The organism is Pseudoalteromonas sp. 2CM32C, assembly GCF_023161925.1.
Taxonomy (GTDB): Bacteria; Pseudomonadota; Gammaproteobacteria; order Enterobacterales; family Alteromonadaceae; genus Pseudoalteromonas; species Pseudoalteromonas marina.
In genome coordinates this window covers 634,383-692,053 of sequence record NZ_JALNTI010000002.1, presented here as the reverse complement: position 1 = coordinate 692,053, position 57,671 = coordinate 634,383, and the positions used below count along the sequence as shown (strand labels likewise).

Sequence of the window (57,671 nt, the reverse complement as noted above, 5' to 3'; positions counted from 1 at the left end):
GCAAGCAAGACAAAAAATGTTTTGTTGTTGCCAATAAAACCGATGGCATTGACGCTGATTCAAACTGTGCCGAATTTTACCAGCTATCACTGGGTGAAATTCATCATATTGCAGCAGCGCATGGTCGTGGTATTACACTTTTACTTGAGCACACACTTCAGCCTGTGATTGCCGAACTAGCAGCACAAGATGAAGACGTAGCCGATGACGATGAAGAGCTAATAGACCTTTACGAAGAAGGTGAAGGCGATGATACCGACCACCAAGCATTTGCAGATAAGCCGGTAAAGCTTGCAATTATTGGTCGTCCTAATGTAGGTAAGTCAACACTTACAAACCGTATACTAGGTGAAGAACGTGTAATTGTGTACGATATGCCAGGTACAACGCGCGACTCTATCTATATCCCTATGACACGTAACGAAAAAGAGTACGTGTTAATCGATACAGCCGGTGTACGTAAACGTAAAAAAGTAAGCGACGTAGTTGAAAAGTTCTCAGTAATTAAAACACTACAAGCAATCGAAGATTGTAACGTGGTTTTACTTGTTGTGGATGCGCGCGATGGTATTTCTGATCAAGACTTAAGCTTATTAGGTTTTGCGCTTAACTCAGGTCGTTCGCTGGTTATTGCCGTTAATAAATGGGATGGCCTTGACGACTACGTTAAAGATCGTATTAAAACAGAGCTTGATCGCCGTTTAGGCTTTATTGACTTTGCACGCTTACACTTTATATCTGCACTTCACGGTACAGGTGTTGGTCATTTATTTGAATCGGTTGATGAAGCGTACGAGTCAGCAACTAAGCGTATTAGCACCGCAATGCTTCGCCGTATTATGGACATGGCTCAAGCCGATCACCAGCCGCCACTTGTTCGTGGTCGTCGTGTTAAGCTTAAATACGCGCATGCCGGTGGTTATAACCCGCCGCGTATTGTAATTCACGGTAACCAAGTTCACGATTTACCAGATAGCTACAAACGCTACCTAATGAACTACTACCGTAAAGCACTTAAAATTATGGGCACCCCAATCAAAATTGAATTTAGAGAAGGTGATAACCCATTTGCAGGGCGTACTAATAAAGTAACGCTTTCGCAAAAACGTAAAATACGTGCCTTTGCAAAAGAAAACCGTAATAAATAAACGGCATAAGCGTTAATTTATTACAAAAAAACGGCGTACTTTTTAGTACGCCGTTTTTGTTTTAATACATTATTAAACGTTACAAGCTAAGTAAAGCTAAGCGCACTAAGTTCTCAACCGTGGTTTCGTGCGCACTTTTATTTTTATTAGTTGGCATAAACCTAGAAGCAGGCGGCTTAATAGTTATAAACCCATGATTGGTGGACATTTCGTGCACTAACAGTTTTCGTTCTTTGGGGGTTAGGTGGTTTTCGTGTATTTTTGCAAGCTCGCCGCTATCAAGCCATATTCCCGCACAGTTTGGGCATTCATCTATTTCAACTGCTTTTAGCGGTGAAAAATACCTACGCATCATTACAATGCTTTTGCATTTTGGGCAATTTACTCGCATTGAAATATCGCCTTCATTTTCCCTATAGTTACTTAAGTGTTTAAGTAAAACCTGACCATGCTTTAACTCAGGCGAGCTAAACTTAAAAATTTGGCTGTTATCAAAAAACACGCCGCCTTGCGCTGACGTAAAAACAGTAATGCCGCCAACAAGTAAAGGCTCAAGTGGCGTATTAGTTCTAGGACAGTACATTTAAAATTCCTTTTCATTGATGCTTTTTACTCAAGCGCTTTATGAATAAGCCCAACAAGCGGCGCTGGCAATGTAATATTACCTGCAAGTACAAACTCATGCGCGTCATCTGACATTTTTTGCCATGTACGGCGAATAATCCCTATCCATTTTTGCTCATCGTAATCAGGCTTACTATTAGCAAACCCCAACATGTAATGCTCAATAAATACGAGGCTTGCTACGTCTTCTACTAATTGGCTGTCTGGGTTACGTTTAATATTTTTTTTAGCCACCGCATCGTACACTCTATTTTGCTCAGCTTCGCCGTAACCAGCTTGCTTCATGAGCGCAACAACACTACTTGCATGAAATATATAAAGTGCACTGCGCCATTGATGATAGCCTTGCTTGTTCATTTCAAAGTCACTACGCGGCGACTTCCAGCGTTGTATATGCTGTGCACGTACTGCAATTTGCATAAGCTCGCCAGCATCGGGGTTAAAACGGCTAAGCATGTCGCTCATTCGAGTAGCATAAAGGCTTTCTTTGGGCACGCTTTGCCCATTAAATTGCTCACTATTTGGGTCTTGGTTGTTTGCTTCATCAATTAAGGCGATTACTTTATTAAACATGACAGTCATTTTTTATAATAAGTTCTAATCATTCTAAACGCTGATAAAACAATAAACTAGAGCTGCTGTAAGTTATGCAGTGAAATTTGCTCAACCTTAAAATACAACCGATAAATACATAAGGGTAAAAGTAAGCGCATTGATTAAGTTAACTTGGTACTATATTGAGCACAAATTAAAATAAAAAAGCGCGACTAACTCGCCAATAACGGATCACTATGTTTAAAAAACGTATTTTAGCTATTTGCTTAGCAGCCACCTCGCTACCAAGCCTTGCCGACAACAACAGCGATTTAAAAACCATTATTGATAACCACTGGCAAAATGCCAAAGCTGAAAAAATATTTTTTCGAACCGACCCTGACGGTTGGAAACCAAACGGCACATTACCAAACTGGAGCGAGCAAGCCATTGCTAATCGCCAAACTTATAACAACAGCGTGCTAAAAAGCTTAGCCAACATTGACCCAAAAACGCTCAATAACGAGCAGCTAATGAACTATCGCTTATTTAAATATGAGCGCGAAACCGAGCAGCAAAGCTACCTTTATCAAGATAAGTATTTTCCGGTAAATTTTTTAAGTGGCTGGCATACTTACTTTGCAGAAGCACCCGCCAACATGGCTTTTTTAACAGCGGATGATTACAACGCATTTTTAATCAGCCTTGCCGACTACCCGCGCTTTAATCAGCAAAATATTGATTTAATGAAAGAAGGTATAAAAACAGGCTTTACTCATTACTGTAAAATCTTTGAAAATTACAGCCAAAGCATAAGCGCGCATTTAGTTAAAAACCCCGAAAAAAGCGCCCTTTACGAGCCCTTTACGCGTATACCTAATACATTTAGTGCAGCGCAAAAAGCGAGTTTAAAACAAAAAGCACAAGCGTTAATTGAAGAAAAAGTAATTCCTGCCTATCAGCATTTTTATGACTTTTTTAAAAATGATTACATGTCACACTGTAGAGAGCAGCCGGGCATTGCAAGCGTTGAAGGCGGGCTTGATTATTACAAATACACCGTTAATTATTACACCACAACCAACGCCACGCCTAAACAAATACATGAGCTGGGCCTAAAAGAAGTGTCGCGTATTAAAGCGCAAATGCAAGCCATTATTGATGAAGTAGGCTTTGATGGCACCTATAGTGAGTTTTTAGAATTTTTAGCAACCGATGAGCAATTTTACGCAAAAGACGCGCAAGACCTACTTGAAAAAACCGCTTTTATCACGCAAAAAATGTATGGCAAATTGCCTACTTACTTTGGCCACTTACCGCGTAACACCTTTACTATTAAAGGTTCAGCAAGTCGTGGCGCGTTTTATATGCCACCGCCAGATAACCGCTCGCCAGGTACTTATTTTTTAGCCTCAACACCTAAACTGCAGCCTTTATATAATTTAGAAGCACTTAGTCTGCACGAAGCCATACCCGGGCACCATTTACAAAACGCCATTGCTATGGAGCTAAATGTACCCGAGTTTAGACGCACACTCAGCCACTCTGCATTTGGCGAAGGTTGGGCACTTTATACAGAACGTTTAGGTAAAGAAGCGGGTTTTTATCAAAGCCCTTACAGCGATTTTGGCCGTTTAGGTTACGAAATGTGGCGTGCAGTGCGCTTAGTGGTTGATACCGGTATTCATGCGTTTGGCTGGAGCCGCCAAAAAGCAATTGATTACTTAGCCAGTCACACGGCGTTGCCACAAAGCGCCGTGGAAGATCAGATAGATCGTTATATTTCATGGCCAGGCCAAGCGCTTTCGTACAAAATGGGCGAAATAAAAATACGCGAGCTGCGTGCAAAAGCCGAAAAAGAACTAGGCGCACAATTTGATATACGCAGCTTCCACGATACCGTTATTGGCCAAGGCTCCCTGCCAATGGCTGTACTTGAAGATGTAATAAACGATTGGATAGCAAAACAAAAAAAGACAAAGTAAAACCGTACTTCAATAAAATAAGAGGCGGTTACTCTATCGCCTCTTCTCAATCGCAACCTTGCACGTATTTATAAATTTACTCGATTAAAAACACGATTAACTAATCCTCAGCTACTTTTGTTTCGTAAATACAACATCGACAAAACCAGAGCAAAAGTATGAGCAAACGCATTTTATATTGGCTACAAAACGATTTACGCCTAAACGACAACCCAATTTTTAGCAAACTTGCACTACAGCAATGCGCACTAGACGTGGTGTTTGTAATTAACCCCAACTGGTTTAAAAACACGAATTATCAGCAAAAGCAGTATGGTGAAAACAAGTACACCTTTTTAATGCAAAGCCTTTATGAGTTACAGCAAGCATTAATTGCGTGTGGCCAAACTCTGCACGTGCTAGAAGGCGAACCAGTTAGTGTTTTAAAGCAACGTATTAAAGAGCAACACATTGATGAAGTGGTTTACAGTGAGCAATTTGGTGTGTACGAACAACGCGAAATTAATTTATTAAAAGCTCATTGTCCTGAAGTCCAGTTTACCGGTACCCTGCAGGATACCTTGTATCAGCAAAACGAACTACCATTTAACTTAACAGATTTACCCAAAAGCTTTACCCCATTTAAAAAGAAGGTTGAAGCTGCCAACATACCAATCACACTGTCGCACATTACAACCGAGCTATTGCCTAAACCTATTACGCTGTGCGCTAAAAACCCAATTGAGTTACCAAAAGCAGTTAACAACTCAATGCATGGCGGCTTAACAAGCGCACAAAAACACTGTGGACAATACTTTGCAGGCGAATTACCTAGCACGTACAAAATAACTCGCAACGCGCTTGACGGCTTTGACAACACCACTAAATTTAGCCCATGGCTTGCTTTTGGGTGTATTAGCGCAAAACAAATATACAATGCGGTTGAGCAATACGAACAAACATATACCGCTAACGATTCAACCTACTGGATTAAGTTTGAACTACTGTGGCGCGAATACTTTAAATGGCACGCGCTAAATGTACAAAGCAGCTTGTTTAGTTTTAAGGGGCAAAAGCAAACTAAGCCACTTACTACGTTTATGCCAAACCGTTTTGCTGCTTGGTGCCAAGGCACAACGCCTTACCCCTTGGTTAATGCCATCATGAAAGAGCTCAATGCCACCGGCTTTATAACAAACCGCTCAAGGCAAATTGTGGCAAGCTGCTTAGTTAACGAGCTGGCACTCGATTGGCGTTACGGCGCAGCTTATTTTGAGCAGCAGCTAATTGATCATGACGTAGCAGCCAATTGGGGTAACTGGCAGTACATAGCGGGAGTAGGCGTTGACCCACGTGGCGGGCGGCACTTCAATATTGAAAAGCAAACGCAGCAGTTTGACCCTAAATCCATTTACACCAAAAAGTGGGGAGGCAATCAAAGCCCAGATGCACAGCTCGATCACTTAAACGAAGTAGATTGGCCTATTTAAGCCAATCTACCTCCACCTAGTTATATTTAAAACAGCTGAGCAATGCCTACATTAATGGCAAAGCCACCTAAGATTAAAAACAAAAATAAACAGCCCGCTAATAACAGCGGTTTTATACCGGCTTGGCGAATAGCGCCAACATGTGTACGCAACCCAAGTGCGACCATGGCAATGGTGAGCAATATATTGTCAAACCATACAATGGCGTTTGTAGCACCTTGAGGAATAACCGATAACGAATGCAAGCCACTTGCCACTATAAATAACACCGCAAACCAAGGGATTGTAATTCTTGATTTTTGCTCGCCGCCCGGTGCGTGTATGTTTGCATGCTTTTTACTTTGCCAAAACGATAAGCCTACTAAAAATGGCGCAAGCATCATTACGCGTAGCATTTTTTCTATCACGGCGGTGTCGGCCGCATTGGCACTTACCGCAGTCCCTGCTGCTACCACTTGTGCGACTTCATGAATGGTTGAACCAACAAAAATACCATATGCGTGCTCACTCAGCCCCATGTACTCAAACATTATTGGGTAGGCAAACATACTTAACGTGCCAAACACCACCACCGTTGCCACCGCTACAGATACTTTATGTGCCTGAGCTTTTATAACCGGCTCGGTTGCCATTACCGCTGCGGCGCCACAAATAGAGCTACCCGCCCCTATAAGTATGGTTGTTTGTTCATCAAGCTTAAAAACGCGCTTGCCTAGCTGCACTGCCAAAATAAATGTACCTAACAGCATTACTATATCGGTTAATAGGCCATGCCAACCCACGCCCGCTACTTGCGCAAAAGTAATTCTAAACCCAAATAAAATAACGCCCGCTTTAAGTAATATACTTTTGGCGAAATCAACGCCTGCATCGGTACGCGTAGCAATACGCGAAAACACACTGTTACCCACAATAATGCCAAGCACAATCCCAATAGTTAAGGAGCTAAATTGCGCACTTTGCATTATAGGTAACTTACTTAATGCAACAGATCCCCCCGCTAACACAACCACCAACAGCATACCTAACCACCAGCGCGTATCGCCGTATTGCTTAGTATTAATACCTAGAGGCTGAAAACTATTTTTAATAGCGCTAAGCATAATATTCCCTCACTTAAACCATATTGATGTGTTGACTTAATTGTAAGAAAGCTCAAGATATAACTCCAATATATTAAAATCATGATTTGATAACTTAAGGTTATACAATTTAGAGTTATACAATTTAAGGGTGTTCAATGAACTTACATGCACTTAGAGTCTTTTATACAGTGGCTAAATTGGGTAGCTTTTCAGGCGCAGCCGAAGCGCTTTTTATAAGCCAGCCCGCTGTTTCTAAGGCACTAAAAGAGCTAGAGCATCAGTTAAATATTCAACTTATTGAACGTGCATCTAAAGGTAAAAAGCTCACCTTAAGCGAAGGCGGCCAAGCCTTGTATGATCACGCCCGTAGTATTTTTGCTATCGAAAAAGCCGCCCTAGACGATATAAAATCGCGCACTGGGCTCAAACGCGGCACCTTAGTTATAGGCACCAGCACCACCATTGCCAGCTATTGGCTACCGCCTTATTTAGCCAAATTTTGTGCGCAGTACCCGCATTTAAAAGTAGAAGTACAAGTGGCTAATACCGAGCAAATTGAGCATTCGTTGCTAGAGTGCACCATCGATTTAGCACTGGTTGAGGGCACACCTACCGAGCCACACATTATAAGTAAGCACTGGCAAAACGATTTAATGAGTGTGGTTATACCAAGTAACTTTAAGCCCGCTAAAGACTTAAAAGCATGGTTAAACGAGCAGTTTTGGCTACTTCGCGAGCCAGGCTCGGGCACGTTAGAAATGTCGGTAAAGTTATTAGCACAACAAGGCGTACAAGCTGAGCGCAGTATGCAATTAGGCAGCAACGAAGCCATAGCAAGGGCCGTTGCGCAAGGTATGGGGGTCGCTTTATTGCCAAATGTAGTCACAGAAGATTTAGTGCAGCTAGGCAAATTAACGCGCCTGAGCCAAAAAAATAACGAGCAACTCTCTCGGCCTCTTCATCAACTGCATTATAAAGACAGACCGTCTTCGCATGCTGCGCAAGCGTTCGAAAAAGGCTTGTTTAGTGAATAGTGAATAGTGAATAGTGAATAGTGAATAGTGAATAGTGATCACAATTTATGTGCGGTAAGGCACCTGTAGAAAACTTATAAAATTTAATATATGAAAAGCTCTTTAGTCTTTCTAATGCCTATTAGCTAAGTTAAAACTCACTTACGTTAGGTGACACACCTTTCATGCTTCACTATTAAATTAAAATAATTTTTAAACATGTGTTCAGAACTGATATCCCTTAAATCCACATCAAAATAGTAGCCGCTTTCTAAAAGTTCCAAACTTTCTAAATCATTGCATATGCGTTCAAGAATTAAATATTTATACTTTGGAGTTATGCTTTTAATGTCATCCGGAATGAGCCCTTCGGCATCAAAATTCAAAACAACTCTTATACTGGTACCTGAATAGCCATAGTTTACAAAACTAATTCGGCTATCAATAGATGAAAAAAAAGCGCTGTAGTGATTTTTATCTTCTTCGTATTCCCATTGAGAAGCATCCCCCCAAATCAAGACAAAAATAACGCCAAAAGCAGCTGCAGCTACAAACAATTTGTTGGCATTTATCAAAAACCACAATTGAACTTTTTCAGATCGCATTAATTTCATAAGCCACATAACTTTTAAGTAAAAGACTAATAATCAAAACTAAAGTCTTGCTCATTCACATGTGTGAGTAATATAACCAGGCTCAAGACAAATACTTTGATGCTAAACCAATACCAATAATTAAAATAATTAATAAAACCCAATATTTTTTTGAACCATCTAAATTTTCACCGCACACAGGGCACGTTGATGATGTTATTGGTGTACCATCAATATTTGTTGTTTTAACTACAGGTGAAGTAATCCCTGCTTTACACTTTTTACACTTCATAAATATCCGTTTTAATTATAAATAAAATAACTGGTTGATGCTCACATAACACTTACAGACCCTGTGTTAAATCTTCTGCCAATGACCCCGTGGGTTTTTCAATCACACGCACCAACTCTTTACCATTTTGTTTAACAATAAATGTAGGTGTGTATTGCAAGTCGTGCGCCAGTGCTATTCCGGCATCGTCTTGCTTGTTGTAACCCACTGCCACATAGTTAACACTTGCCAGTTCAACTTTTGACTGTTCAAGAAGCTTAATGAGTTTAGGTACTTCGCGGTGGCTGTCGTGACACCAAGTACCAAATAATACAACTAGCTCTTTACCTTTAAGCTTTTGCATTAACGCAATATCTTTAGAGGTAGGGGTAAACGTTGAGTAATATTCGCTAAATTTATCGTAATCGTTTAGTAAAGCCTGCGCGCTTATCTCACCTGAAAATGGCGCAACATCGTCAGCACACGCTGCCAGTGGCATGCTTAAGGCGCATAATAAAATTAATTTTTTAATCATTAGGTTAAAGTAACTTTTAAAATGAGTAATTAAGCTCACTATACTGAATATTACTGAATGTTTACACATTGTTTGCACCTTCTTTTTTTATTGTTTTACCACGTTATTAAAATAAAAAAGATCGCATCAATGACCATAAAACCCCTACTATTTTATTCATTAATTACCTCCACTACATTTTTGTATGGCTGTGGCGGTACTGAGCAAACAGCCGATAGCAGCACAGAGCAAAGTACTGACTCATCATCAACAATCACGTCAACGGGTTTAGTTATTAACGAAATTGTCGCAAGCCCACGCGATACCACCTACGATTGGATTGAGCTATACGCCACTGAAGATATAGCCGACTTATCGGTATTTTCACTTGTTGATGATAACACCGACAGAGAGCCTCAAGCTTTGCCCGCAGCATCGCTTTCGCAAGGTGAGTTTATTGTTATTCAAGCCATTGATGAAACCGACACCCCGCCCGATAGCGGTTATTACGTCACCTTTAAACTAGGTAGCGATGATGCGGTTACGTTATACGAGGACGGCACTGCTATCTCTGTACTTGATTGGGAAGAAGGCGAAGCCGCTGAAGGGTTTAGTTACGGCTTATACACCGATGGCACCGGCACCGCGCAAACATTAACGCCCACAGAAGGCGCAGCTAACCAAACAGCCGATACCTCTACACTTGTTACAACGCTAATTGCTGAAGATGCGCCACTGCGTATAAACGAAGTATTAGCAAAAGATAGCAGCGGCGGCGAGGACTGGATAGAGTTTTATGTAACAAGCAGTAGCGATGTTTATTTAGCCGACTACACACTAAGTGATGACAATAACGAACAGTTTGCTCTACCCGATATTACGTTATCGCCGGGTGAGTTTTACCGCATTTACACAAGCACCGATGATTTAGGCGATCTGCCAAGCGTTGCGTTTAAATTAGGCGCAAGCGATACCGTAAGCCTTTACAGTAACAATGTAATTATAGAGCAGTTATCGTGGAATAAAGGCCAAGCGCTAAGTGGTTACAGCTATGGTCGCTACCCTGATGGCAGCGATGCAACTGCGGTATTAACTCCAACAGAGCTTAGCTCAAACAGCCAAGCAACCCACGGGCCACTCGTTATTAACGAAATAGTGGCAAGCGCCGCAGACGATGGCAACGACTGGTTTGAGCTATACAACAACAGCGCAAATACAATTAACTTAGCCAACTACCACGTTATTGATGAAAGCGACGACATAGACCCCATCACTCTACCCGACATAGATTTATACGCAGGCCAATACATAACTATTTATGCCACCGATGAAGACCCAGGCACTTACTACGTCCCGTTTAAACTAGGCAAAGAAGACGAGCTAAGCTTAATACTCAACGATGAAGTAATTGACTACATTGACTGGGATGAAAGTGATGTAGCCACAGGCTTTAGTTACGGCCTAAGTAGCAGTACTGGCTTTACTCATGCGTTTTTAACACCTACTCCAAGTAGTGAAAATACAGTGGCAACCGCCTTTACACCTACAGCGGTTAATACGCTTTCTATTACAATTACCGACGAAAACTGGCAAGACATTCTAGATAACCCACTTGATGAGGAATATCACGAAACCGCTATTACCTTTAATGGGGTTACACTCGATAGCGTGGCTATTCGCACTAAAGGTGGATCAAGTTTAAGAAATGTTGCCAACTCTAGCAGCGACCGTTACAGCTTTAAGGTTGATATTAACGAATATGTGTCGGGGCAAAAGTTTTTTGGGCTAAAAAAATTCACACTACAAAACTCGTTTAACGACCCGTCGTACATGCGTGAAGTAATCGCCTACGAGCTAATGGATGAAATGGGTGTACCAACGCCTGAGCATGCTTACGTTAACTTTTATGTAAACGGCGAACTATTTGGTTTGTACTTAATGGTAGAAGCCGTGGATGGCGAATTTGTTGAAAAACACTTTACCAACAGTAATGGCGATTTATACAAGCCAGATGGCACAGGCAGCGATTTATTATGGCTAGGTGACGACATACAAAGTTACACCGATATAAACCTGCAAACCAACGAAGACACCACCGATAACGGCGCCTTTATTAACTTTGTAGAATCGCTCGATAAAGGCGAAACCAGCGCCATAGAAGTAGACACACTTTTACGTTATATGTCGGTTAGTACTTCACTGTCCAATTTAGATAGCTACCACGGTCCGCTTGCACATAACTATTATATTTATGATGACGATGGCGTATTTAGCATTTTGCCGTGGGATTTTAACGAGTCATTTGGCACCTTTGCCATGGATTGTAATGGCGTAGATGTAAGAGAGCTCTACATTGATGAGCCAGTAAGCGGGGCATTAAGCGATCGCCCATTAATTGATAATGTCTTTGCCGAGCAAAGCAACCTCGATACGTACCACAGTTACTTAACACAGCTTATTAATGGCTCACTTTCAAGCGATACATTTAACGCACGCGTAAATGAAATAGCCGACCTAATTCGTGAGCACGTACAAAACGACCCAACCAGCTTTTATGGCTCAACCTACTTTGAGCAAAACCTAACATCTACAACAGGGCAGTTTTACGGCTTAACGTCGTTTATGCAGTACCGCGTAGCAAATATGGCCGCGCAGCTTGATGGCACATTGCCTTCAGCTGGCGATGGCAGCGGATTTTGCACTAGATAAACAACCCATCCTTTGCGCGGTGCCAGCACGCTGGCACTGCACTCTATTACTTTGCAATTTAATAATCTGAGAAAATTATGACAATTCAAGCACGTTTTAAGGATGAACTTTTTGAAAAGGATACTTCAATCTCACCAGTAGCAATTACTGCAATAAACACTAAAAGTAAGCAGGCTCAGCCTGAAAAACCAGATGCGCATGGCTCATTAACAAGCTTAATTAACGAGTTACTTATTCCGTTTGAAGGTTATGGATTAAACGATCTTAATAATGCTAATTTAATGAACCGTGTAGATAGCAAATTTATGCTGCCACTTTCTTTTTTACCTGAGTTACTAACTCACTTACAAGGGCAGTACCGCGTACTTGATATACAAGGTAAGCGTTTATTTTCTTATTATAATCAGTACTTTGATACGCCCGAGCTTGATTTATATAAAGCCCATCATAACGGTAAGCTTAATCGCTACAAAGTACGCCAAAGGCGCTACGTTGATACCGCCACCGAATACCTAGAAGTAAAACTAAAAAACAACCAAAGCCGCACAGTAAAAACACGTATTAAGCTCGAAAAAAACAACGAGCAAGCCCATTGTACTGCGTTTATGAAAGAGCAAATGAAAAACAGCTTTGCACATTTAAACGTAACCCAGCAAAGCGGCTATAACCGTATAGCGCTAGCCAACGAAGAAAAAGCCGAGCGCTTAACGCTTGATTTTAACCTGTGGTACAACACCCCAAAAGGCGATAACAAAATAACACTACCGGGCTTTTTTATTGCCGAACTTAAGCAACGTAAAAAAACAAAACACTCGCCATTTTATAAGCTTATGAGCAAACACCACATATTCCCTGCCTCGTTTAGTAAATACTGCATTGGCTGTGCTTTGCTCTACCCCGAGCGCTTAAAAGTAAACCGCTTTAAACCTGTTTTAGCCCGCTTAAAACACCTTAACCGCACTAACCCACTATTACCTTTAGAGAATAATTAAAATGACCAAATTAGATCTTATTTTTCTTTCCCGCTTTTTAGTAAACATCCTATCGCTGGCTGTACTTTGCTATGGCTGTTATTTTCGCATCAGTAAAAATGCAGTGGTGGCAGGCTCGTTTATTTTATTTGGCGTAGGCGTTTTTATTATTACCTTTTTGCTGCACGGTGTTGATATGTCAATGGAATTTGCATTTGGCCTATTTGCCGTATTTACCATGCTAAGGTACCGCACTGAGTCTATTTCGATTAAAGAGATGACTTACTTATTTCTCGTTACTGCCATTGCTTTACTGACCTCTGTAGGGCAAATGAGCTTAATTGAGCTAAGCATTCTTAACGGCATAATTTGCTTAATTGCCTTTTTGATTGACTCTAGCGTATTTGTAAAACGCTACGAAGTACAAAGCGTTTGCTACGAGCGCATAGAAAACATAACCCCGCAAAACCAAGCCACACTCATCCATGATTTAAAACAGCGCACGGGCCTAAACGTCGTTGCCGTAGATATAGAACACATCGACTTTTTAAGAGACGTAGCGCAACTAAAAGTAAGTTACTTAGCCGAAAAACAAACAAAGGCAGCCTAACATGACCTCTAAAAAAACGATTACTTATGCGGCACTTTCAGCTCTTTGCCTTGTTAGTAGCGCAAGCTTTGCCAAAATTAACGACGATATAGACCTAAGCGGCTATATCATGCTCGACTACAACAAATTTGATACCTCATTGTTAGAGGGGCAATACGACAGCAACAGCTCAGAAAGTACCTCTGAAATACGCCGCGCACGCCTAAGTTTTAAATCAGACATCAGCAAAGACTGGAAAAGTAAATTTCAGCTTGGCTTTGCCGATGGCGAAACCGAAATAAAAGACGCCTACCTAGAATACTCTGGCTGGAAATATGCCGATTTAACCATAGGCCAACAAAAAGAAGGCTTTGGCCTAGAAAAACTAACCAGCTCTCGTAATTTATTAATGCTCGAACGCAGCATGATAAGCGAAGCGTTTTCGCCAGGCCGTAGCTTAGGTATTAGCCTATCGGGAGACATAGCCTCAGTAAATTGGCAACTAGGTTATTACGAGCCCGATGAAGACGAAGCAACGTCTGCTATTACAGGCCGCTTAGCCTGGGTGCCATGGCAGCAAAACACCAACCTTTTACACCTAGGCGTCGCATTTAGTGAGAGGCAGTACGACGGTAACGAATTTAGAGTGAATGAACCTCTTGAAGTTTATACCGCCGACTCATTAATAGAAGGCGATAAAATTAATGCAGATAGCCTCTCGCAACAAGGCGTAGAGCTACTATGGCTTAAAAACAGATTTACCATGATGGCCGAGTGGCAACAAGCACAAGTAACCAGTATTGAAAATACAACCAATGATTACGAAGGCGGCTATTTGCAATTTGGTTATCAGCTATCGGGCGGATACCGTAAGTATAAAAACGCAAAACTAGGCGCAAGCTCAGAGCCAGGCTGGGAGCTCACTGGCCGCTACAGCCTACTTAAGCTCAAGCAAGAAAACCAAGACGCAAAAACCTACTCCCTCGGCGTTAACTACACCGTAAACAAAAACATAAAGTTTATGGCCGACTACATTAAAGCCGATTACTTTGAAGCAGGCGGTACTATCACGTCGGGTAATGCAATCTCATTAAGGCTGCAGTATTCGTTTTAATGCGCTTTGTAGTTTTAAGCCGGTTAATTTAAAACTACAAAGCCCTGTGTTAAACGTAACGTTTAGCACAGGGCTTTTTAATTAAGCTATTATGGCCAAGATAATAAATAAACTGCAAAAAGGTTACTAATCAAACTGGAACTCATCGCACTAACTTAAAAGCTTGAGCTCATTTCCAAGCCAAGCTCTCTCTGAGCGGGCAACTGTGGGGCTAATGAATGAAGTAAAGCTTGCCCCCTTTGGCTGCAAAGTAATGAGGAGGTGTCCACTAAAACGGGTGAGGAGCATTGTCCTTATTAATTAGCTTGTTATATGTAAACTGCTAATTGAATGGGCCATATAATTGAGAGCTACCATCCAAGCCGTTATACACGGAAATATATTTTTTCTTATCACCTTCAGGTTTGTACAAAGTAAAAGCTAAACCGTCCATAATTAACTCATTACGAACTTCACAAATTTCGCTGTGCTTCAAGCTACCACTAGGGAAATTTTTTTCAATTTCATTAGCCTGAACAAAAGCGCCGCTAGAAAATTTGGCGGCAATATAATCTGAGTCAGGCTTATCACAGGTAACTACCCGCACTGCGCAAGCCTCAGCACAAAAGAACAAACTAATTGAAATTACAAATGCTTGAGTTTTCATCTTTACACATAACGCTTCGCTATGAGGTGAGGCCAATTATGGCGCATATTTTTGTCGTTTGAAAATTGTGACATGATTGACGAATCCTTTTCCATCAGCGACTTGTTAGGTGTACGTTAACTCTCGATAATCATGAGAACGTTTCGACCTCTAAATTCCTTAGACTCTTTAACTGTCTTAGCCATTGCTTCTATTTCTAATTGCTCACTTATTCCACCACTTATAGAAATATCAATCACCTTTCCTTCTGATGCCAACTCGCTTATGTAGCTAATTAGCTCTGCAAGAGTAAGAATTTTACCGGCAATTTCAACACTGTCACTAGAATGAAACTTCGCGTATACATTTGAATCAGCTTTCTTTGCTCCGGTGCTCAAATAAATAAGAATTCCAGTTGCTATCAATACGAAAATTATCAAAAACTTCATGACTCTCCAGTACACCTAACATGTTTATAGCGAGCGAATCGCGCGTTTTTCTACCACGGCGGAGCTCGTTTTTCTTGTTTGTTTATTAGTAACAAACTTGCCAACTAATTGCCAGCGTTATTAAAATCCTTCAGTTATCGCTTTTCTTCATAGTATAAAACGAGCAACGGGGTCGTTTTATTGACTATGCGAGCGACCGTACTATGGCTGTATATATACAGCTAAAATTCATAGAATTGAAAATGAAAAATCGCTCTGCGTATATAAATTATATTGCTGCCTACATGCTTACCCCACAATATTTATAAGCACTATTTATAAGCACTATTAATACCCTTTTAGGCTGGATCGAAAATTTCACCTACTTTGACAACAAACGTCACCTAAATTCAATGAAAACCTTATAACGATCTTTTTTGATCAAAAAGCAGCGATTATCCGATTAAGTGCAATTTGTCATAAAACTGCAATCTAAGTAGGCGATAATTTAAACTCAAACTGTATTTTTTATAATCTAGAAGACGAAGTAAATGACCACACCTCTAGTGCAACTAACATTTGCACTGCAATCACTTGATGATCCGATGTCTGCGGCTATGAGCCACACCATGGAATACGAAAACCTTTCGGTACAAGCCAATGCGCTTCATGCAATTACATTGCAATGCGATTTGCCAGATGCTGTACATGAAGGTGATGTTATTTCGCTGAGCGCAACACATCCAAGTGCCCGTGGCGCTCAGTATTTTACTGAGAACGTTATTACGCAAGCCGATTTAGAGCGCGGTTACGTTAACCTTACTTTAAACAAAATTACCCATAGCCAATGTTTTGTAATGCAGCTTATGTTGCACGGAAAATACGCTACATTAAAAAATAGCCTTCAGTTTGATATGAATATTAACGCATTTGAGGGCGGCTATAACGCGCCACTCGTAAATATCGAGCAGTCAAAACCACACGGTTTTCGCCGATATTTTGCAGGGGTAAGCTCGACCTTTTTATCATTATTTTAAAACGCTTATCAATAGCGGTCAGTCGGGAAAGCTTATTTTTCCCATAGTCACTCCCGCAATACCTTGCGCGGTATTATTAAGGTGTTGCTGCTCACCTGCTAGGCATTCGTTGGCTAAAATAGCAAATAACACAGCTTCTTTAGCATCGGGATCTATTCCTAATACCTGTGTGTTTTTAAACGCTTTAACCTCTGGGCAAAGTGTTAAAAGCTGCTCCATTAATAGTGGATTATGTATTCCACCACCACTGGCATACACTACACAATTTGCCTCGTGTTTAGCACACTGTTTTATTGCATCGCTTATTACATTAGCACTAAATGCATTGAGCGTTGCCATTACATCGTGGTGGGTTAAGTCAAGCGTATTGGTGAGTGCTTGAGCCGCTTTTAAATATGCTAAATTAAACACTTCTGGCCCTGTTGTTTTGGGCATGCTTAAATTAAAAAAGTCATCTGCGCATAATGCATGAAGTAAAGGCATATTTACTTTCCCTGCTTTTGCTATTTTTGCACCGTCGTCAAAATGCATCCCCTCAAAATATTTTTGTACATAGGCATCCATTATTGTATTACCCGGGCCAATATCAGAGCTAAATACACTGTTTGCATCACCGCTTTTGGGTAAAAAAGTTAAGTTAGCTATACCACCCATGTTAAGTAAAATACGGTTTTCAACAAGGCTTGAAAAAAACAAGTAATCGCCATATACCGCAAGTGGGGCACCTTCGCCTCCTGCGGCTATGTGCTTTTGCCTAAAATCGCCAATAGTTGTAATACCGGTAGTAACGGCTATTTGGTCGCTGTCGCCAATTTGTAATGTGCCATTAGTAAAGCTTTTATGACTATGTTGCGACTGTGGACAGTGGTAAATTGTTTGCCCATGACTGGCTATAACATCAATACTTGCTGGATTCACCTGCCAAGTATGTAAGCACTGATTAACCATATTGCCATGGAGCTTACCTACCCACGGATGCAGTAAGGTTACTAGTTCTAAATCGCACTCTCGCTTTGCAAATACCTGCTTTATTTTAGTTTTATAATCGTCGCTATATTCAACGGTGATAAAATTTAATATTTCAATATGTGTGTTTAAGCCCGCGCCGCTTACCTTACACAGCGCTACATCGAGCCCATCTAACGAGGTACCACTCATTAAACCTACAATTAAACGGCTTGGCTTTTGGGCACTATTATATAGGGCGGCTATGTGTGGGTGCATAAAAAGTATCTTAAACAGTATTATATTTTGCTTATATTAGAGTACTTTAAAACAAAGTTATAGGCGTAAGCGGTTAATCTTTGTGATTGTGCAATCTCTAATTGCTTGCTAAGTTAAACCGTATTCAGCCCATACTTAATTAAAACAATGATTACCCTAAGAGACTTTAAAACAAAGGACGCGCCACACATTATTAATACCTTAAACGATGAACAGGTGACGCGGTTTTTATCGTCTAAAATTCCATTTCCGTATACTCAAGCCGACGCCGATTGGTGGATAAACCAAGGCTCTAAAAGTGGAATAGTTAAGGCCATTATTGTAAATGGGCAATTTGCGGGGTGTATAGGCATAACGCCCGGAGAGTTCGAGTATAGCCGCAGTGGCGAAATAGGCTATTGGCTTAATAGTGACTTTTGGGGGCAAGGAGTAATGACTCTCGCTATTACAAAAATTTGCGATGACGCATTTAAAACCTCAAACCTAAACCGTATTTTTGGCGCCGTATTTGCTGGTAATACTGGTTCTATAAAGTCACTGACTAAATGTGGTTTTAAGGCCGAGGCTATTCTTAAACAAGCCATTTATAAAAATGGCGCATTTTACGATAGCCATATTTTTAGCAAGCTCAAATAAACCGTTTAGAATAATTACTCCGCTTAAGGTTGAATTAACACCCCCTCGCCCAAAACTCCTGATGTAAGGTACAAATTTGTACATACATTTACTACTTAGCGCGCATTATTGTTTATGCCAATCGGGTTATTAAACGCATACACATTCGTTAAGTGGGTTCATATTCAAAAGGAGAATTTTATGTCTGCAACTAGTCGTCAACTTACTTTGGCATCACGCCCACACGGTGCTCCAACCGATAAAAACTTTGAGCTTAAAACAGTCGATTTACCAGCCCTAAAAGATGGCGAAGTACTGCTGCGCACTATTTACTTATCACTTGACCCATACATGCGTGGCCGCATGAGCGACGCAAAGTCGTACGCCGATCCGGTAAACGTGGGTGACGTAATGGTTGGCGCTACCGTGTGCCAAGTAGAAGAGTCTAAAAACGAAAAATTTAGCGAAGGCGAGTGGGTACTTGCCTACACAGGTTGGCAAAGTTACGCCATTAGTAATGGCGAAGGCCTTATGCAATTAGGCAAAGAGCCTGCTAATCCTTCGTACGCGCTTGGCATTATGGGTATGCCGGGCTTTACAGCGTATATGGGCCTACTTGATATTGGCGCACCTAAAGAAGGCGAAACTGTAGTCGTAGCCGCAGCAACGGGGCCAGTTGGTGCAACCGTTGGCCAAATAGCTAAAATTAAAGGCTGTAAAGTGGTAGGCGTTGCTGGTGGCAGCGAAAAATGTGCCCATGCAGTTGAAAAACTGGGGTTTGATGCCTGTATTGATCACAAAGCCGATGACTTTGCAGAGCAACTAGAAAAAGCATGTGATAACGGTATAGACGTTTATTACGAAAATGTGGGCGGTAAAGTGTTTGATGCCGTATTACCATTACTTAATACCGCAGCTCGTGTACCGCTGTGTGGTTTAGTATCGCAGTATAACGCTACAAGCTTACCTGAAGGCCCTGATCGTATGGGTATGCTAATGGGGCAGTTGCTTACTAAACGTATTAAAATGCAAGGCTTTATAATTTTTGACGACTACGGTCACCGCTACGATGAATTTGCGCAAGACATGCAAAAGTGGCTGCAGGATGGCAAAGTACAATACCGCGAGCACATGGTAGAAGGTATTGAAAACACTGTAAGCGCATTTAACGATATGATCAGTGGTAAAAACTTTGGTAAAACCGTTGTTAAAATCAACGATGCACTTTAACTAAAATATAAAAACACAGCGTTGCTGCAACCAGCAACGCCAACAAGGACTGACATGATAAAACTACACCATTTAAATAAATCGCGCTCAAAACGTATTATTTGGCTTTTAGAAGAACTAGAAGTTGATTACGAAATTGTTGCTTACCAACGTAACAAAGACACATTTTTAGCGCCTGATGAGCTAAAGCAAGTTCACCAACTCGGTAAGTCGCCGGTTATTGAAGACGATGGATTAATTGTTACCGAATCTGGCGCTATTACTGATTACTTAATTACTAAATACGGTAACGGAAAGTTTGCACCAAAGGCTGGCACCGCTGACTACGTTGATTACCAACAATGGCTGCACTTTGCTGAAAGCTCTGCCATTTTACCGCTACTACTTAAAATGTTTGTGCTTAAAGATGGCGCTAAAACACAATTTTTAGAAGGCTACGCCGACGCCGAAACCGCTAAAGTTATTAGCTACTTTAACGACCGGCTAGAAGGTAAACGTTATTTAGTTGGCGACACCCTAACCGGCGCCGATTTCATGATGTCGTTTATTGTTGAAATTGTTAAAAACTCAGGCCAGCTAGGTCACTTTAAAAACCTAGTAAAATACGACGAGCAATTACAAAGCCACGAGAAGTTTCATACAGCTAATGAGCTAGAAGCTAAATACGATTAATTAGTGCAAAACACAGATAAACCAAAGGGGCTTTTTAAGCCCCTTTTTAATACATATGCTTGTATTAAATACCGGCTATTTCGCGCTCTGTAATACACTCGTTCGAGGCCATTTCAAACTCACGGCAAGTAAGTGGGCGGGTTTCATAAATGGTACACATTAGCGTATTGCGGTCGAGTGCTTGGCACCAACCATCATCGCCGCGTTTCATTACTTCGCTGCCCCACTTGTCGTAATCAATGTACTGAAAAGGCACACCGGTGTCGGTTACTATACGCACTTCTAATTGGCAACAACACGCTTGGCAGTTAGCGCAGGTTACGGACTCAGGTGCAGAGGAAATAGTTTTACTTGGAATAACAGTGTTAGGCATAGTGGCTTAAATAAAAGAAACACACTAAGTAGGATACACGAGCTGGCTAAACGCGCTAGTTAATTTTAATAGTGAATAAATAGAGTAATAAAAAGCGTGCTGCTCGCTAACACGCTTTATTGTTGGCCTTTAATTTTAAATTAAAAGTTTAATACCACCTTCACATCATCAGACACAGCAGATGTCGAAACAAACCCAATCGTATTTGGGTTAGCTGCAACCATTTTGATCACCTCTGAGTCATTTTCTAGCTCTTTGGGTGGTGTTCCTTTTCCCGTAAAAATAAGCTTTGACCAATAGGCTCTTAACTGCGAAGCACTTTTATTAAGCAGTTTACTGTTAAACTGCTCCGTAGTCGGATTTTTTGAATCTTGTGATATTGGAATGATCGTATTGCCATTACTAAACGACTTTTCTTTTCCGGTATAAATTCGACTAATGACGGACTCATCAAAACTACTCTCGTTTGAAGGATGTACAATAATAGCAAAATCAGCAAAGGCAACATTGCTAAACAAAAACAGTACACATAACATTAATTTTTTCATTTTTAATTCCCCTTAAAATACAACATCAACACCAAGCGTGATTGCTTTACTATCACCCGCTACCGCTAACTCGAATGAATCATCTTTTACCCTGTCGTACTGCATTTTGAGTGCCGCCGAAGGATGAAAATCCCAACGAACACCCACCGCAAAGGTATTATGGCTTTCAGTATCTCCCTCACCTTCTTGCTCAAAATCTGAAAACATCACATAAGGCGTAATTGCATCAAACCGATACCCTGCACTGATCATATAAGTGTCTAGGTTTCCGTCTAGATCTAAACGGTTAAGTTCGCTTAGTACAAAAAAGTCGCCAAAATCAAAATTGGCAGCTAAGCCATAGAATTTGCCATCACGGCTATCTTTTCCATCCCATAAAACCGGCTCTCCAGAACGAAAGCGTTTATTAGTGTATTGCATATGCGTTACTCTCAATTCAAGCCAATCATGGCTTAACGAAAGTACACCACCTAGCATATCTTCCCAAATTTCTCGGGTAGGCTCTTGAAAGAAAAAGTCTGATAGCAGTTTGTTGTCGTCATCATCTTCTTTACCAGCATACACATTAGCAGACACACCCCACTCTCCAATCGAGCCAGAATAGAGAAGGTTTATGCCCTCATAGTTAAATACTTGCCATGTATAATTGTCGGCAGGTGCACGCATCCATACATATGCGTAACCTACGTCAAAAAAATCTGAGTAATAAAAAAGAGGTAAACGCTTTTTACCTGCTTGAACCGTCCAATTATCATTTATTTCGTACGAAATATATGCCCACTCAAAATTAGCATCAAAATCGTTTACACCTCGGGCAACAATTTGACCTGTGACAGATAAGCCCTCACCAAGATCCCCCGACACTTGTATACCAATTAACGACTCTGGAGAGAAAGATAAGTCTTCTGTGTAGCCACTCACATTAGGGTAGTCAGCCAAAAAGGTTGGCTCAACACCATATTGCGGCACACCACTTCCACTGAGTACTTTACCCGCGTTAATACTTGCAAAGCCTGAAATATTAATTTCAGCGTAACTAGTCCCTGAAATAAACACTCCTAACAGCATCAATTTTTGCAGTTTCATCGTTCACCTCGTTTTATATGACCTTAATAGTCATGTTGAGTATAGTTAAACGCTGAAAAAACAAACAAAAATTTAACATTTTTTATAATTATGCAGGTTTGATCATTACTTTAATGGCTATCTGCCAAGCAGTGTGGCTTTTATATCGCTATACCGCTGTTGATCACAAAGTGCAAAGCCGCTGAGTTGGCGTACCTTATTACGAGCAAACAATGGCACGCTCATACCTGCTAAAAAGCGGCACTGGGTTTCAACACCCACGTTATGAACTCCCTTTGTGGCCATATGCGCCAAAAACTCATCTACTTTTTGATAAATAACCTCATCTGCAATAGTTACAGGCGCTAGTGAGTATTCTAGTTTTACAGCATTACCACGGCATACACTGCAATGCCCGCATTGCGCTGGCGCGTTTTGGTCGTCAAAGTAGCGCGCTAAGTTATAACTCAGGCAAGTTTGTAGCTCAAAAAAGCGCACTAAAGCAGCAATTCGTTTTATTTCAGCTTGTTCTTTATCAGCAAAGTAGTGGTGTAACTGCTGGGCAAGCTCTGGGTTATTTATAACTTCACTATGCAGTTTATATACTTGGGTAATGCGTTTGGTTTCAAGCGTTATAAGGTTTTTTTCGGCTAGGTAGTCAAGTGCGGCCACAACCCGTTTACGGTCAACCTGCGCGGCTTGGGTAAGGGCGTCAAAATTGAGCGTGCCCCATATTTTTTTAAAATCGGTATGGCTAAATATTTGCGTTAAAAAGGCTTGGCGCTGCTCGTCAAACTGGCTAAGTAGCTCGTTTTTATCAACCAAGAACTTGTATTTAAAATCGGCATAATAGGCGTACTGCGGCGTAATTGCGCCTTGCATTTCAAGTTGAACCAGTAATGTTTTAAGTGCTAATTGGCGAATATTACTTTCGCTTGAAAGGCTGTATTCTTGCATTTCCCATTGCTGTTGGGCTTGGCGAATATCGTTAATTACATATTCAATGCCACTCAGCTCAGGGGTGTCGCCATATACAAAGTTTTCCACTGTGTTTAGGCCATCTAAATTAGCAAGCGTGTAGCAGTTTGATGGGTTGCCATCGCGCCCTGCGCGGCCAATTTCTTGGCTGTAGTTTTCAATCGATTTTGGTAAATCGTAATGAATAACAAAGCGAATGTCTGATTTATCAACGCCCATACCAAAGGCTATAGTTGCTACAACTACGTTAATTTTACCCGCCATAAAATCATCTTGAATTTGCCACCGGAGTGTATCTTCAAGCCCTGCATGATACGCAACCGCCTGAATACCTTGCGCACTTAGCGTGTTAGCCACTTGCTCAGCACTTTGCTGCAGTGTTACATACACAATACCTGGGCCATTTTGCGCACGCACTATGTTTGTAAGTTCGGTGTTTTTATCAGCCGTTTTTACACTTAGCACGCTTAAATCGAGGTTAGCGCGGTAAAAGCCAGTTTGTACAATGCACTCAGGGGCAATATTAAAACGCTCGCTCATGTCGCGTTTTACTTTTTTAGTGGCGGTGGCGGTAAGCAATAGTACTAGTGGAATATTTAGCTCTTCGCGATATCGCGGTAGTTTTAAGTAGTCAGGTCTGAAGTTATGCCCCCATTCAGATATACAGTGCGCCTCATCTACCACCAGCATAGACAGCGCAACCTGGCTTATAAACTCTCTAAATCGCTCGTTTTTAAAGCGCTCTACCGACACCATTAACACTTTAATTTTACCATTTCGCACATCGTTCATTACGGTGCTGCTTTGTATTTGGTCTTGGCTAGAATCAAGGCTTGCCGCGTAAATACCTTTGCTATTTAAAAAACTAATTTGATCTTTCATTAAGGCTAGTAATGGCGACACCACTAACGTTAAGTTTTCTAAATGCATAGCCGTTAGCTGATAACACAACGACTTACCCGACCCTGTAGGGAATATAGCAAGGGACGATTGCCCATTTAAAAGCTGCTCTATAGTTTGCTGCTGCCCTGCTCTAAACTGGTTAAAACCAAAATGTTGCTCAAGTGATTGTAAAAGCGGCGTATTCATAAAAATGTCCTTTTTGGCGTTGATAACACAGGGCTATAACAGAAAAATGCAGCCTAGATGAAGTATTTGCAAGTTAGTATACCGTAAATTAGGTGATTTACTGCTGACATATCCATTATTTAGGCGCACACTATAGCCCCATAAAAGTGAGCTTTGCCAAAATAATTTTCGATACCCAAGTCATTTTAAAAATAATAAAACAGATTGCTTGGGTATATTATTTTTAAGGGCATAGTCATGAACATAACCACTCCTAAAATCGTCGTTATTGGCGGCGGCGCTGGCGGATTAGAGCTTGCAACTCAATTAGGGCATAAACTAGGAAAGAAAAAACACGCAGAAATTCTACTAATAGACAAAAACCGCACCCACATATGGAAACCGTTACTGCACGAAGTAGCTACAGGCTCTATTGACCCCGATTTAGATGGCGTAGTTTACTCTGCTCATGCCGCAAAACATCATTATAACTTCCAACTTGGTACCTTTTGTAACATCGACCAAAGCAATAAAACAATTACTCTCGCACCACTTTTTGACGAACTTGGCCACACTATTTTGCCCAAACGCACTGTACGCTACGACCACCTTGTTATTGCTATTGGCAGTGTAAGTAACGACTTTAATACCCCAGGCATAAAAGAGCATTGCTACTTTTTAGATTCAAACCAGCAAGCTGAGCGTTTTCAGCATTCTTTGCTCGATAGCTTTACCCGCCTTCACCAAGACGACAACCAGCAACAATCTCTTGATATTGCTATTGTGGGCGGCGGCGCAACAGGCGTTGAACTATCAGCTGAGCTTTACCATGTGTCTGAATTACTAAAGCTATATGGGCTTACAAATATGTCGTCTAAGCGTTTGCACATTCATTTAATTGAAGCCGGCCCACGTATTTTACCTGCATTACCAGAGCGTATTGCCGTAAGTGCCAAACGCGAGCTGTTAAAATTGGGCGTAAACGTGCTAGAACAAACCCAAGTAAAAGAAGCCACAGAGCAAGGGTTTATTACAAAAGACGAAGAACATATTAATGCCGATATTATGGTATGGGCGGCAGGCGTAAAAGCGCCAGATTTTATTAAAGACTTAGGTGTTTTTGAGCTTACCCGCAGCAACCAAATTCGAGTAAACGAGTTTTTACAAAGCACCGTAGATAAAAGTATTTTTGTACTTGGCGATTGCTGTGCGTTTACTCAAGAAGACGGAAAGCTTGTACCGCCACGCGCGCAATCGGCCCATCAAATGGCACAATGTGTTGAAAAAAACCTTATTGCAACACTTAAACACCAGCCACTAAGCGGGTTTAAATACAGCGACCACGGCTCTCTCGTTAACTTATCGCGCTATAGCACAGTAGGTAATTTAATGGGTAACTTAACCAGCAACACCTTTTTTATTGAAGGTAAAATAGCCCGCTTTATGTATATATCGCTGTATCGTATGCACCAGCGCGCCATACACGGTAGCGCAAAAACCTTTGCGTTATGGATAAGCGAAAAAGTACTGCGTGTAGTGCGCCCTAAAATGAAATTGCATTAATAAATTAAGTACGCTCACAACACCACAAAAAGCTTTAACAGTTAATAAGTATTCTCTCTTAAAGCTTTTTTGCACTTTGCGTACCTAAAGTAGTACGATGTGAGAATATTTTAATAACATCAAGGGATTGGCGGTTATGAAAAAGCTACTTATCGGACTTATAATTATAGCGGCTTTGGCAGTATATTTATTTAAAACCCAGCCTAACACAGCAGCTGTAGAGCAGAACAACGTGGCTGCACCTAATGCCACTGAGCCTAATTTAGTTAATAAAAAGCAGCCCGCAGAAGGCACACCGCTACGAATAGTCATAGATCTAAAAAAAGATATTCGCCTTTGCAGAGATCAATCACAGCAACAACATATAAAAATAAATAATTTAAACCAATCGCTTGTTTCATTTTTTGTAATTGAGCTTAAAAAAGGGACGTTGGTTCCTACGCTTTTAAAGTATGCAAACCTATCAGAAATCTATAAGCGTCAATACATTGCCCTTTTAAGAGATGCCATAGTTGCAGAGCAAAAACAGCAGCTTAATATTACTAGCTCTTTAAACGAGTTAGCTAATTGGCAAGGCATTGAGGCAATTAAAGGTTTCACCAATGATAAAGTAAAAGAAATGATTCAACAGCTTGGAGATAATAAGCATAGCCCTCCAGGGCTTTCTATGAGCGTACCGCTTGATGAAAATGTACAAAAAGAAACCCTTTATGCTTTATTAAACAACACTGATACATTTACCACTTACTCTAAAACGTTTATTAAACTTGAGGGCAGTGAGGTTATTTCCCCGGCTACATTGTTTGTACTCAATGCAAATAAATTTACCCCAAAAGAGTTTGAGCAAGCAATTTCATCTAACCAATTTACAGTAAATGAAGTGGCTACTGCGATTAAAAACAACATTCCTAATGAGTATATTTTTACGCTTATAAAGCAGGTGCCGGCACTGAATGCTATGCCGCTATACGAAGAAAAATCTGTTTTGTATAACATAGCTGATATTGCCGTAAGCCAGTTTAATTTACCGCTTGTAAAAGCATTGCAACAACTAGGCGTAACACCAACCAATCAGCCAGGCTTATTTACGGGTTTAGATGTTGCAATAGTAAACCTGCCTAAAAGTGGTAACTTAACGCTAGCCCCTTTAGATGCAAAGCATACTCAAATGTTAAACTACCTTACAGAGCAGGGCTATAAAGCTCATAGCGGTAATGCTAATGACGATCCAAATAACAAAGGCGTTTTTTTTGTAAGTGACTTTATTTACCAGCAAGGCGCCTATATTAATGCGCAGAAAAACCCTGAGCAATATGCTTACTTTAATTCTATTGGTAAAATAGACAACACCACAATACCTCAAGTGAGTGACCCCGATAATTCTGATGTTGCACGCTTTTTAGTGAATTTGAAGCAACAAAAGAAAGATCTAGATAATAATAGGCAAAACTGTGAACTATTACAGCAGCAGTTAAGTGATACTGAGCAATTACACTCTACTATGCAAGCATATAATACGGTGCTAGAGGTAAAAAAAGAGCACGGTAATAACTTCGAATATGTTTTGCAAGAACAAGACCCCGTATTAGTTAATTACTGGTGGAGTATGCTAAGTAATCAGCTTTCAAACGATAGAAGTCATAGCGATTTCAGCGAATATTTGTCTAAAGAAAATTACCAAAAAGCTTATGAGTACAGCCTTAGTACACCATTAACTCAAACAGAAACTGATACACTTTTTACATTACTGCTATTAGAGCCTCATGACTTTATAACGATCTGGGAAAACCGAATTGAACCTAAGCCACCAAGTGATTTAGCAAGATTAAGTCGTTTTCCGCTTGAGCATTGGCAAAAGCTAAAACAAGCTGGTTTTGATTTTTCGATTACCGACATATTTGGCCGCGACGTATACATACAGGCAATGTTTGCCTCAAACGATATAGTACAATTTTTAATTGATAATAAAATACCGACTGTTCCCAGTAAGCTTGGTGTAGATATACTCGACTTAGCACTAGAGCAAAGTTATACAAAAGGTGAGTTAAGCCCAATGATTCCTTTAGCTTTACAGCTTGTTGAAAAATTTGAGCTCAATCACTTAGCCCGCGTTGCCAGATTAAAAATGTTTTACCCTGAAGTTTATCAACAGTTAATTCAGCTAAACCCAGCGCTTAAGCCTGGCCTGGGCACAGAGCTAAATCATTATATGTTTGATAATCACTAAATAACCCGCTAAGCACGCTAACGCCACTTAGCGTGCCATTTAATGTCTTTAATATTTAACATTGCATGTGTAGAGTATTTAAAACAATTAAAGGATTAGGGCAATGACGGGAAAAACACTAGTTTTTAACTTTGATGGCACAGGAAATGAGCCCCGTGACGCAGACCAATTTAGCTCAGACCATTTTAAAGAAGACAGTAGTATTTCTAATATTGTTAAGCTGCACTTGTTATTAGGCGGCAAACTTGATGGTTCCCCCACTACACCTTTCTCGCAACAATTGAGCTTTTATTATCAAGGTATTGGCACTAAAGGTAGCCGGTTAAAACGCATTTTAAATCAAACTTTAGCGCCACGTGGTGACGATGTTGCCAGTATTTTAAATCAAGCCATGCGTGATTTTAAAACGCATTACCAACTAGGCGATACCCTTTTACTTACCGGTTTTAGCCGAGGTGGCGCTCTCGCTAGGCGTTTTGCAAAAATTCTGGAACCTTTGATTAGTAATAATGTGTACGTATGTGTATTTGATACCGTGGCCTCAATTGGCTTATCAAAAGTGAGTAAAGCGACACGCGGCGCAGAGCACGTTATTTTTGAAAACCACACCATTGCTAATAATATTTCACAAGCACTGCACTGCGTTGCACTTGATGAAAAACGCCGTGCGTTTGAGCCTACGCTGATGAACCATCAAAATAACATTACTGAACTGTGGTTTGCAGGCGCGCATTCAGACATTGGCGGTGGGTACTACCGTGATGGTTTAGCTGATATTTGCTTACGTTATGCACTTGAGTGGATTATTGAGCAGCCATTAGCTATTTCATTGTTAACAAGTCACGATATTAACTACAAAACTCTTCTTCCCGATAGTAATTTAATTGCACAAGACGATCTCACTGTTATCCCCGACTCACTTGCTCTTAGCCACCAGCAAAATTACTTTTGGTTAAACTCGTTCTTTAAGCTGGTAGATAGAGAGTGCTTTGTGCTGGTGGATAACGAAGCGAGTAATATTAGGCCATTAGTTCACCACAGTGTGGCTACACGTATTAATAAGCTCACCAGCTACCGTCCAGAGTCACTTAAAAAGCAGTCATACAACGTTAGCTACAGTGACAACAGCACCTTAAGTTTTACCGGCTTAAGTGCGCACATTACGCTTGCCAACCAAAATATGAGCGTATTAAGTATTGGCCAAAGCCAAGATGTGGTGGTATTCGCCAGTGAGTTTTATAACAAAACGGGCTTAATGCTTGAGCAAGGTGCAACCTATCGCTTTACTCCCTACCCTGATCAACATTGGTTTGACGACGGCATAAAGTGTACACCTAAGGGATGGCATCGCGATGACGTGCAATTAGGCGTTAAAGAAATTCCAATGGCGTTACTTGAACCATTCAGACGACTTCCAGATGCTCAGTGGTTCTCATTAGTTGGCGCAATTAATGATAACGAAGAATTTTTATTTAAAATAGCTAATGGCGCTACGGTGACTATTACTAAATCAGGTGAATTTAGTCCTTTCGCCAATGACTTAAGCCGCTTTTATGGTGCCAATGCAGGCAGGATAAAACTAAAAGTAACGCGCCTAAGTTAACGTGTAATAGTTAACTTAAGCTGTGGGTAATCAATGTACCCCTCGCCAGAGCTCAGGTTAGTTAAGCATCAGTGCACTTTATACTGCAAAGTGCACTGGGGTTTGGGTCGCTGGTGGACGTTATTACTTTTTCATTTTATGGCCTTTTACGGCATAAAATAAAATAAATAAATAACATGGTAACAACACCGAATACCCTGTTTGTAATGAAGTAAACCCGCTTAATAATCCCCATAAAACTGGACCAAACGCCCCCCCGGCTATCCCCATAACCAAAAGCGCAGAGCCTGTGCTTGTTAGTTTTCCAAGCCCAGACAACGCAAGTGGAAATACCGCGGGCCAAACAATGGCGTTTGCTAAGCCTAAAAACGCTATAAGTAGTAATACATCGGGTAAATTAGCGCCGCCTAATGGTATTAATAATGCGTTAGCAATCATAAACGACTGTGCATCAATTAATAAAATGCACAAGGTAATAGCAATACCTAATACGGCTGATATTGTGAGGGCTGCTTGTTGAGTTATAAACTTGGGAATAAGCAAAATACCCAAAATATAGCCAAACACCATAAAGATCATGGTGTAGGAGGTCATCACACTATAATTAGCAACGCCAAGAGAGAGCGCAAAAGTACCAATGGTATCGCCAGCAATAACTTCTACTGCAACATATAAAAAAATGGCAATCGCCCCAAAAACTAAGTTAGGGTGAGATAACGTTTCGCTTATTTCACTGCTACCTCTTGTTTGCTCAGCATCGTCAGTAATAAGTTCAGGTAATGGTGATTTTTTAACGGCAAACGCTAATAGTCCAATAAATAGTGCCATACCTAAATAAGGAAGAATAAGACCATTCGCCATGTCATCAACTTGTTGCTGGCTAAGCTCAGTGCCTACTGTATCTGTAAAATTACTTAAAATTAACGCGGTAAACACTAAGGGTGAAATAACACCCGCCCCTTTATTGAGTATGCCCATAATACTAATACGAACCGCTGCAGACTCTTCAGGCCCAAGCCTTACAACATAGGGATTAACCGCAGTTTGAAGCAATGTTTGTCCTGCGCCCATCACTAGCTGTGCCAACAAAAATAAAGGAAAAACTTGCGACATCGCAGCAGGAATAAATAACAAGCCGGCAATCATCATCAACCCCATGCCCATCGCCATACCGTTTTTATAACCAACTTTTTTAATTAACATTGCCGATGGTAACGCTGTAAAAGTCACCGCTATATAAAACGAAAATAAAATTAACGATCCCTGAAATGGCGTTAACTTTAATATTTGGCTTAAATAAGGCATTAATGAACCATTTAGCCACGTTGCAAACCCCAGTATAAAAAATAATACTGCCACAATAGCCATGGGCAGTATGCTACTGCTTTTAGGTGTATCCATAACATTTGTTGTCATGTTATTTTTCCTTTATTTATATTTATTATCATTTTTTAAAAAGCTGCTCGCCACCAATCCACGTGCTTATAACCTGTTGGTTTGTATCGAGTTGAACAAAATTAGCAGGGCTGCCAACAATTAACCTTCCATGTGTTGTGGGTAAGTTAATATACTGTGCTGGGTATAAAGATGCCATTTTTAGTGCTTCTGATAGTGGCAACTGCAAATGCTCAACGCTATTTTTCACAGCCGTTGCCATATCAAGTACAGAGCCTGCAAGCTCCCCCGTTGTTGAGGTTAACTTACCTTGGTTAAGTGTTACTGTTCGATCGAAAAAAGCAAATTCAGTTTCATTTGTACCCACAGGTGGCATTGCATCGGTCACTAAAAACACACGCCCTTTAGGTTTAGCTTTTAGTGCTACTTGGCATGTAGCATAATCAACATGATGACCATCAACAATTAAGCCACAATAGGCATTATCATTTAACAAAGCACACCCCACAACACCCGGCTCACGCCCTTGCAAAGGTGACATTGCGTTGTATAGATGTGTAAATCCTGTAGCGCCAGCATCAACGGCTCTTTGTGCCTGCTCAAAACACGCATTTGTATGGCCTAAGCAAACATGTATGCCTAACTCACGCATTTGAGTAATATCACTTGGAAGTACATTTTCAGGGGCTAATGTAACCACCACTTTGCCTATATCTTTGCGCGATAAAACTTGCCACTCATCATCTGAAATAGGACGAATGAATTCTTCGCTATGTGCCCCTTTTTTAGCTATAGATAAATGCGGCCCTTCAAAGTGAATGCCCATAATGCCAGGTGTGTGTTTAACAATCGCATCGGCTATTACATCAGCCGCTTGACGCATAACTTCAACTGTATCGGTAATTAAAGTAGGCAGCATGGCTGTTGTGCCATACTTAGCGTGCGCCATAAGCATTCGTTTAACCTCTGATGCATTGCGTGCTCGGTTAAACAATACACCTCCACCACCATTTACCTGTAAATCTATAAACCCAGGGGTAATTAAGCCTGATAAGGTTTCATCTACATTATTAGTTTTATCATCAATAGCGGTAATAACACCCGCGTCAATTGTGAGCACTTTTTCTTTTAAAAACTGATCACCATCAAACAGCGTTGCAACCAAAATACGTTGAACTGACATTTATAATGTCCTTGTTACTTTTTTAAGCCCTTTGGGCTCGTCGGGGTTAAAGCCTCGCTTAACAGCCACTTTGGCAATATCTAAATAAAAACGCTGCAGCACTAAAAACGGCGCTAAACGTGGGTGCACTGCAATCCCATTTTGAGTAAGGTTGATAATTTGAGCGCCGCGCTGGGTTACGTCTGCTATTTGCTGCTGGTGAGAGTATGCGGTTTCATCTTCTACCGTGCAGTTTAAAATCACTAAACCTTGTTCAACTAATGTAACGGGGCCGTGTAAAAATTCTGCACTACTAAATGCCTCTGCATGAATAGCACACACTTCTTTGAGTTTTAATGCCATTTCTTTAGAGACTGAAAACCCTAAGCCGCGCGCTAATACAACCATGTTTTTAACCGGCAAAAATGCGTCTGGCTGAAGTTGTACTGGTGAGTCAATGATTGCATCTAATGCTTCAGGTAACAGCTTTAACCCTTGTAATAAGTCGTTATTTTGAGTCCAATTAGCAACTAAATGCACTAAAGCTGACAGCGTAGATAAATAACTTTTAGTCGCCGCAACCGATATTTCATCTCCCGCTTTAAGCCCAATAAAATCATCAACAATGTCTTTTAACGGTGACGCCTCATCATTTACCAGTGCAATACAGTATGCGCCAGCTTCTTTTGCCATTTTAGCTTGGGCAATAATATCTGGGCTTCGTCCTGATTGAGAAATAACAATCACCAATGCACCATCAAGTTTAAGTGTTTTACCGTACACACTGGCAACCGATGGCGCCGCTGAACTAACAGGGATACCGGCTTCAATTTCTATTAAATATTTACCAAATACTCCAGCATGATCTGACGAACCACGACCGATGATCATCACCATTTTTGGTGCAATATCACGTAGCTTTTGGCCAATTTTTTCTACTAGAGGCTGATTAGCAAGAATTTGCTGTTTAATGACTTCAGGCGTTTGCGCCGCTTCTTTTTCCATTAATGTGTGATACATCATAGCTCCTGACTGCTGTAGTTAACTTGCTGTTGTTTCGCGTAAAGTACTGATCCCATTTCGGGAGATGATAAAGGTGCAGATAAAACACCTTGAATATCTTTATCTAGCCAAGGCGTCATAACCGAAGACAATCCACCTATAAAAGATAATCTTGGTGATTTTTTAGCTAATAATCGACGAGCAATGTCACTCAAATAGGCACCGCTTTCTTTTAAAATACTAATAGCAATATCGTCGTTTGCCGCAGCTGACTGAAATACACACCCGGCTAATTGAGCAAAAAATGCAGCGGGTTTATTTGCAATAATTTCAACTAACTCCATGGCATCATTGACCGATAAATACTTTAAAACACATTCAGTCAGCATGTTATTAGGCATTAGCTTATCTAAGCTCAACAACACGTTTTGGCATGCTGTAAAACCAATCCATGCACCACTTCCTTTATCGCCATGCGGAAAGCCATGCCCGCCAATCATAAACGACTGTCCTTTAACATATGAAAAACCACACGAACCCGTACCCGCAATTATCACTGCACCATCATCACCTTGGTGTGCACCCATACAAGCAATAAGTAAATCGGTAGTTAAATACATTGTTTTGAAGGGGCTTTTCCAATGCATCATTTGTTTATGTAGGCTTGGTAAGTTAACACCCGCCAACCCCACACCTGCTACTAAGTAAGACAAAGGGGTTTCATTTAAACCTGCATCATTAAGAGCTAATTGGGCAGACTGCTCTATAGAATTAATGGCCTGTGTAAATCCATGTAAAGGGTTACCGGGCCCAGCAATACCCGTTCCTAAAATTTCATTCGCGCTGTTAACGATAATTGCTTTACATTTAGTGCCGCCCCCATCGATCCCAACAAAGAGTTCATTGTTAATTGTATTGGTGATCATTTTTGCCTCTTTACTTGTTCGACCGTGTTGCATAACACTCAAAATAAAACACGCTGCCAGAGCGGATGAATCTTATACTAACACAAATGACAGCGTTGTCATTATTTAGTTTTTATTTAAATTATGTTTCTACACCCCTTATAATTTAAGGGGGTGTGCATGCTACGGCTGTGTTACTTTTAATGTACGACTAACACGACCTGATATAGGTAATTTGGAACGCACCCACACATCTTGAGTTACTTTTACCGGCGCATTATACGTCTGCCATTGTCCTCCAGCTTGCATATATTCTATTAGCAAACCGGGGTAAGCAACGTTAGCGTACAACATGCCGTTTTCAATTTTGGCTCCTGCGTTAGCAATCCGAAAGTGTACATTTGCCCTCTCTAACTTATTAAACTCTTTAAGCCCTAAACTGGCGGCAAATGTTAACCATTGTTGGTCTCGCTGCTGCTTCAGTGAAGGCGTAAAACGCTGCGTATTTCGACTATAAACAAAGCCATTATGATCGTAAGGCACCGCCCATTGCGCTTTGTGCCATGCGCGTTGTGCTAAAGATAATAAACGAGGAAAAAGCTTATACTCAGCCATATTATTGGTACGGGTATTTTCGCTCCATAGCTGACCTTGAATACCAATAAATTGTTTACCCTTTGCAAGCGGTGCAAACTCAACCTCACCTGCATCATTTTTTATAATCGTGTCGTCTGCGGTGTAAGGTCTATCTTCTCTGTCTAGCCAAAATTCGGCGTGCGCGGGTAAATTATCAGGCATGAATTGAAACACTTTTTCTGTATTAATATGCCTTGAAGCCCAGTAATAACCGTGCTCTTGAGGATCGGCTTCATAGGGGAAATCAAAATATAAAACATCTGGTGATGACACCACTACCTGCCAATTACGATTAGTAAATTGGTGCGCGCGCTGGTGGCCATTCCACATCAGCAAATCCCAACTATTACCTTGCACAATGTCAGGCATATTATTTGGGTTAGTATGCGATAGGCCATCACTCCATGCAGCTGTTTCAATATTCATGTCAGCTAACATGTTTGACACACGCTCTATAAAGTAGCTGCCTAATTGTTCAGCTTTGGTAAACGGCAAATTATTTTGTTTAATAAACTCAGTACACGCTGGAGACGACACCCATGCACCCGCCGTTTCATCTGCACCTATGTGATAACGCGTTAGCGGGTGCTGCGCTTCGTTATGAATTATTTTAACTTGCTCCATAACCTCGCGTATAAACTCATACGATGAATCTAAACATACATTGATGGTGTTATCGTTGTAATGCTGTACCGAAGAATATACGGTGGTATCGAGCGGATCATAAAGTAAAAACTGTTCAGCTTTTTGTTTATCACCCTGTTTTATGTACTTATTATAACGAGCCTGCATAGCCTTAATAGCCGCTCGCGAATGACCTGGCATATCTAATGAGGGAATAACTTTAATATGTCGCGCACTCGCAAATTTAAGGATTTCTTGGTAATCATCCACAGAATAAAAACCATTAACCTGGCTAGAAGTATCTATGCCAGCGCCAAGTTGTGGCATTAAACACTGCTGCTCTGAGAGATCAAAACAGCGTTTTGAAGCAACATCGGTAAGCTCTTCAAGAGAAGGGATTTCTAAACGCCAACCTTCGTCATCGGCTAAATGTAAGTGTAGTTTGTTAAGCTTATAGGCAGCCATTTGATCAAGTAACTTTAATATAAATGCTTTGTCTCGAAAGTTACGGGCAACGTCCACCAACACGCCTCTAAATTCATAATGAGGAGCATCATTTACCTGACCTATTGGCAATGTTGTATTGTTTACTTGGTATAAACTCGCCAAGCTCTGCAAGGCATAAAACACACCTGAGTCATCAGTGGCGCTTATATTTATTTCATTGGCGTTAATCGCTAATCTATAACTACCTTGTGAGCCATCTTTTGTGGGTGATAAATTAAGATTTACCGCGATACCAGATGCACTCGTCGTTATACCCAATAATTTAAGTCGCTCAATGGCCGCAGTTACCCCTTTTTCACTTACACCATTAAGGTTAAAGCGTAAGCCTTGGCTAATATCTAGCTGTTGTGTTTGACTAAATGTAGCCTGAGTTGGGGTAGGAATAATGTGCTGTGCTACTTGTTTATTTTCATCTTTTAAATAAGGTGAAAAATCATACTTTGTGTTTCGCTCAAACAACCGTTCTGCTGTCAGCCATTGTGTCTCATCGTTTTTTGTACGCTTAAATTGTCGCTCGTAATCACTATAAGGTACAACATGAGGTAATAACTCTAAACCTGTCTCAGGGTCAACAGTGGGCTTAGTGCTCGTAATTACCTTGGCGTACTCATTGTGGTTAACCAAAATATAATTTGGGATTGCATCACTGTGCGATAACGACCAAAAATTAGCATAAAACGTAATAGTTTTAGTTTCGCCTGCTTTAAACCCCTTAAACGCCTCTTTTAATTCAATTACATGAAGGTCCCCATTGACATGAGTAATAGTAAATTCATCACTGAGAGCCTGTTGAATAGGCGTGATTTGACTAAAGTAAATTTTCCAACCATCCACATTAACGGCACCACTTGCCTTAATGTGTAGCTTTGCTTCAAAGCAATTACCGTTTTCAATGGTTTTATCGCAGTATTCTGACGGTCTATTATCGACTTGTTCATACTGTATTTGTAACATGTTAGCGAGTGACTCTATTGCGGTATTACTCGCTTTAACCAGCTCAACATTTTGTTTGTGTGTTATTGTGTCCTGACACGCTGTTAAGCTCAATGCTATACAGCCTGCTATCAGTAATGAATTGAGTGTCATTGCCTGTATCCTTTAATCTATTAACTGAGCTGTTTGATAAGCCACTGCTTAACTTGCGCTCGTTGTTGACTTGTAAGCGGATTTAAAATTCCTTTAAGCTGTTCAGGAATATGTTGATTTTGCGGCTTTTCAAAGTCAAAAATATGGTAGTTAAAAAAAGCCTGCCACGCTTTTTTTTGTGCTGTGGGTAAGTCTCTAATGGTCATAATTGATAACAATAATGCATCCATTGGCACGGGTTCGCTATTCTTTGCAATAGACCCGCCCGACCAATAATTCATCATCATATTTATAGGGCTTAATGCCTCTACATGATGCCACCACAAGGTAGGAATATATAATGCATCTCCCGGTTGTAGCTGAGCGACAAGTGCCTCATTGAGTGCTTGCTTAAACTTGGGGAATTTTTCAAAATCGGGATTATTTAAATCCACCATTGAAACTGGCGCACCCGCTGGCGTATGCTCAATAGAGCCTACATATAAATTTGTGATTTGATGCGGCGCAAACAAAGTAATCTTGCGCTCACCAGCAATTACACAGGCAATATTTTCTGCATCATCATAATGAGCCACCACCGTTGACTGATTACCCAGCCAAAATCGCGGCTTTGGTTTATCTGCAAATAACGCCATAGTGTGAGTTGTTGCAAGGTCATTAAAATAATCAACAACAGGGGCACTTTGAATAGCAACAGCACCAGGGTTATTACCCGCCTTTATTAACTCTGCATTTTGTAACAACACCCGCATAAATTGCATAAAAGGTGCAACTTTGCGGGTAAAGTTAAATCCATCACGCGCTTTGTTATAAAAAAACTGAGGTGATTCGCTTTGCGGTATTTCAGCCATTCGAACACTGCCACCCACATAGTGATCGCTTAACATGTTAAGCCAAGCATGAGGGTTTTCGCCTGTGCAGCTAGTTACTTGCTTTACTAACGGCCAATCACTTACTAACCCTTTTAAAATGGCGGGCTCGGCTAGTGGTGCTATGTCGTTTTTAAACATAGCTGGAGTTACATTATGCCAAGTTGCTACCTGTTTTAAAGCACGCATAATTAAAGACCATAATTTGTATCAAGGTGATTAATAACCAAAAGCCGAGCTAAACTCGGCTTTTGAAATGCTTATTCATATTAACTTAAAAGTTAACACGAATACCTGCCACATAACGGCGTCCATTAGAGTAAATAGACATAATGCGTTCTTCATTCGTGTTGTACTCAACAATTTCTTCATCTGTTAAGTTAACCGCTTCTAAAGTAAGCGTAACGTATTCATTTACATTATAAGAGGCGCTTGCATCCCACTGGCCAAAGGCGTCATTGAAAAGCTCATCACCATTAAAGTGAAGACCTTTATACCAGTCGCTTCGGTAGTTATACATAATGCGCGCTTGGTAAGCGTCATTTTCGTAATATGCCATTAAGTTAAGCATATTTTTCGATGTCCCTTCGACTAAGCCACTTCCAACCTGATTTGTATCTCGCTGCTCATCAGCGCTTGCATCTGTGTATGTATAGTTCGCTGATACACCAAAACCACCAAAATCGTGTTGTAATCCCAACTCAATACCTTGAATTGTGCCACCTAGTCCATTACCCGGCTGTGCAAAATCAACAGGAACAAATACTTCGTTTTCTTGATCATAACGATCTTCTGTTACGGTAACGGTAGAGCGTAAAGAACTTAAGTCTTTAGCGAAGTAAGCAACCGATAGCATTGATGCCTCGTTGTAATACCACTCCCATGACAAATCAAACTGATTTGAAATAGTGGGTGCTAAGTTTGGATTACCACGACTACCTGTGCCACGACCACCGGTTAATGAGCCAAAGGTTTCTGACGACGAAATATCGGCCCAGTTTTGACGAGCCATAACACGTGCAGCACCTATACGGAGTATTTGCTCTTCAGTTAGATCAAAAGCAATGTTAAAGCTTGGTAAAAACTCAGCGTAGTCATTATCTTGGCTTACCCAGTTTAAAACGCTTGGCGTTAGCCAATCACCATTAATTGTATTTAAGCCCCACGAATCACCTGAAAACTCATAACCATAAGAGGTCTGCTCGGTGCTTACATAACGCATACCTACATTACCTCTGAAACCCTCTCCAGAAAAATCACCTTGTACATACAGCGCTAAAATATCTTCTTCTACTTCCCAAATTTCGGCTAAATTATCGTGAATCGCATAACTGGCAGATATTCCGTTTAAACCGTTAAAGGCAATTTCTTCCATTAGTTCACGGTTATGTGAAACTTGCTCAGTAATATTACCAGTCACAGCAGCATCAATACTTGTAGCGCCATTGGCATCTAAGTCACACGTTGCAAGCGTTGGGCAAGTGTCAAAAATGTGATCAAGATAATTGTCTGAATTTGCACCACCATCGGCAAATGGTGCATGCCAACTATAAGCATGACGCCCTTGAGTACGCTCTGCTTGGCGATATTTAATACCTGTTTTTATTGCTGTGAATGGGCCAAATTCAACATCGTATGTTAAATCTGCTTGAGCAAAGGTTTCTTCATCGGTAGTCGGTTTAGCACCGCCCCAAATCCATCCAGCTGCAAAGTTATTACCATCGGCGGCGTTAACACCCACATTTACATTGGGTGTACCCGTCAAGTCGTAATCATAGCCTGAGCCAACAGCAACATATTCCCAAGACGTTTCACGGTAAGTGCCACCGCTCGCTGCGGTTTTACCTAGCTCAAAATTAAGGCTGTAACCGTCGCCTTGGTAGTCAATATCAAGATGAACTTGATCTGTTTCAGTACTTGATACGCGGTTGATGTAGTTGTAAGCATAATTACCGCCTGCACTTGATGCTAAAATAGCGCCATTTTTAACTTTAGTCGCATTAGAAATAATTTCAGCGCGGTCGCCAAACGCAAAATTAATTAAGTTAGAATTTTGGTTATCTACATCCATTCGCGAATCTAGATAATTTAACGTCATTAATAAGTTATCGTTAGGTGCGTATTGGAGGGTTGCAAATAAGGTTTCGCGCTCCCGGCTTTGAATAAATTTAGGTGCGCCAATGTTACGAGGCACAAGATACTCATCATCGTCGCTTTCAACCCAACCTAGCACTTCAAAACCCTGACGCTCTAAATTACGTTCTTGCTTAACAGCCGATACCATAACACCCAATGTTTCATCGTCATTTTTCCACGAATACATTCCCGCTAATTGTGGGTCTGTTTCGCCAGATGTTTCTGAATACTGCCCTTCTAGTGACAAACTGACTGAGTTTGCATCCATATCCAATGGGCGGCGTGTTTTAAGTACAATAGTGCCCCCTATAGAGCCCTCATCAATACTTGCAACAGGTGATTTATTCACCTCAAGCCCTTTTACAATAACTGACGGTAGCATGGTGTAGTTAAAGCTTCGGTTTGCTTCATCTAAAATAAACCAATCAGCAGTACCCACTGTTTGACCATTTAACAATGTTCGGTTGTATTTAGGGCCAGCACCACGAATACTGATTTTTTCACCTTCACCAAATTCACGGCTAACTGCAACACCAGTAATACGAGACAGTGTTTCAGCAACGTTTTTGTCAGGGAACTTGCCAATGTCTTCAGACGTGATCACGTCTGACACATTTGAAGAAAAGCGTTTTGCATTAAGGTTTTCTTTTAGTGAACTGCGGATCCCTTTAACCTCAATAACTTCCATTTCTTCTTGTGCTAATTGCGCATCTTGTGCAATGGCCGCAGCAGATAAGCTACCAGATAAAATAAGTGCAATTGAACTAGCTAGCATTCCCTTTTTAAACAGTGAATTTGACATTGGTTTCCCCTTATTGGTGTTTCATTTTTTTTAGTGTTCTAGTGTCTGAGTGTCAGTATTTTTTACAAATAAACAACGCGCTACGGTGTCATGATATTTTGTGTTAAACAACATGACAGCGTTGTCATTACGGAGCGACTTTACACCGTTTTTATTTTCATAGCTACATACGAGCGCAAAAAAGATACAAAATATTTACATAATAAATCATACAAATTACATAATGTGTTGTATTTAATAAATAATAAATTAGTCATATTTTTATAAAAAATTTTAGAATTTTCATGATCTGCGATGCCCATTCAATAAATTAACTATCAATCTCAACGGATGTCTTTATAATTTGTTCATTAAAAATAATATCTAATACGCAGTTACCGCTATTTTAACTGTCGATATTAACTAATAAATTAGTGCCAAAAAAAATAATATTAAAGGTCTATTAAGCTTATGAAAGCAACAATAAACGACGTGGCAAAAGATGCAGGGGTATCGATAAAAACGGTATCACGAGTAATAAACAACGAAGCGTCTGTGCGTGACAATACGCGTGAAAAAGTCATGGCGTCGGTTGAAAAGCTAAACTACCATCCAAACTTAGCAGCAAGAAGCCTTGCAGGAACAAAGGCTTACAGTATTGCCTATATTTACGATAATCCTAATGCCTATTACATCATAGACATGCAAAGAGGTATTTTAGATGCCTGTAAAAAACAAGGTTTTGAATTACTCATTCACCCATGCGATGCGAAAGAGACACGAATAATAGATGAAATTACCGACATGGTAAAACGCACGCGAATTGCTGGTATTTTACTCACACCGCCCTTTTCAGAAATGCCCAATTTTGTAGAAAAACTCACGCAGTTAAATATTAAAGTTGTGCGCATACTATCGGGCCACAGCGCACCAGATACGTTAACCCCGTGTATTATGATTGACGATAACTACGCTTCAAAATCTATTACTGAGCATTTAATTAATAATGGCCACAGTCGTATTGGTTTTTTAGCAGGTGGCTCAGAGCATAACTCAACTAAAGAACGATTAGAGGGCTACAAAGCAGCTTTAACGCAGCATAACATTGAAATAGACTCGCAGTTGATCATTGCCGGAGAGTACTCGTTTGAGTCAGGTGTTGAAGGGGCAAAAGCATTAATAAATCAAACCAACAGGCCAACCGCTATTGTGTCTTGTAACGATGAAATCGCCGCAGGTGCGCTATTTGCAGCGCGCTTAATGGAAATTGACATACCGAGTCAATTATCAATTACAGGCTTTGAAGATAGCCCATTTTCGCGCCAAACATGGCCTAAGCTTACTACCGCCCACCAGCCTAACAATCAAATAGCGCAAGATGCTGCTAATTTATTAATTGCGCAAATTCGTAATGGCAACGACCGCGACATTATCAAGCAATATACCCCTGAACTGGTAGTTAGAGACTCAACTGCCCATATTGACTAATTCAAAAGAAGCAGGCTAAAACACTTTTTTAGCCTGCCTTATCGCTTTATACCAATTCGCTTGATTAACTGTTCTACTTTGAGGGTAGAATAACGTGTTGATCGCAAGGCAAAAATCGTTATTTAGTTATTCTAAATGAGAATTTTTTAACGAAGGTAACGACACGTTTAGCTCCGTAAAATGATTAAGTATTATTGAAGATTGGTATTCCTAAACGTTTATTACCCCTCGTTTACCGCCATTGCTAAATCAGATTCTGCATCAGCTAACATAGCAAACTCTTCATCTGCAGTTTTAGCTACTAAGCGCTTAGAACTGTATCCAAAATAATACGCCGCTCCGAATGCAAATAAAATTACGGTGTATAAAAACGCGCGAGGGTCAAAGGCATATACACCGGTAAGTGCAACAAGTGATAATACAAGTGCAATACCCGAGGTAACAACACCGCCTGGCGTTTTATAAGGGCGGACTAATTCAGGTTGCTTTATACGCAGCATAATATGGCTTAATGCCATTAATGCGTAAGAAACCGTTGCACCCACAACCGCCATTGCCAACATTAAATCACCTTCACCACTTAGTGAGGCAATAAAACCAAAAATAGCAGGCACTATTAACGCACGAGCCGGTACTTTACGCTTTGTAGTAATTGACAAAGATTGTGGTAAATAACCCGCTCGTGAAAGGGCAAACACTAAACGGCTATAACCATAAATAATAGAAAAAAACGATGCGACCAACCCCGCTAAGCCTAAAATATTGACCACCGTGGCTAAGCTTGTATTACCCGTGGCGTTCAGCGCATCAACCAAAGGTACTGCACTTGCTCCCATGGCGTTGGCACCAGCAGCACCGGGCACTAACACCACGACTAACAATGCAGTGAACAGTAAAAATACCATTGCTCCAATAATGCCTTTTGGCACATCTTTAGCGGGATTTTTTGCTTCTTCTGCAGCAAGTGGGACACCCTCAACGGCTAAAAATAACCACATAGCAAATGGCAGTGCGGCCCATACGCCATACCAACCTAATGGTAAAAACTCAGTTGCGCCAGCGGCGTCGCTGACCGCCACATCAAATAAATTAGCTGCATCAAAATTAGCAACAAGCGCAATCGCAGTGGCAACAATAGCAAGCACCGCTAAACCACTTATTACCATCATTACTTTTAGTGCCTCACCTACACCCGCTAAGTGAATGCCCACAAATACCAAGTAAAACAGCGCATAAATCCATGGACCATTAAACCCAGTTAATGCTTCTACCGCAGAGCCAATAAATATAACAATAGCAGCCGGCGCAAGCGCGTATTCAATCAATACGGCAAGGCCTGTTAAATAGCCACCAGCGGGACCCATTGCTTGGCGGGCAAAGCTATATCCACCACCTGCGGCTGGAATAGCAGCCGACATCTCAGCAAGCGAAAGTACCAATGTTAAATACATAATAGCCATTAATACTGCGGCAATGGCAAACCCACCCCAACCAGCTTCAGCTATGCCAAAATTCCAACCAGCAAAATCGCCCGATATGACATACGACACCCCCAAACCGGCTAGCAGTAACCAACCTGCAGTGCCACTTTTTAATTGCCTTTTGGCAAGGTATTCTGAGTTATTGTTCGACATTGTTCTCTCCGTTGATGCTTGATTTTTATTGTTTTGATTTTTTAATTGCTTATTATTTGGCAATTAAAAAGTTGGTATTAGGTTGTTGATGTTCAATTACATCGTCTTGTGTTCGATCTTTTAGGTTAACGCCTGTTAATTTGAGCTTTTTTGCTTCGCGTAATAAATACACAGTACGGCGGGCGGCTTCTTCATACGACAACCCAGCGGGTCGAATATTTGAAATACAATTTCTGCACGCATCGCTCAACCCTGCTTTTGGCGCCCAAGTTAAATAAAGCCCCAAACTATCTGGGGAACTCAGCCCTGGTCGTTCACCTATAAGTACCATGACTATTTGCGCATTTAACAACTCACCAATATCATCGCCAATGGCTACACGCCCTTGTTCTACTAACGTTATTGGCGCTAGTTTTAATTGCTGACTTTCGCCTAGCTGTTCTAGTAGTTCGCTAATAAATGGTTGTGTATTTTGTTGAACAGCCAAAGAAGAAAGCCCATCAGCCACAACAATAGCTAAATCATATTTAGACTCAGTGTGTTGCTTTTGATCTGCCATAAAACTAGCTAATGTTGTGCGGCTTGATTGGTTTAACTTACGTCCTAAGTCGGGACGCTGTAAGTAAGTAGTACGATCATCCGCTTGACTGCGTAGATGCAAAACAGGTGCTGCTGGATTTAAATCGCTCAGTCTGCATGACATTTCGTTAATATTAAGCGCAAAGCCAACAGCATCCCGGGCTTGCGCATGAGATAACTGAAACGCCAGCATTTCTGAGGTCGGTAGACTAATACCCGCTCTACCAAGGCCTATACGGGCATCGGTAAAGCGGCGTAAATCGCTCCACGGATTATGTACCACCTTGCCATTACTTTTATGATCAGTGTTTGCATTGAGGGTTTTAGGATTACTTGCCATTAGCTCCCCCCTGTTATTGCATTCAGCGGCTTGGCAAACGCTTCTGGGATTGTATTGGCTAAAATGATGTCCTGAGTATTTTGCATTATTTTCATTTTGCTTAACCACGCCTCAAACTCTGGGGCAGGTTTTGAACCTAAAACACGACGTACATACAACGCATCGTGAAACGAGGTAGTTTGGTAGTTAAGCATAATGTCGTCAGAGCCCGGGATACCCATAACAAATGAACATCCCGCTACACCTAGTAGTGTAAGTAAATTGTCCATGTCGTTTTGGTCGGCTTCAGCATGATTGGTGTAACACACGTCGCACCCCATAGGGATACCGAGTAACTTACCGCAAAAATGATCTTCAAGCCCTGCGCGGGTAATTTCCTTACCGTCAAATAAATATTCTGGGCCAATAAAGCCCACAACTGTATTAACTAATAAAGGGTTAAACTTTCGCGCCACAGCATAAGCACGCGCCTCACAAGTTTGTTGATCAAGCCCGTGGTGCGCATTGGCCGAAAGCGAGCTGCCTTGTCCGGTTTCAAAATACATTACATTATTACCAACCGTGCCTCGTTTTAAGCTAAGCGCAGCGTCTTGCGCCTCTGCTAACGTATTTAAATTAAAACCAAAGCTTGAATTTGTAGCCTCTGTGCCGCCTATTGACTGAAAAACCAAATCAACCGGTGCGCCAGCTTCTATACACTCAATCGTATTAGTTACATGGGTAAGCACACAGCTTTGCGTTGGAATTTCATATTTTTGGATTACATCGTCCATAAGCGTCATTAGCTTAATGGCTTGAGCAACATTGTCGGTGGCAGGGTTTATACCTATTACCGCGTCACCATTTCCGTAAAGCAGACCATCCAGCATACTAGCCGCAATCCCGTTAATATCATCGGTTGGATGATTAGGCTGTAAGCGGGTAGATAAATGCCCTGGCAAACCAATTGTATTCCTAAATGCACTGGTTACATGGCACTTTTTAGCAACTAAAATTAAATCTTGATTACGCATAATTTTGCTAACCGCTGCCGCCATTTCGGGAGTTATAGCAGACCTGACGCTTGCAAGTACCGCAGGAGTTGCAAAATCACTCAATAGCCAATTACGAAAATCTCCGACCGTTAAATGTGAAATGGTCAAAAATGCATTCGCATCGTGCTCATCCATAATTAGGCGTGTTATTTCGTCATCTTCGTAAGGAATTAACGCATCATTTAAAAATGTTTTAAGTGGCACCTCTGCTAATGTCATTTGTGCTACGGCTCGTTCCTGCGCCGACTGCGCAATAACTCCTGCCAACCTATCGCCCGACCGCGGCGGCGTAGCTTTAGCCATTAACTGGGCTAAATCTCTAAATTTATAAGTTTGTGTACCAAGCGTGTAACGATACGTTTGCCCCATTTTTTACCTCATTTAACTCTTTCAAACCTTGGTACAGGTTTTGCTGCAGCACTATTTACAATTATGTTTAATTTAAATACTAAAAGCTTAATTCGTACCAAAGCACTATCGAATTTTGGCAAATCGGTTTTTTCACAATAATTCAGTAACTTAAAAGAGTTTATAAACGGTTAAAGTTTCTTAATAAGCAATATAAAAATAAAGAGCAAACCCAAAATGGCGCATCAGCATTTATCAAACGCACCACAAAAGAGCAAAGTGGATACTCACGACATTGATGAGCAAGCAAGTAACCTCATCAATTGGCAACAAAAGTATGATCAAGTCAGTGAGGGTGGCTTTTTTGGTTGTATTGAAGGCGTTGCTCATTCTAATATTCACGTATTTGAAGAGTACACAGAGCGTGCGCTTCGCCAGCAATGTGTTATTGCCGAAGACTCTATTTGGTTGGGGATCCCTAAAACATCGTGCGAAAGTAAAATTAATGGCTTAGATGTTCTAAGTAACCAATTTATGTGCCGCAGTAGTCACAGCGATTTTGAATTAATAACACCTGAAAAATTTAATATTTATGGGGTAGTCATTAACTGGCAATCAATTGAATACATGGCGCAACTGCAAGGTATTAATTTACAAAACATGAATGCATTTGGCGCAGAGCGACTCACAGTAAATAGCCCAACTCTTAACAGAGCGCGCAGTATTATTAACAGCATGGTTAATCATGATGCCCATGGCTTAAACGCCAATTTACAACAAGAAATGCTTTACATGCTTGCGCTAAATTTATTAAAAACTGAAAGTCAGCAGCACAACATTGCGCCAAGTTATAAGCATCGCAAAGCCGTAGTAGACAAAGTAAAAGCACATATCAAAGCTGATCCACAAAGCACAGTGACTATTACACAATTATGCGAACTCACGCATGTAAGTCGGCGTACTTTACAGTATAGTTTTGAAAGTATTTTAGGTATTAACCCGCTGCGATTTTTACGCTTAACACGTTTAAATAATGTAAGGCGTGAACTTAAAGTAGTTGGGCAAACTAAGCCAATTTCTGTTATTGCTGCAAACTGGGGATTTTGGCATGCAGGTCAATTTACTAAAGATTACACTCAGTTGTTTGGTGAGAACCCATCACAAACCATCGCAAATACTATAAAGGAAGGTCGCTAAAGTTATGATCGGGTCAATTGTCTTGTAGACGCACAGCTTGCTGGCGTGACAAGCGATAGCGCGTAAATAAAGCCCATTATTCACAAAGAGGTTTAGAGACGCTTCACTTTTAGAGAAGTAAATAGCATCTTGCGCGAGCAAGCTTCGCGCCTACAGCTTTCACTTCTCATTTGCTCCTCATTTACTTCTCTTTGTGCATTTTTGTATTAAAGATCAATAAATCACAAAAGGGTTTAGAAGCGCTTCGCTTTTAGAGAAATAAATAGCATCTTGCACGAGCAAGCTTAGCGCCTACAGCTTTCACTTCTCATTTACTCCTCATTCCCTTCTCTTTGTGCATTTTTAATAAAGATCAATAAATTACAAAAAGGTTGAGACGTGCTTTGTTCGGGCTAGAGCTCATACAGCAAATGCACTTCTTATTGCGTTAAATTTACATATCGTAGGCGCCTCAAAGCACCATATTATAGATAAAGACAACACACTTACCCGCATGCTGCGGCAAAAGTAGGTAGTTAAAAGTCTTATTTGATCGGTGCTATTTAAGCCGCGATTAAATAAGACTCTCGTCCTACGTGTTTGTTATTGCGTTTAAACGAGCCTTTGCCTTTTTTAGCTTTTACCACTTGAGGTTTAAACACTTTAGAGGTTACTAAAGCCGCCAGCGCATTATGATTAATAACACCTCGGCCGGTGTCTACCGCACTATTATTTGCGGCTTTGCTTTTCGATTTTTTAGCCATTTTATTTCCTAACTATTTATAACAATAAGAACCTTAAGAAGTGGCGATTGTATGCCTAATTTTCAAGCTTGCAAGTGTTTTTATCATTACACAACGCTCTTTTTTCATAATAAATAAACATAAAAAAGCGCAGTAAATAACTGCGCTTAGTAACAGGTTTAGCTCAAGTAATTAAAATTCAAAGCTTACTTTTGCATAATATGTACGCCCGTCAAAGCCATAAGGCAATGCACGTACAGGGTATTTAAACGCACCATTGGTAATAAAGTTAAGTACTTCGTCATCACCTAACTCATCGGGTGTTTCATCAAATACGTTGTCGGCACCAACAGAAAGCGTAAACATCTCATTAATGTCATAACTTACGTTTACATCAACCAACACTGCTGATTCAACTGTACTTGTTGGTTTAAACGACCCCGTTGGAGAAAGCTCTCCCGGTAATGAAATATGGTCGTTACCAAAGTATTTTACATCGGTTTCGCCAAAGTAATTAAAACGAAGTGTTGAAGTATATGCGTCGCGCGCATAATCAAATGTCAGCGTGGCACGCTCACTTGGCTGTCCATCAGTAAAAAAGCTACGTTGTAAGTCATCAAAGGCAACCGCTTCTGGAATACCTTCTTCTGCATTTACGTTATCAATTTTAGTGTCGTTCAAATTACCAGCAAAAGTAACACCCAAATTAGCCCCGTCGATCTCAGTACGGTATGAAGCAATAATATCAACACCTTGTGTAGTAGAATCAACGGAGTTTGAGAAGTAATTAGCCTGTACTGCGCCTGTAGCTTGAAGCGCAGCAAGCGCATCTGGGCTAAACGATACGTCGTCAGCCGATAACAAACTTCCTAACGTTATGCGGTCTTTAATTTCCACACGGTAAAAGTCAACTGTAAGTGAAAGCTCGCTGCTTACATCGTAAACAAATCCCGCGCTGTAGTTAGTTGAAGTCTCAAGCTCTAAAGTATCAACCCCTAACGCACTTGGAAATGCCGTGCCTGTGTTAGCAGTAAACGACTGAGTTAACGAGCCATCCGATCCTAGGTTGGTTGTAAAAGCTGTATAACCGCTTTGCTGAAGCGAAGGCGCTCTAAAGCCAGTTGATACCGCACCACGAACAGCAAAGTCATCATTAAACTCGTAACGTGTCGCTAGTTTACCAATTAAATCGTCACCCGCATCTGAAAAGTCTTCATAGCGAAGTGCACCACTAACGTTCCATGCATCTGTGATCATCGTTTCTACATCAACAAATATCGCGTAGCTATTTCGATCACTTTTATTTGCCGCTTCTGGGCGTAGGCCGTTATACGCCTGAAATCCACACTGCGCAAATTGATTTTCGTCATTGACTGACGGATAAGAAGTATCAGTATTAGCTAAACCACAAGCATACGACGCTTGGCTACCTGGTACTATTTCGTAATTTTCTTTACGGTATTCTGCGCCAATAGTTACGTATAATGGTTCACTGCGACCAATATCTACAATGCCGTTAAAATCGGCATTAAATGTAGTTTGATCAAATCTAAATCCACCGGAATAGCCACCGGTTGGGCCTGCATTAGCTGCAATATCAGCATCGCTTGCATCAGGGTTATTAAATAAGTACTCGGCAGCGTAAGACGCATTTAAGGTATTACGAGAGGTAAAATCGTATTGGTTTTCACCATATACAGCCGACACATCGTAAGTCCAATCTGGGTTTATATCCCCTTTAAACCCTATTGCAAATGAAAGATCTTGTGCTTCATTGTATATACGCGGTAAAAAACCATCACTGTATACTTGAGTCACGTTTTTAGACGCTTCGTTAAAGTTACGATAAAAACCATTACCTAACGCGCTTCGTTCTGAGAACCCACCAAACGAGTAAAGTTCGCTATCGCCAACAGGCAGTGCCATATTGTAAAACAGCGATGTGAATTCGCTATCAGCGTTACCCTGTCCCCAGCGAACATCCTCTGAAAGCGTTCCGGGCTCTACATTTAACGACCCCCCCGTATCGCGTTCTGCACGGTTAGTCCCGTCAGCATCTCGGTATTCTAGTGATAAATTAATAAAACCACCTTCGTTCCCTAACTCAAAACCACGGTTTAAACCTGCGGTAACTGTGTCGCCGTCGCCTTCGCTTGTGCCGCCATACTGAACAAAGCCCGTTGTTACACCTGTTGAATTATTAAGTGATAAGTTGATTACACCCGCTATTGCATCGGAGCCATACTTTGCCGCTGCGCCATCACGAAGTACTTCAACGCCTTTAAGCGCAGTTAACGGAATTGCGTTCATATCGGTACCGGCAGCACCAGCACCAACCGTCCCATTAAGACCAAAAATAGATTGATTATGACGGCGTTTACCATTGACCAATACCAGCGTTTGATCGGGTTGTAAACCACGAAGTGTAGCAGGTCTAAATAAGTCAGAACCATCTGACACCTGCGTACGCGAAAAGTTAAATGACGGTGCTGTAGCTTGTAGGCTTTGGCCAAGCTCAGTGTAACCGCCTTTATTTAAATCATCTGAGTCTATTAAATCTATTGGTGAAGATGACTCTGTTGAGGTGCGATTAGACACCCGAGAGCCTAATACAGATATTTGTTCAATATTTTTAGCAGCTTGAACGGGGGCTTCTTGCGCGATAGCAACGCCTGGTGCGCATACTGCAAATGCAACTGCCGCTGCAAGTGTATTTAAACGATATGTTGACATAGTGACGACCCTGTTTATGTGTGTTCTTATAGTTTATTTGGCGATTTAGCATCACCAATGAGGAACATCCTAGCAACATTAGCAAATAAAAAGAAATGAAAAATTTTAAATTAAAGGCCTAAGTATGCAAATAAAGTTCAACTTAAGAAAAAAACACACCAAAAAGGCTAAAATTAATGCAAACAAGGAATTAAACTTACAAAATAAACACTTAACACATTATTTACATTGAGTATTTATTTATTAACTTATGCTTTTAAAGGAAGCGAGCACAAAATGGACGTACCTGTCTCTATTATGCTGTTAACTTGTATCTTTCCTGCGTGTTCTTGCACTATTGAGTGCACAAGAGTTAGCCCCATCCCACTATTTTTTCCTACTTCTTTGGTCGTGAAAAAAGGGTAAAACATCTGTTCTTGTACATCGTTTGTCATACCACAACCGTTATCTTTTATCTCAATACAAATAAAGCTATTTTGTTCAAAAACACGCACTTCAACAATGCACCCTTTGGTGTCATTATGCTCACAGGCTTCTCGGGCATTAATGAGTAAATTAACAAAAAGCTGATTAATTGAAGCTAAATTACAATAAATAGGCGGTACATTTTCAAAATCGGTTTTTATAGCGCACAGCGATAGCTGACTTTCAAGAAGCTTAAGCATATTTACAGCAACATCGACTATGTTGACGAGCTGCACTGCATGACATTCATTAGATTCAGAAAAATTAAGTAAATTTTGAACGCAATAGTTAACCTGCCTTAAGGTGCTCGCGCTGTCTTTTATTTTGGTCGACAAGTCATTGCCAATCCAAGCAAATGGGTGTTGTAAATTAAGTAAGTCGAGCTCGTGTTTAAACTGGCTTTCTTTGAGTTCACCGTTTAAGTATTGCTCGCTGATATTTAGTAATGTGGAGATTATTGGGCTGCTATGGCTAAGGTTATCTATCGTATTAATTGCTTGTGACAATGGGGTGCTTATTTCCGAAGCCGCATCAACACTTAGCGTACCCAATGTTGCCATTTTAGTACTCTGGACAAGCATTTTTTTATACCGTGCTAATTCGGACTCTTTTTCACTTAGTTGCTTTTGTAACGACTTAAGGTTTTTTTCATCGTTTAAACATACACTTTCTAAATGACTCTCTACTTCATTCATGCCAGTATCCCTATAGCTTGTATTACTAATATTTAGTTGCCAAACTGAAAATACGCAACCAGATCTCCTTTTTGTTCTGTAAATAAATGTGTAAATTGACAATAAACAGGCAGACTAACTTAAAGCACTTCCCACTCAAACGTATTTATTGCTTCACAAAAGGATGAACAAACCCCCTGTTGCTGACAACCAACAATAAGGACCTCGTTAGACTGCTTATGAAATAGCTTTTGATGAACAATATAAAGGGTATTACTCAAATTATCAGCGGGGGTTTTTAACTCATTGGAGTTTAAAATTAATGCGCACACCTGCGTACTCTGCCCCCATAATTTCATGATATAAGCAGATACATGAAGGTAATTTATACTTTGCTGAGGCTCAGTTAATTCGTGTTGGTCCGTCACTTCTTCAACATTTATTAATTTACCAACAAAACTCAATAGCGCCACTGAAAATAGCAAAGCCTGCTCTTTTAGATTCATACCCATATGTTGTGCAAATTTTTTAACACAACTAGCATAATGTGTCGCAACAGGTATTTGCTTTTCGTGATCGATGGCCGATACAGAAGGAGGCAAATTTTCTGCCATTAATAATGATGTACTAACTGACAATAAAATAGTCGTACCAAGGCGAGAAACGGCCTCTTCTATAGAGACTGTTTTACGTGTAAAGCCCAAATAGGCCGAGTTAGCAAGTTGCAGCAACTTAGCAACAATAACAGGCTCCTTAGAGACAAGCTCGGCTACTTCAGCTAGGTCAAACTCTCCACTATCAATAAGCGTATTGAGCTCTTGCAGCAGTGAAGGATAAACCGGAAAGCTAGACATTGCCCCCAGTTTTCTTCTCATACTTTCTGAAAACGGTAGTGCTTTTAATTCTGCCACATTGTTAAACAAAAGTATTAAATCGTCTTTGTTAAATGGTTTAGCAAGATACATATGCACAACGTTACATTGACGCATTTTTTCGGTTAACGACGAGTCCCCCGTGAGCAAAGCCCTCACTGGGTACGAATTTTCAATTAAACAGCGCTCTAACACATCTAATCCATTAACGTGCGGCATTAAGTAATCGCTTATAATTAGGTCTATTGATTTATTATTTTTAAGCACAGACCAAAATTCATTTATTTCACTCACCGTAATAACGTCAGCAGCGGGGTATATTCTGTTAATAGTTCTATGTAGCGCCTTTAATATAAACAGCTCGTCGTCAAATAAAACTACTCTCATTGTTTTCATTCATCACCGCGCACATTTGTATTTATTAAGTAATCATAAAACTCATCCGCAAGCAAAGGTCTAGAAAAATAAAAACCTTGAATATAATCACAGCCAAGTCTTTCTACCAATTTACATTCGTGAGCCGTCTCGACTCCTTCTGCAATCACCTTTAAATTAAGATCATGGGACATACGCACAATGTTTCTGATCATACTTTGCATTTCAAGGGATGAATCTAAACCACTTATCAGCTCCTTATCTAATTTTATGCCATCGATTGATAACTTTGAAAGATACGCAAGTGATGAATAACCTATACCAAAATCATCAATTTGGACTTCAAACCCTAAGCTTCTTAATCTGGTTATTTGCAGTTGGCATTTTGTTAGATCATCCATTAAGTAGGTTTCTGTTAACTCAAACTGAATGTTTGATGCACTGAGGTTGTTCTCATTTAGAGACTCAAGCATAAAGTCTATCCATTCAGGGTCTTCTTTAATTTGCCGAGCAGAAAGGTTTATAGCGAGTTTACCTACTTCAACTTTTTGCATGTTCCATTGCTTAAGCTGTTTAAAACTTTGTGAAATTACAAATCGACTTATAGCGATAATCTGGCCATCACATTCAGAAATAGGAATAAACAAAGCCGGAGACACCCACCCATACTTTGTCGGCTCATACCACCTAATAAGCACCTCAGCACCACTTACCTTATGTGTTTTTAAATCTATTTTTGGCTGAAAACATAAACTAAATTCTTCGTTATCAATTGCTTTAAAAAGCAGCCTACTTAGTTCAAAGTTTTTTCGGTAATCGTTTACTAACTCTGCATCAAAGCGTGTAAAAAAGCGTTGCTGTTTTTTTGCTAGGTAATTCATGTTCAGGCTAAGATGATTTATAAGTTCCTTGCCCGACAAAACATCTTCAGGAAAAATGCCGTAAACCCCATAAAGCTCTAAACTCATTCCTTTATAACGCTGGGGTATCGCATCGCTAAATAAGCTCATTGTTTTATTAAGAGCGGCAAGTAATGTGGCATCGTTACTTGCGTGAGGTACAGATAACATAAACTGGTTAGAATGCTTTTGACACATTCTTACCTTTTCACCAAAGGTATTGTGCAATACTTTTGCAAGCAAATGTGTAAACTCGTAAGCGCTTTGGTAATCTAATAAATCAGCAATAAGTTCAAATTTAGCAATACCGATAAAAATAACCGTGTAGCTAGTGTTTTCACCTTCATACTCATTTAGCTGTTGATAAAAAACAGGTTCTTTAATTAAAAAATCACCAAAGCTTTCTATTAAAAATTTGTCACTCGACTTACTAGGGTTAACCGACAGCTTAAGCAACTGACAAAAATCATCAGACCAATAGCGTTCCAAAATAAACTCGTATTCTTTTTCGCTTTCTGCGCATTTACGAGCAATAAATAACATATTGGTTTGATTACTCAAAAAGGCCGTCAAGTCGTCTTTATTTGGCTGTGCGTCTATATTAATTATGTAATCATCAACAAAGCTGTATAAGCCTGAAAACAAAGACTGCGCAGGCGCATTAAAACGGTTTATTTTACCATTTTCGTCTATTTCAATAAGTGCGGTAACGCTACCTAAAAGTAGTTGGTCACGCTCGTGCTGAGCAATACGCTTGCAATAGAGTTGTTGCGCCTGTTCAATGGTTGTTATCAGTTCATTTTCATTCCAAGGCTTTTGTAAAAACTTAATCGCCAGTCCTTGGTTAAGAAGCTCAACCACCGAATTAAAATCTGCATGACCACTAAGCACTATATTTATTATTTCTGGCCAGTGAATTTTAACTTCTCGAAGTAAATCAGCCCCTGTCATATTAGGCATTCGGTAGTCAGTCACAATAATAGATACGTCGCTTGTTTTTAAGTATTCAAGCGCCTCAGGGCCACTTTCGGCTAAACTTACCTTAAAGCCGGCACGCTGCAATACACGCCGTAAAGAGCGCAAAACATTAACTTCATCATCAACCAAAAGGATACTAGGTTCCACTATTGGCTCCTATTGTTATTCAATCTTAAAAAAGATCGAAACAGCTAATACAACAGTACTTAAAAAGCCTGCCGTCATTAAAATGATAGGGTAACAGTAATTTACATTTAAATAACATGTAACCCTAATGCAAATATATCACTTGCTATCTACAAACCACCAACCCAACCATAAAGAATTAATATAATAAAAAATACCAACCCAATATAATTAGCTAATAATAAACAATACCAGCAACACTATTCAATCAACCTTTAGTCACAAAACATGCCTCTCTTAGCGCTGTTTTTTTAGCTCATGAACTTTTTGGGGTATTGAAAACAAACACAAAGCGACTGCCTTCACCCACTTTACTCAGTACATCAACACTTGCTTCGTGCTCTTCAGTGATGGTGTACACCTCAGACAAGCCTAAGCCAGTACCTTGCCCAACCTCTTTGGTTGTAAAAAAGGGATCAAAAATTCGCTCTAAATCAGACTCAGCAATACCTGCGCCAGTGTCTTCAATAATAAGCTTTATTTTGTCTTGTTCTTGCTTACACTCAATGGTCAGTGTTCCTCCAGAAACCATCGCTTGTAACGAGTTTAAAATAGTATTAAACAAGAGTTGCCGTATTTTACTGGCCTTACCCCATAAAAAAACAGGCTCTGCAGGGAACTGCTTTTCAATTTGAACTTTATATTTGAGCTCATTTTTTAACACAATCAAAGTAGACTCAATCTCAGCGCATAAGTCCACTTCCATCCAGCTTTCTTCATCGCTTAATGCAAAATCTCGTAAGCTATTAACAATTTTTTTAACTCGCTCTGCACCATCTAGCGACTCATCGAGTAGCTCCGGTAAATCTTCTAGTATAAAGTCAACACCCTGGCGTTCGTATACATCCTCAAGTAATTTAATAAAGCGATCTTCAGCCTGTTTTACAATGATTTTTTTTTGCGTCTGCGTTGTTTTTATTAGTTTTAACGCATAATCCTTGAGCGTTTCTAGGTTTGAGCTCACAAACCCTATTGGGTTATTAATTTCATGTGCAACCCCTGCGGCCAACTGACCTATAGACGCCATTTTTTCTGATTGCAGCATTTTCTTTTGCGCTACTTTTAACTCTTGATGCAGTGCCTTTAATTGTTGATGCTCGTCTTCTAGCGCATTTTTTAAATCAGATTGCTGAATAAAATAACTGGCCTCTGCGGTTACATCTGTCACAAAAATACTGACATGCGTAACCTCGGCATTTTCATTTGATAGCGGCATAAATTGCACATTTTGGTACATTTGCGACTCATCCCCGGTAATAGGGCGACTGCTTCGCATGGGGAATACATGGGGGCGTTGTTGCCAGTAACTAAAGCTTGGGTTTTTTAAAATAAATACACTGTCAATTTTACGTTTTAAAAAACGCGCTTGTTCTTCAAATACAGTTAATAGAGGTTGGCCAACTAAATCGGGTTGGCGAATGGTTAATCCACCTAAAAACGTAGGGTTAGCGAAAGTGATTGTCATATCCTGATTTATAATACAGGCACCAATAGGAAGTTGCTCAATGACGCGTTCAAACTCGCTTTTTTCCATCAATCCTCCAATAAGGCTTTGATTGGTATTAACAGCTGTTCAATAGACCCTTCACTTAAGCCAATGAGTATGCGCGCATCAAATTGCATTTGCTCAATAAAAAATTCAACTTCTATAATTAAAATAGACGACCACTCATTACTGTGAGCAGATTGCACCGGATAATAAAACGCAGGCATATTTAATTGCGTTGATAACTCAAGCTGACTGGTAAAGCCTTGTAGGCAAGCAGCAGATAAAATATTGGTAATTTCTAAAACAAGCTCTTCTGTTGCGGCTTCATCAAGCGGTAAGTCAAAATCCATTACTTCAGCCAACGCATTGCAACCGTCTTTATGCATACTCATTATCACTTCACCACGAATAGTGCCCGTGAACGACTGTCGTGCAAACCAGTTATTTGAAAGACTATTAATCATTCCCTGAAAATCTTCAGGAGACATTGCTTGAATAGCAGGAATTGACAAAGACACTTTGGTTTGAATAAGTCGAGCAAGCGCATCGGCCGCTTGCCCCATAGAAATGTTCATTATTTCTTGAAGCGCATCGCGCTCGTCTTCGTTTATTTCAATCATAACAAGCCAACATCCAGCAAAGTTTCGCGTAATTGGTCGGCTTTTAAAGGCTTTTGTAAA

General features: G+C 40.5%; 48 protein-coding genes (2 of these 48 cut by a window edge). 17 read left to right on the top strand and 31 right to left on the bottom strand.

The genetic code is table 11. From position 1 onward, the window contains the following. A protein-coding gene (gene der / locus MTF67_RS06915; protein ID WP_010556037.1) for a ribosome biogenesis GTPase Der crosses the window boundary here: on the top strand, window positions 1-1,148 show its 3' portion. Its footprint begins 319 nt before the window's first position; only the last 1,148 of its 1,467 coding nucleotides appear in the window; its start codon lies off the left edge, out of view; its stop codon occupies window positions 1,146-1,148. A 79-nt stretch (window positions 1,149-1,227) separates the two neighbouring features. Here the strand turns inward: der and MTF67_RS06910 are convergent, their stop codons facing one another. Together MTF67_RS06910 and MTF67_RS06905 are read right to left on the bottom strand one after the other, a co-directional pair. Further along, complete coding sequence (locus MTF67_RS06910; RefSeq protein ID WP_248519112.1) at window positions 1,228-1,731, bottom strand: zf-TFIIB domain-containing protein; 504 nt, start codon at window positions 1,729-1,731, stop codon at window positions 1,228-1,230. 26 nt (window positions 1,732-1,757) lie between these two features. Then, window positions 1,758-2,345 carry a DUF4202 domain-containing protein gene (locus MTF67_RS06905; RefSeq protein ID WP_248519111.1) on the bottom strand — a complete coding sequence of 196 codons (588 nt, stop codon included), beginning with the start codon at window positions 2,343-2,345 and terminating at the stop codon, window positions 1,758-1,760. A 218-nt stretch (window positions 2,346-2,563) separates the two neighbouring features. Between MTF67_RS06905 and MTF67_RS06900 the strand changes: the two genes are divergently transcribed. Both MTF67_RS06900 and MTF67_RS06895 read left to right on the top strand, forming a co-directional pair. Further along, the gene (locus MTF67_RS06900; RefSeq protein ID WP_248519110.1) at window positions 2,564-4,291 is read left to right on the top strand and encodes a DUF885 domain-containing protein; all 1,728 of its coding nucleotides are present in this window, start codon (window positions 2,564-2,566) and stop codon (window positions 4,289-4,291) included. A 158-nt stretch (window positions 4,292-4,449) separates the two neighbouring features. Beyond that, window positions 4,450-5,760 carry a DASH family cryptochrome gene (locus MTF67_RS06895; protein WP_248519109.1) on the top strand — a complete coding sequence of 437 codons (1,311 nt, stop codon included), beginning with the start codon at window positions 4,450-4,452 and terminating at the stop codon, window positions 5,758-5,760. 26 nt (window positions 5,761-5,786) lie between these two features. On the opposite strand, the gene MTF67_RS06890 is transcribed toward MTF67_RS06895, so the two are convergent. Then, window positions 5,787-6,863: a YeiH family protein gene (locus tag MTF67_RS06890; RefSeq protein ID WP_248519108.1), complete on the bottom strand. Its 1,077-nt coding sequence runs from the start codon at window positions 6,861-6,863 to the stop codon at window positions 5,787-5,789. Between the two features lie 137 nt (window positions 6,864-7,000). Between MTF67_RS06890 and MTF67_RS06885 the strand changes: the two genes are divergently transcribed. Then, window positions 7,001-7,879: a LysR substrate-binding domain-containing protein gene (locus tag MTF67_RS06885; protein ID WP_248519107.1), complete on the top strand. Its 879-nt coding sequence runs from the start codon at window positions 7,001-7,003 to the stop codon at window positions 7,877-7,879. 146 nt (window positions 7,880-8,025) lie between these two features. Here the strand turns inward: MTF67_RS06885 and MTF67_RS06880 are convergent, their stop codons facing one another. The 3 genes from MTF67_RS06880 to MTF67_RS06870 form a co-directional block, all read right to left on the bottom strand. After that, window positions 8,026-8,472: a hypothetical protein gene (locus tag MTF67_RS06880; protein ID WP_138740906.1), complete on the bottom strand. Its 447-nt coding sequence runs from the start codon at window positions 8,470-8,472 to the stop codon at window positions 8,026-8,028. 82 nt (window positions 8,473-8,554) lie between these two features. Further along, a complete protein-coding gene (locus tag MTF67_RS06875) occupies window positions 8,555-8,743 on the bottom strand; it encodes a hypothetical protein (protein WP_006793558.1) in 189 nt (62 codons plus the stop codon). A 52-nt stretch (window positions 8,744-8,795) separates the two neighbouring features. Continuing rightward, window positions 8,796-9,257, bottom strand: coding sequence for a thioredoxin family protein (locus MTF67_RS06870; RefSeq protein ID WP_248519106.1), 462 nt, complete (start codon window positions 9,255-9,257; stop codon window positions 8,796-8,798). A gap of 129 nt (window positions 9,258-9,386) precedes the next feature. Between MTF67_RS06870 and MTF67_RS06865 the strand changes: the two genes are divergently transcribed. The 4 genes from MTF67_RS06865 to MTF67_RS06850 all read left to right on the top strand — a co-directional run bounded on the left by MTF67_RS06865 (window position 9,387) and on the right by MTF67_RS06850 (window position 14,619). After that, window positions 9,387-11,945, top strand: a complete 2,559-nt coding sequence (locus MTF67_RS06865) for a CotH kinase family protein (protein ID WP_248519105.1) — start codon at window positions 9,387-9,389, stop codon at window positions 11,943-11,945. Between the two features lie 77 nt (window positions 11,946-12,022). Beyond that, window positions 12,023-12,937: a polyphosphate polymerase domain-containing protein gene (locus MTF67_RS06860; protein ID WP_248519104.1), complete on the top strand. Its 915-nt coding sequence runs from the start codon at window positions 12,023-12,025 to the stop codon at window positions 12,935-12,937. Window position 12,938: 1 nt separating this feature from the next. Next, on the top strand, window positions 12,939-13,526 hold the full coding sequence (locus MTF67_RS06855) for a DUF4956 domain-containing protein (protein ID WP_039037236.1): 588 nt from the start codon (window positions 12,939-12,941) through the stop codon (window positions 13,524-13,526). Window position 13,527: 1 nt separating this feature from the next. After that, on the top strand, window positions 13,528-14,619 hold the full coding sequence (locus MTF67_RS06850) for a porin (RefSeq protein ID WP_248519103.1): 1,092 nt from the start codon (window positions 13,528-13,530) through the stop codon (window positions 14,617-14,619). Window positions 14,620-14,941: 322 nt separating this feature from the next. Here the strand turns inward: MTF67_RS06850 and MTF67_RS06845 are convergent, their stop codons facing one another. After that, entirely contained in the window at window positions 14,942-15,265 is a 324-nt protein-coding gene (locus MTF67_RS06845) for a hypothetical protein (RefSeq protein ID WP_248519102.1), read from the bottom strand. Between the two features lie 116 nt (window positions 15,266-15,381). Continuing rightward, entirely contained in the window at window positions 15,382-15,693 is a 312-nt protein-coding gene (locus MTF67_RS06840; RefSeq protein ID WP_248519101.1) for a hypothetical protein, read from the bottom strand. Between the two features lie 530 nt (window positions 15,694-16,223). Between MTF67_RS06840 and MTF67_RS06835 the strand changes: the two genes are divergently transcribed. Next, on the top strand, window positions 16,224-16,709 hold the full coding sequence (locus MTF67_RS06835; RefSeq protein WP_248519100.1) for a hypothetical protein: 486 nt from the start codon (window positions 16,224-16,226) through the stop codon (window positions 16,707-16,709). Between the two features lie 18 nt (window positions 16,710-16,727). On the opposite strand, the gene MTF67_RS06830 is transcribed toward MTF67_RS06835, so the two are convergent. Further along, window positions 16,728-17,933 (bottom strand): anhydro-N-acetylmuramic acid kinase, encoded by a 1,206-nt coding sequence (locus tag MTF67_RS06830; RefSeq protein WP_248519099.1) that lies wholly within the window; start codon window positions 17,931-17,933, stop codon window positions 16,728-16,730. Window positions 17,934-18,080: 147 nt separating this feature from the next. Here MTF67_RS06830 and MTF67_RS06825 point away from each other — a divergent pair, with 147 nt between their 5' ends. The 3 genes from MTF67_RS06825 to MTF67_RS06815 all read left to right on the top strand — a co-directional run bounded on the left by MTF67_RS06825 (window position 18,081) and on the right by MTF67_RS06815 (window position 20,450). Then, window positions 18,081-18,569 carry a GNAT family protein gene (locus MTF67_RS06825; protein ID WP_248519098.1) on the top strand — a complete coding sequence of 163 codons (489 nt, stop codon included), beginning with the start codon at window positions 18,081-18,083 and terminating at the stop codon, window positions 18,567-18,569. A gap of 180 nt (window positions 18,570-18,749) precedes the next feature. Continuing rightward, window positions 18,750-19,778 carry an NADP-dependent oxidoreductase gene (locus MTF67_RS06820; protein WP_248519097.1) on the top strand — a complete coding sequence of 343 codons (1,029 nt, stop codon included), beginning with the start codon at window positions 18,750-18,752 and terminating at the stop codon, window positions 19,776-19,778. A 54-nt stretch (window positions 19,779-19,832) separates the two neighbouring features. Then, window positions 19,833-20,450 carry a glutathione S-transferase gene (locus tag MTF67_RS06815; RefSeq protein ID WP_006793540.1) on the top strand — a complete coding sequence of 206 codons (618 nt, stop codon included), beginning with the start codon at window positions 19,833-19,835 and terminating at the stop codon, window positions 20,448-20,450. 64 nt (window positions 20,451-20,514) lie between these two features. On the opposite strand, the gene MTF67_RS06810 is transcribed toward MTF67_RS06815, so the two are convergent. The 4 genes from MTF67_RS06810 to MTF67_RS06795 all read right to left on the bottom strand — a co-directional run bounded on the left by MTF67_RS06810 (window position 20,515) and on the right by MTF67_RS06795 (window position 24,503). Next, a complete protein-coding gene (locus MTF67_RS06810; RefSeq protein WP_248519096.1) occupies window positions 20,515-20,823 on the bottom strand; it encodes a YkgJ family cysteine cluster protein in 309 nt (102 codons plus the stop codon). 140 nt (window positions 20,824-20,963) lie between these two features. Further along, window positions 20,964-21,371 (bottom strand): substrate-binding domain-containing protein, encoded by a 408-nt coding sequence (locus MTF67_RS06805; protein ID WP_006793538.1) that lies wholly within the window; start codon window positions 21,369-21,371, stop codon window positions 20,964-20,966. A gap of 12 nt (window positions 21,372-21,383) precedes the next feature. Beyond that, entirely contained in the window at window positions 21,384-22,457 is a 1,074-nt protein-coding gene (locus MTF67_RS06800) for a porin (protein ID WP_039037250.1), read from the bottom strand. A gap of 117 nt (window positions 22,458-22,574) precedes the next feature. Next, window positions 22,575-24,503 (bottom strand): RecQ family ATP-dependent DNA helicase, encoded by a 1,929-nt coding sequence (locus tag MTF67_RS06795; RefSeq protein WP_248519095.1) that lies wholly within the window; start codon window positions 24,501-24,503, stop codon window positions 22,575-22,577. A gap of 237 nt (window positions 24,504-24,740) precedes the next feature. Here MTF67_RS06795 and MTF67_RS06790 point away from each other — a divergent pair, with 237 nt between their 5' ends. The 3 genes from MTF67_RS06790 (at window position 24,741) to MTF67_RS06780 (ending at window position 29,875) form a co-directional block, all read left to right on the top strand. Next, window positions 24,741-26,045 carry an NAD(P)/FAD-dependent oxidoreductase gene (locus MTF67_RS06790; protein WP_248519094.1) on the top strand — a complete coding sequence of 435 codons (1,305 nt, stop codon included), beginning with the start codon at window positions 24,741-24,743 and terminating at the stop codon, window positions 26,043-26,045. Between the two features lie 136 nt (window positions 26,046-26,181). Then, the gene (locus tag MTF67_RS06785; RefSeq protein WP_248519093.1) at window positions 26,182-28,272 is read left to right on the top strand and encodes a cupric reductase; all 2,091 of its coding nucleotides are present in this window, start codon (window positions 26,182-26,184) and stop codon (window positions 28,270-28,272) included. Between the two features lie 103 nt (window positions 28,273-28,375). Next, on the top strand, window positions 28,376-29,875 hold the full coding sequence (locus MTF67_RS06780) for a DUF2235 domain-containing protein (RefSeq protein ID WP_248519092.1): 1,500 nt from the start codon (window positions 28,376-28,378) through the stop codon (window positions 29,873-29,875). 123 nt (window positions 29,876-29,998) lie between these two features. Here the strand turns inward: MTF67_RS06780 and MTF67_RS06775 are convergent, their stop codons facing one another. From MTF67_RS06775 to MTF67_RS06745, 7 genes are all read right to left on the bottom strand, one after another. Further along, on the bottom strand, window positions 29,999-31,291 hold the full coding sequence (locus tag MTF67_RS06775; protein WP_248519091.1) for a sugar MFS transporter: 1,293 nt from the start codon (window positions 31,289-31,291) through the stop codon (window positions 29,999-30,001). Between the two features lie 28 nt (window positions 31,292-31,319). After that, the gene (nagA, locus tag MTF67_RS06770) at window positions 31,320-32,453 is read right to left on the bottom strand and encodes an N-acetylglucosamine-6-phosphate deacetylase (RefSeq protein WP_248519090.1); all 1,134 of its coding nucleotides are present in this window, start codon (window positions 32,451-32,453) and stop codon (window positions 31,320-31,322) included. Further along, complete coding sequence (locus tag MTF67_RS06765; protein WP_248519089.1) at window positions 32,454-33,452, bottom strand: SIS domain-containing protein; 999 nt, start codon at window positions 33,450-33,452, stop codon at window positions 32,454-32,456. Further along, the gene (locus MTF67_RS06760) at window positions 33,452-34,360 is read right to left on the bottom strand and encodes a BadF/BadG/BcrA/BcrD ATPase family protein (protein ID WP_248519088.1); all 909 of its coding nucleotides are present in this window, start codon (window positions 34,358-34,360) and stop codon (window positions 33,452-33,454) included. The genes MTF67_RS06765 and MTF67_RS06760 overlap by 1 nt, the downstream gene beginning before the upstream one ends. A gap of 162 nt (window positions 34,361-34,522) precedes the next feature. Then, window positions 34,523-37,192, bottom strand: a complete 2,670-nt coding sequence (locus MTF67_RS06755; RefSeq protein WP_248519087.1) for a family 20 glycosylhydrolase — start codon at window positions 37,190-37,192, stop codon at window positions 34,523-34,525. Window positions 37,193-37,212: 20 nt separating this feature from the next. Further along, on the bottom strand, window positions 37,213-38,250 hold the full coding sequence (locus MTF67_RS06750) for a cupin-like domain-containing protein (RefSeq protein WP_248519086.1): 1,038 nt from the start codon (window positions 38,248-38,250) through the stop codon (window positions 37,213-37,215). 85 nt (window positions 38,251-38,335) lie between these two features. Then, window positions 38,336-40,999, bottom strand: a complete 2,664-nt coding sequence (locus MTF67_RS06745) for a TonB-dependent receptor (protein WP_248519085.1) — start codon at window positions 40,997-40,999, stop codon at window positions 38,336-38,338. Between the two features lie 450 nt (window positions 41,000-41,449). On the opposite strand from MTF67_RS06745, the gene MTF67_RS06740 reads away from it, so the two are divergent. Continuing rightward, a complete protein-coding gene (locus MTF67_RS06740) occupies window positions 41,450-42,466 on the top strand; it encodes a LacI family DNA-binding transcriptional regulator (RefSeq protein ID WP_006793525.1) in 1,017 nt (338 codons plus the stop codon). A 221-nt stretch (window positions 42,467-42,687) separates the two neighbouring features. Here the strand turns inward: MTF67_RS06740 and eat are convergent, their stop codons facing one another. The 3 genes from eat to MTF67_RS06725 are packed head-to-tail and all read right to left on the bottom strand — an operon-like array spanning window position 42,688 to window position 46,422. Next, window positions 42,688-44,100, bottom strand: coding sequence for an ethanolamine permease (gene eat, locus MTF67_RS06735; RefSeq protein WP_248519084.1), 1,413 nt, complete (start codon window positions 44,098-44,100; stop codon window positions 42,688-42,690). 52 nt (window positions 44,101-44,152) lie between these two features. Then, a complete protein-coding gene (gene eutC, locus MTF67_RS06730) occupies window positions 44,153-45,019 on the bottom strand; it encodes an ethanolamine ammonia-lyase subunit EutC (RefSeq protein WP_248519083.1) in 867 nt (288 codons plus the stop codon). Continuing rightward, window positions 45,019-46,422, bottom strand: coding sequence for an ethanolamine ammonia-lyase subunit EutB (locus tag MTF67_RS06725; protein WP_248519082.1), 1,404 nt, complete (start codon window positions 46,420-46,422; stop codon window positions 45,019-45,021). Before MTF67_RS06725 ends, eutC begins: the two co-directional genes overlap by 1 nt. A 216-nt stretch (window positions 46,423-46,638) precedes the next feature. Here MTF67_RS06725 and MTF67_RS06720 point away from each other — a divergent pair, with 216 nt between their 5' ends. Then, complete coding sequence (locus MTF67_RS06720) at window positions 46,639-47,598, top strand: helix-turn-helix domain-containing protein (protein ID WP_248519081.1); 960 nt, start codon at window positions 46,639-46,641, stop codon at window positions 47,596-47,598. A 542-nt stretch (window positions 47,599-48,140) separates the two neighbouring features. Here MTF67_RS06720 and arfA read toward each other — a convergent pair. From arfA to MTF67_RS06680, 8 genes are all read right to left on the bottom strand, one after another. Then, window positions 48,141-48,341: an alternative ribosome rescue factor ArfA gene (gene arfA / locus MTF67_RS06715; RefSeq protein ID WP_006793520.1), complete on the bottom strand. Its 201-nt coding sequence runs from the start codon at window positions 48,339-48,341 to the stop codon at window positions 48,141-48,143. 171 nt (window positions 48,342-48,512) lie between these two features. Next, window positions 48,513-51,053, bottom strand: a complete 2,541-nt coding sequence (locus MTF67_RS06710) for a TonB-dependent receptor (RefSeq protein WP_248519080.1) — start codon at window positions 51,051-51,053, stop codon at window positions 48,513-48,515. Between the two features lie 248 nt (window positions 51,054-51,301). After that, window positions 51,302-52,213, bottom strand: a complete 912-nt coding sequence (locus MTF67_RS06705; protein WP_248519079.1) for an ATP-binding protein — start codon at window positions 52,211-52,213, stop codon at window positions 51,302-51,304. A gap of 119 nt (window positions 52,214-52,332) precedes the next feature. Then, window positions 52,333-53,460: an HDOD domain-containing protein gene (locus MTF67_RS06700; protein ID WP_248519078.1), complete on the bottom strand. Its 1,128-nt coding sequence runs from the start codon at window positions 53,458-53,460 to the stop codon at window positions 52,333-52,335. After that, window positions 53,457-55,463 (bottom strand): EAL domain-containing protein, encoded by a 2,007-nt coding sequence (locus MTF67_RS06695; protein ID WP_248519077.1) that lies wholly within the window; start codon window positions 55,461-55,463, stop codon window positions 53,457-53,459. Before MTF67_RS06695 ends, MTF67_RS06700 begins: the two co-directional genes overlap by 4 nt. A 295-nt stretch (window positions 55,464-55,758) precedes the next feature. Further along, window positions 55,759-57,036, bottom strand: coding sequence for an ATP-binding protein (locus MTF67_RS06690; RefSeq protein WP_058429388.1), 1,278 nt, complete (start codon window positions 57,034-57,036; stop codon window positions 55,759-55,761). After that, window positions 57,036-57,611: a chemotaxis protein CheX gene (locus MTF67_RS06685; protein ID WP_006793514.1), complete on the bottom strand. Its 576-nt coding sequence runs from the start codon at window positions 57,609-57,611 to the stop codon at window positions 57,036-57,038. The genes MTF67_RS06690 and MTF67_RS06685 overlap by 1 nt, the downstream gene beginning before the upstream one ends. Beyond that, window positions 57,608-57,671 carry the end of a response regulator gene (locus tag MTF67_RS06680; protein ID WP_248519076.1) on the bottom strand. Its footprint extends 428 nt past the window's final position, so the window shows 64 of its 492 coding nt (coding positions 429-492); its start codon lies off the right edge, out of view; its stop codon occupies window positions 57,608-57,610. The genes MTF67_RS06685 and MTF67_RS06680 overlap by 4 nt, the downstream gene beginning before the upstream one ends.

Bases quoted from the DNA above. Each gene is read 5' to 3' on its own strand.
- MTF67_RS06795 (WP_248519095.1), bottom strand. From the start codon at position 24,503: ATGAATACGCCGCTTTTACAATCACTTGAGCAACATTTTGGTTTTAAC.
- MTF67_RS06810 (WP_248519096.1), bottom strand. From the start codon at position 20,823: ATGCCTAACACTGTTATTCCAAGTAAAACTATTTCCTCTGCACCTGAG.
- MTF67_RS06815 (WP_006793540.1), top strand. From the start codon at position 19,833: ATGATAAAACTACACCATTTAAATAAATCGCGCTCAAAACGTATTATT.
- MTF67_RS06705 (WP_248519079.1), bottom strand. From the start codon at position 52,213: ATGAATGAAGTAGAGAGTCATTTAGAAAGTGTATGTTTAAACGATGAA.
- MTF67_RS06745 (WP_248519085.1), bottom strand. From the start codon at position 40,999: ATGTCAAATTCACTGTTTAAAAAGGGAATGCTAGCTAGTTCAATTGCA.
- MTF67_RS06805 (WP_006793538.1), bottom strand. From the start codon at position 21,371: ATGAAAAAATTAATGTTATGTGTACTGTTTTTGTTTAGCAATGTTGCC.
- MTF67_RS06870 (WP_248519106.1), bottom strand. From the start codon at position 9,257: ATGATTAAAAAATTAATTTTATTATGCGCCTTAAGCATGCCACTGGCA.
- MTF67_RS06820 (WP_248519097.1), top strand. From the start codon at position 18,750: ATGTCTGCAACTAGTCGTCAACTTACTTTGGCATCACGCCCACACGGT.
- MTF67_RS06840 (WP_248519101.1), bottom strand. From the start codon at position 15,693: ATGAAGTTTTTGATAATTTTCGTATTGATAGCAACTGGAATTCTTATT.
- MTF67_RS06755 (WP_248519087.1), bottom strand. From the start codon at position 37,192: ATGACACTCAATTCATTACTGATAGCAGGCTGTATAGCATTGAGCTTA.
- MTF67_RS06775 (WP_248519091.1), bottom strand. From the start codon at position 31,291: ATGACAACAAATGTTATGGATACACCTAAAAGCAGTAGCATACTGCCC.
- MTF67_RS06895 (WP_248519109.1), top strand. From the start codon at position 4,450: ATGAGCAAACGCATTTTATATTGGCTACAAAACGATTTACGCCTAAAC.
- MTF67_RS06865 (WP_248519105.1), top strand. From the start codon at position 9,387: ATGACCATAAAACCCCTACTATTTTATTCATTAATTACCTCCACTACA.
- MTF67_RS06685 (WP_006793514.1), bottom strand. From the start codon at position 57,611: ATGATTGAAATAAACGAAGACGAGCGCGATGCGCTTCAAGAAATAATG.
- MTF67_RS06875 (WP_006793558.1), bottom strand. From the start codon at position 8,743: ATGAAGTGTAAAAAGTGTAAAGCAGGGATTACTTCACCTGTAGTTAAA.
- MTF67_RS06890 (WP_248519108.1), bottom strand. From the start codon at position 6,863: ATGCTTAGCGCTATTAAAAATAGTTTTCAGCCTCTAGGTATTAATACT.
- MTF67_RS06905 (WP_248519111.1), bottom strand. From the start codon at position 2,345: ATGTTTAATAAAGTAATCGCCTTAATTGATGAAGCAAACAACCAAGAC.
- MTF67_RS06885 (WP_248519107.1), top strand. From the start codon at position 7,001: ATGAACTTACATGCACTTAGAGTCTTTTATACAGTGGCTAAATTGGGT.
- MTF67_RS06785 (WP_248519093.1), top strand. From the start codon at position 26,182: ATGAAAAAGCTACTTATCGGACTTATAATTATAGCGGCTTTGGCAGTA.
- MTF67_RS06855 (WP_039037236.1), top strand. From the start codon at position 12,939: ATGACCAAATTAGATCTTATTTTTCTTTCCCGCTTTTTAGTAAACATC.
- MTF67_RS06750 (WP_248519086.1), bottom strand. From the start codon at position 38,250: ATGCGTGCTTTAAAACAGGTAGCAACTTGGCATAATGTAACTCCAGCT.
- MTF67_RS06800 (WP_039037250.1), bottom strand. From the start codon at position 22,457: ATGAAACTGCAAAAATTGATGCTGTTAGGAGTGTTTATTTCAGGGACT.
- arfA (WP_006793520.1), bottom strand. From the start codon at position 48,341: ATGGCTAAAAAATCGAAAAGCAAAGCCGCAAATAATAGTGCGGTAGAC.
- MTF67_RS06780 (WP_248519092.1), top strand. From the start codon at position 28,376: ATGACGGGAAAAACACTAGTTTTTAACTTTGATGGCACAGGAAATGAG.
- eutC (WP_248519083.1), bottom strand. From the start codon at position 45,019: ATGGCAAGTAATCCTAAAACCCTCAATGCAAACACTGATCATAAAAGT.
- MTF67_RS06760 (WP_248519088.1), bottom strand. From the start codon at position 34,360: ATGATCACCAATACAATTAACAATGAACTCTTTGTTGGGATCGATGGG.
- MTF67_RS06910 (WP_248519112.1), bottom strand. From the start codon at position 1,731: ATGTACTGTCCTAGAACTAATACGCCACTTGAGCCTTTACTTGTTGGC.
- MTF67_RS06690 (WP_058429388.1), bottom strand. From the start codon at position 57,036: ATGGAAAAAAGCGAGTTTGAACGCGTCATTGAGCAACTTCCTATTGGT.
- MTF67_RS06830 (WP_248519099.1), bottom strand. From the start codon at position 17,933: ATGCACCCACACATAGCCGCCCTATATAATAGTGCCCAAAAGCCAAGC.
- MTF67_RS06725 (WP_248519082.1), bottom strand. From the start codon at position 46,422: ATGGGGCAAACGTATCGTTACACGCTTGGTACACAAACTTATAAATTT.
- MTF67_RS06860 (WP_248519104.1), top strand. From the start codon at position 12,023: ATGACAATTCAAGCACGTTTTAAGGATGAACTTTTTGAAAAGGATACT.
- MTF67_RS06850 (WP_248519103.1), top strand. From the start codon at position 13,528: ATGACCTCTAAAAAAACGATTACTTATGCGGCACTTTCAGCTCTTTGC.
- MTF67_RS06835 (WP_248519100.1), top strand. From the start codon at position 16,224: ATGACCACACCTCTAGTGCAACTAACATTTGCACTGCAATCACTTGAT.
- MTF67_RS06700 (WP_248519078.1), bottom strand. From the start codon at position 53,460: ATGAAAACAATGAGAGTAGTTTTATTTGACGACGAGCTGTTTATATTA.
- nagA (WP_248519090.1), bottom strand. From the start codon at position 32,453: ATGTCAGTTCAACGTATTTTGGTTGCAACGCTGTTTGATGGTGATCAG.
- MTF67_RS06900 (WP_248519110.1), top strand. From the start codon at position 2,564: ATGTTTAAAAAACGTATTTTAGCTATTTGCTTAGCAGCCACCTCGCTA.
- MTF67_RS06710 (WP_248519080.1), bottom strand. From the start codon at position 51,053: ATGTCAACATATCGTTTAAATACACTTGCAGCGGCAGTTGCATTTGCA.
- MTF67_RS06720 (WP_248519081.1), top strand. From the start codon at position 46,639: ATGGCGCATCAGCATTTATCAAACGCACCACAAAAGAGCAAAGTGGAT.
- MTF67_RS06765 (WP_248519089.1), bottom strand. From the start codon at position 33,452: ATGTATCACACATTAATGGAAAAAGAAGCGGCGCAAACGCCTGAAGTC.
- MTF67_RS06790 (WP_248519094.1), top strand. From the start codon at position 24,741: ATGAACATAACCACTCCTAAAATCGTCGTTATTGGCGGCGGCGCTGGC.
- MTF67_RS06825 (WP_248519098.1), top strand. From the start codon at position 18,081: ATGATTACCCTAAGAGACTTTAAAACAAAGGACGCGCCACACATTATT.
- MTF67_RS06880 (WP_138740906.1), bottom strand. From the start codon at position 8,472: ATGAAATTAATGCGATCTGAAAAAGTTCAATTGTGGTTTTTGATAAAT.
- eat (WP_248519084.1), bottom strand. From the start codon at position 44,100: ATGTCGAACAATAACTCAGAATACCTTGCCAAAAGGCAATTAAAAAGT.
- MTF67_RS06845 (WP_248519102.1), bottom strand. From the start codon at position 15,265: ATGAAAACTCAAGCATTTGTAATTTCAATTAGTTTGTTCTTTTGTGCT.
- MTF67_RS06740 (WP_006793525.1), top strand. From the start codon at position 41,450: ATGAAAGCAACAATAAACGACGTGGCAAAAGATGCAGGGGTATCGATA.